The sequence below is a fragment of the Serratia sp. (in: enterobacteria) genome, assembly GCF_046715635.1.
Taxonomy (GTDB): domain Bacteria; phylum Pseudomonadota; class Gammaproteobacteria; order Enterobacterales; family Enterobacteriaceae; genus Chania.
Genome location: NZ_JBKJYW010000033.1, coordinates 1 through 49,126 on the forward strand (window position 1 = coordinate 1; position 49,126 = coordinate 49,126).

Annotated in this window: 44 protein-coding genes and 2 pseudogenes; 37 read left to right on the top strand and 9 right to left on the bottom strand. The window is 44.7% G+C overall.

The window, feature by feature from the left end; all coding sequences use genetic code 11:
• The 5 genes from apbC to ACLQ7H_RS01380 all read left to right on the top strand — a co-directional run.
• Positions 1 to 710 (top strand): iron-sulfur cluster carrier protein ApbC (gene apbC, locus ACLQ7H_RS01360; protein WP_411751116.1); only part of this gene is annotated, 710 nt, incomplete at its 5' end.
• A gap of 349 nt (positions 711 to 1,059) precedes the next feature.
• Positions 1,060 to 1,701 carry a uridine kinase gene (gene udk / locus ACLQ7H_RS01365; protein WP_021180590.1) on the top strand — a complete coding sequence of 214 codons (642 nt, stop codon included), beginning with the start codon at positions 1,060 to 1,062 and terminating at the stop codon, positions 1,699 to 1,701.
• 125 nt (positions 1,702 to 1,826) lie between these two features.
• Positions 1,827 to 2,408, top strand: coding sequence for a dCTP deaminase (gene dcd / locus ACLQ7H_RS01370; protein WP_024484888.1), 582 nt, complete (start codon positions 1,827 to 1,829; stop codon positions 2,406 to 2,408).
• 34 nt (positions 2,409 to 2,442) lie between these two features.
• The gene (gene asmA / locus ACLQ7H_RS01375; protein WP_411751117.1) at positions 2,443 to 4,284 is read left to right on the top strand and encodes an outer membrane assembly protein AsmA; all 1,842 of its coding nucleotides are present in this window, start codon (positions 2,443 to 2,445) and stop codon (positions 4,282 to 4,284) included.
• Between the two features lie 168 nt (positions 4,285 to 4,452).
• Positions 4,453 to 5,457, top strand: a complete 1,005-nt coding sequence (locus ACLQ7H_RS01380) for a LacI family DNA-binding transcriptional regulator (protein WP_411751118.1) — start codon at positions 4,453 to 4,455, stop codon at positions 5,455 to 5,457.
• A 234-nt stretch (positions 5,458 to 5,691) separates the two neighbouring features.
• On the opposite strand, the gene araD is transcribed toward ACLQ7H_RS01380, so the two are convergent.
• From araD to ACLQ7H_RS01415, 7 genes are all read right to left on the bottom strand, one after another.
• Entirely contained in the window at positions 5,692 to 6,384 is a 693-nt protein-coding gene (gene araD, locus ACLQ7H_RS01385) for an L-ribulose-5-phosphate 4-epimerase (RefSeq protein WP_411751119.1), read from the bottom strand.
• On the bottom strand, positions 6,378 to 7,247 hold the full coding sequence (locus ACLQ7H_RS01390) for an L-ribulose-5-phosphate 3-epimerase (RefSeq protein WP_411751120.1): 870 nt from the start codon (positions 7,245 to 7,247) through the stop codon (positions 6,378 to 6,380). The genes araD and ACLQ7H_RS01390 overlap by 7 nt, the downstream gene beginning before the upstream one ends.
• Complete coding sequence (locus ACLQ7H_RS01395) at positions 7,234 to 8,724, bottom strand: FGGY-family carbohydrate kinase (protein ID WP_411751121.1); 1,491 nt, start codon at positions 8,722 to 8,724, stop codon at positions 7,234 to 7,236. The genes ACLQ7H_RS01390 and ACLQ7H_RS01395 overlap by 14 nt, the downstream gene beginning before the upstream one ends.
• A 15-nt stretch (positions 8,725 to 8,739) precedes the next feature.
• Positions 8,740 to 9,729: an ABC transporter permease gene (locus tag ACLQ7H_RS01400; RefSeq protein WP_411751122.1), complete on the bottom strand. Its 990-nt coding sequence runs from the start codon at positions 9,727 to 9,729 to the stop codon at positions 8,740 to 8,742.
• The gene (locus ACLQ7H_RS01405; RefSeq protein WP_261161388.1) at positions 9,726 to 11,216 is read right to left on the bottom strand and encodes a sugar ABC transporter ATP-binding protein; all 1,491 of its coding nucleotides are present in this window, start codon (positions 11,214 to 11,216) and stop codon (positions 9,726 to 9,728) included. The genes ACLQ7H_RS01400 and ACLQ7H_RS01405 overlap by 4 nt, the downstream gene beginning before the upstream one ends.
• Before the next feature lie 217 nt (positions 11,217 to 11,433).
• Complete coding sequence (locus ACLQ7H_RS01410; protein WP_411751123.1) at positions 11,434 to 12,351, bottom strand: substrate-binding domain-containing protein; 918 nt, start codon at positions 12,349 to 12,351, stop codon at positions 11,434 to 11,436.
• Positions 12,352 to 12,483: 132 nt separating this feature from the next.
• Positions 12,484 to 13,551: a zinc-binding dehydrogenase gene (locus ACLQ7H_RS01415; protein WP_024528572.1), complete on the bottom strand. Its 1,068-nt coding sequence runs from the start codon at positions 13,549 to 13,551 to the stop codon at positions 12,484 to 12,486.
• A 568-nt stretch (positions 13,552 to 14,119) separates the two neighbouring features.
• On the opposite strand from ACLQ7H_RS01415, the gene dcuC reads away from it, so the two are divergent.
• Complete coding sequence (dcuC, locus tag ACLQ7H_RS01420) at positions 14,120 to 15,475, top strand: anaerobic C4-dicarboxylate transporter DcuC (RefSeq protein ID WP_411751124.1); 1,356 nt, start codon at positions 14,120 to 14,122, stop codon at positions 15,473 to 15,475.
• Between the two features lie 84 nt (positions 15,476 to 15,559).
• On the opposite strand, the gene ACLQ7H_RS01425 is transcribed toward dcuC, so the two are convergent.
• Complete coding sequence (locus tag ACLQ7H_RS01425) at positions 15,560 to 17,146, bottom strand: TerC family protein (protein WP_411751125.1); 1,587 nt, start codon at positions 17,144 to 17,146, stop codon at positions 15,560 to 15,562.
• A gap of 667 nt (positions 17,147 to 17,813) precedes the next feature.
• Between ACLQ7H_RS01425 and galU (ACLQ7H_RS01430) the strand changes: the two genes are divergently transcribed.
• The 27 genes and pseudogenes from galU (ACLQ7H_RS01430) to rfbD all read left to right on the top strand — a co-directional run bounded on the left by galU (ACLQ7H_RS01430) (position 17,814) and on the right by rfbD (position 45,875).
• Positions 17,814 to 18,713, top strand: a complete 900-nt coding sequence (gene galU / locus ACLQ7H_RS01430; protein ID WP_411751126.1) for a UTP--glucose-1-phosphate uridylyltransferase GalU — start codon at positions 17,814 to 17,816, stop codon at positions 18,711 to 18,713.
• Between the two features lie 46 nt (positions 18,714 to 18,759).
• Entirely contained in the window at positions 18,760 to 19,656 is an 897-nt protein-coding gene (gene galU / locus ACLQ7H_RS01435) for a UTP--glucose-1-phosphate uridylyltransferase GalU (RefSeq protein WP_411751127.1), read from the top strand.
• A gap of 782 nt (positions 19,657 to 20,438) precedes the next feature.
• Positions 20,439 to 21,521: a UDP-N-acetylglucosamine--undecaprenyl-phosphate N-acetylglucosaminephosphotransferase gene (gene wecA / locus ACLQ7H_RS01440; protein WP_411751128.1), complete on the top strand. Its 1,083-nt coding sequence runs from the start codon at positions 20,439 to 20,441 to the stop codon at positions 21,519 to 21,521.
• A gap of 106 nt (positions 21,522 to 21,627) precedes the next feature.
• Positions 21,628 to 22,767, top strand: a complete 1,140-nt coding sequence (locus ACLQ7H_RS01445; RefSeq protein ID WP_411751129.1) for a polysaccharide export protein — start codon at positions 21,628 to 21,630, stop codon at positions 22,765 to 22,767.
• A 1-nt stretch (position 22,768) separates the two neighbouring features.
• Positions 22,769 to 23,203 (top strand): protein tyrosine phosphatase, encoded by a 435-nt coding sequence (locus tag ACLQ7H_RS01450; protein ID WP_411751130.1) that lies wholly within the window; start codon positions 22,769 to 22,771, stop codon positions 23,201 to 23,203.
• A gap of 12 nt (positions 23,204 to 23,215) precedes the next feature.
• Complete coding sequence (wzc, locus tag ACLQ7H_RS01455) at positions 23,216 to 25,378, top strand: tyrosine-protein kinase Wzc (RefSeq protein WP_411751131.1); 2,163 nt, start codon at positions 23,216 to 23,218, stop codon at positions 25,376 to 25,378.
• 111 nt (positions 25,379 to 25,489) lie between these two features.
• Positions 25,490 to 26,680 carry a UDP-N-acetylglucosamine 4,6-dehydratase gene (locus tag ACLQ7H_RS01460; RefSeq protein WP_411751132.1) on the top strand — a complete coding sequence of 397 codons (1,191 nt, stop codon included), beginning with the start codon at positions 25,490 to 25,492 and terminating at the stop codon, positions 26,678 to 26,680.
• A gap of 11 nt (positions 26,681 to 26,691) precedes the next feature.
• The gene (locus ACLQ7H_RS01465) at positions 26,692 to 27,849 is read left to right on the top strand and encodes a LegC family aminotransferase (RefSeq protein ID WP_411751133.1); all 1,158 of its coding nucleotides are present in this window, start codon (positions 26,692 to 26,694) and stop codon (positions 27,847 to 27,849) included.
• On the top strand, positions 27,846 to 28,994 hold the full coding sequence (gene neuC, locus ACLQ7H_RS01470) for a UDP-N-acetylglucosamine 2-epimerase (protein ID WP_411751134.1): 1,149 nt from the start codon (positions 27,846 to 27,848) through the stop codon (positions 28,992 to 28,994). Before ACLQ7H_RS01465 ends, neuC begins: the two co-directional genes overlap by 4 nt.
• Before the next feature lie 15 nt (positions 28,995 to 29,009).
• A complete protein-coding gene (neuB, locus tag ACLQ7H_RS01475) occupies positions 29,010 to 30,089 on the top strand; it encodes an N-acetylneuraminate synthase (RefSeq protein ID WP_411751135.1) in 1,080 nt (359 codons plus the stop codon).
• Positions 30,079 to 30,735 (top strand): acetyltransferase, encoded by a 657-nt coding sequence (locus ACLQ7H_RS01480; protein WP_411751136.1) that lies wholly within the window; start codon positions 30,079 to 30,081, stop codon positions 30,733 to 30,735. The genes neuB and ACLQ7H_RS01480 overlap by 11 nt, the downstream gene beginning before the upstream one ends.
• Positions 30,728 to 31,780 (top strand): nucleotidyltransferase family protein, encoded by a 1,053-nt coding sequence (locus tag ACLQ7H_RS01485; protein ID WP_411751137.1) that lies wholly within the window; start codon positions 30,728 to 30,730, stop codon positions 31,778 to 31,780. Before ACLQ7H_RS01480 ends, ACLQ7H_RS01485 begins: the two co-directional genes overlap by 8 nt.
• A 4-nt stretch (positions 31,781 to 31,784) precedes the next feature.
• The gene (locus ACLQ7H_RS01490; RefSeq protein WP_411751138.1) at positions 31,785 to 32,486 is read left to right on the top strand and encodes a cytidylyltransferase domain-containing protein; all 702 of its coding nucleotides are present in this window, start codon (positions 31,785 to 31,787) and stop codon (positions 32,484 to 32,486) included.
• A gap of 11 nt (positions 32,487 to 32,497) precedes the next feature.
• The gene (locus ACLQ7H_RS01495; protein WP_411751139.1) at positions 32,498 to 33,466 is read left to right on the top strand and encodes a Gfo/Idh/MocA family oxidoreductase; all 969 of its coding nucleotides are present in this window, start codon (positions 32,498 to 32,500) and stop codon (positions 33,464 to 33,466) included.
• An 18-nt stretch (positions 33,467 to 33,484) separates the two neighbouring features.
• Positions 33,485 to 34,453 (top strand): Gfo/Idh/MocA family protein, encoded by a 969-nt coding sequence (locus ACLQ7H_RS01500; protein WP_411751140.1) that lies wholly within the window; start codon positions 33,485 to 33,487, stop codon positions 34,451 to 34,453.
• A gap of 1 nt (position 34,454) precedes the next feature.
• Positions 34,455 to 35,378: a hypothetical protein gene (locus tag ACLQ7H_RS01505; RefSeq protein ID WP_411751141.1), complete on the top strand. Its 924-nt coding sequence runs from the start codon at positions 34,455 to 34,457 to the stop codon at positions 35,376 to 35,378.
• A 1-nt stretch (position 35,379) separates the two neighbouring features.
• On the top strand, positions 35,380 to 36,600 hold the full coding sequence (locus ACLQ7H_RS01510; protein WP_411751142.1) for a lipopolysaccharide biosynthesis protein: 1,221 nt from the start codon (positions 35,380 to 35,382) through the stop codon (positions 36,598 to 36,600).
• Positions 36,584 to 37,078, top strand: coding sequence for an acyltransferase (locus ACLQ7H_RS01515; protein ID WP_411751143.1), 495 nt, complete (start codon positions 36,584 to 36,586; stop codon positions 37,076 to 37,078). Before ACLQ7H_RS01510 ends, ACLQ7H_RS01515 begins: the two co-directional genes overlap by 17 nt.
• A complete protein-coding gene (locus tag ACLQ7H_RS01520; RefSeq protein WP_411751144.1) occupies positions 37,075 to 38,274 on the top strand; it encodes an O-antigen ligase family protein in 1,200 nt (399 codons plus the stop codon). The genes ACLQ7H_RS01515 and ACLQ7H_RS01520 overlap by 4 nt, the downstream gene beginning before the upstream one ends.
• A gap of 35 nt (positions 38,275 to 38,309) precedes the next feature.
• Entirely contained in the window at positions 38,310 to 39,059 is a 750-nt protein-coding gene (locus ACLQ7H_RS01525; protein ID WP_411751145.1) for a glycosyltransferase family 2 protein, read from the top strand.
• A gap of 19 nt (positions 39,060 to 39,078) precedes the next feature.
• Positions 39,079 to 40,353: a hypothetical protein gene (locus ACLQ7H_RS01530; RefSeq protein ID WP_411751146.1), complete on the top strand. Its 1,275-nt coding sequence runs from the start codon at positions 39,079 to 39,081 to the stop codon at positions 40,351 to 40,353.
• Positions 40,354 to 40,460: 107 nt separating this feature from the next.
• Positions 40,461 to 41,183 (top strand): annotated as a pseudogene (locus ACLQ7H_RS01535) (IS3 family transposase); the annotation flags it as partial.
• Positions 41,184 to 41,576: 393 nt separating this feature from the next.
• Positions 41,577 to 42,599: a UDP-glucose 4-epimerase GalE gene (gene galE / locus ACLQ7H_RS01540; RefSeq protein ID WP_411751147.1), complete on the top strand. Its 1,023-nt coding sequence runs from the start codon at positions 41,577 to 41,579 to the stop codon at positions 42,597 to 42,599.
• 883 nt (positions 42,600 to 43,482) lie between these two features.
• Positions 43,483 to 43,593, top strand: a pseudogene (locus ACLQ7H_RS01545) (dTDP-glucose 4,6-dehydratase); the annotation flags it as partial.
• 14 nt (positions 43,594 to 43,607) lie between these two features.
• Complete coding sequence (gene rfbA / locus ACLQ7H_RS01550; protein ID WP_411751148.1) at positions 43,608 to 44,477, top strand: glucose-1-phosphate thymidylyltransferase RfbA; 870 nt, start codon at positions 43,608 to 43,610, stop codon at positions 44,475 to 44,477.
• Between the two features lies 1 nt (position 44,478).
• On the top strand, positions 44,479 to 45,015 hold the full coding sequence (gene rfbC, locus ACLQ7H_RS01555; protein ID WP_411751149.1) for a dTDP-4-dehydrorhamnose 3,5-epimerase: 537 nt from the start codon (positions 44,479 to 44,481) through the stop codon (positions 45,013 to 45,015).
• Entirely contained in the window at positions 45,012 to 45,875 is an 864-nt protein-coding gene (gene rfbD, locus ACLQ7H_RS01560) for a dTDP-4-dehydrorhamnose reductase (RefSeq protein WP_411751150.1), read from the top strand. Before rfbC ends, rfbD begins: the two co-directional genes overlap by 4 nt.
• Before the next feature lie 73 nt (positions 45,876 to 45,948).
• Here the strand turns inward: rfbD and ACLQ7H_RS01565 are convergent, their stop codons facing one another.
• Positions 45,949 to 46,182, bottom strand: a complete 234-nt coding sequence (locus ACLQ7H_RS01565) for a hypothetical protein (RefSeq protein WP_411751151.1) — start codon at positions 46,180 to 46,182, stop codon at positions 45,949 to 45,951.
• Positions 46,183 to 46,555: 373 nt separating this feature from the next.
• On the opposite strand from ACLQ7H_RS01565, the gene ACLQ7H_RS01570 reads away from it, so the two are divergent.
• The 4 genes from ACLQ7H_RS01570 to ACLQ7H_RS01585 all read left to right on the top strand — a co-directional run.
• Positions 46,556 to 46,738, top strand: a complete 183-nt coding sequence (locus ACLQ7H_RS01570) for a hypothetical protein (RefSeq protein ID WP_411751152.1) — start codon at positions 46,556 to 46,558, stop codon at positions 46,736 to 46,738.
• A gap of 79 nt (positions 46,739 to 46,817) precedes the next feature.
• The gene (locus tag ACLQ7H_RS01575) at positions 46,818 to 47,660 is read left to right on the top strand and encodes a glycosyltransferase (RefSeq protein WP_411751153.1); all 843 of its coding nucleotides are present in this window, start codon (positions 46,818 to 46,820) and stop codon (positions 47,658 to 47,660) included.
• A 123-nt stretch (positions 47,661 to 47,783) separates the two neighbouring features.
• Entirely contained in the window at positions 47,784 to 48,617 is an 834-nt protein-coding gene (locus tag ACLQ7H_RS01580) for an ABC transporter permease (protein ID WP_411751154.1), read from the top strand.
• On the top strand, positions 48,607 to 49,126 hold a 520-nt coding region (locus ACLQ7H_RS01585; protein WP_411751155.1), incomplete at its 3' end, for an ABC transporter ATP-binding protein. The genes ACLQ7H_RS01580 and ACLQ7H_RS01585, both read left to right, overlap by 11 nt.

Consider the following 49,126-nt stretch of genomic DNA (forward strand, 5'->3'; position numbering starts at 1 on the left):
CCGAAGGTGCCAAAGTGGGGATCCTGGATGCGGACATTTATGGCCCGTCGATCCCCAACATGCTGGGTACTGAACATGAACGCCCAACATCGCCGGACGGCCAGCATATGGCTCCGATCGTGGCGCACGGTTTAGCGACCAACTCTATCGGCTATCTGGTGACAGACGACAACGCCATGGTATGGCGCGGGCCGATGGCCAGCAAGGCGCTGCTGCAACTGTTGCAGGATACACTGTGGCCGGATCTGGATTATCTGGTGCTGGATATGCCGCCAGGAACTGGGGATATCCAACTGACGCTGTCGCAGAATATCCCGGTGACCGGTGCGCTGGTGGTGACGACACCACAGGATATCGCCCTGCTTGATGCCGCCAAGGGCATTGTGATGTTCGAAAAGGTGCATGTGCCGGTATTGGGCATCGTTGAGAACATGAGCATGCATGTGTGCAGCAACTGTGGTCACCACGAGCCAATTTTCGGCACCGGTGGGGCAGAGAAGCTGGTGCAGAAATACCATAGCCGCCTGTTGGGGCAGATGCCGTTGCATATCTCGTTGCGTGAAGATCTGGATCGCGGACAACCGACCGTGGTCAGCCGCCCGGACAGCGAGTTTGCCGAGATGTACCGTCAACTGGCGGGGCGCGTCGCGGCTCAGATGTACTGGCAGGGGGAAGCGATCCCTACCGAGATCTCCTTCCGCGCGCTCTGATACGCCTCGAATTACGTGCCCGGTTTTCTCCATCGCTCCAGCCCTCTCCCCAAAAAGGAGAGGGTGTTGTACAGAGTGGCGATTGGCTACAGAGTTTGCTCTGTCGCTGTCTGGTCTGATAGTTGCGGTGTGGTGGGCTGGTGAAAAAGTCAAACTGCGGCGTGTTCCCGAGTCGCTGATTTACAGTAGCGTAAAAACTTAAATCCTCCGGTACAAAGAAAATCTGAGCGTAAATCTGGGGATTATCTCCCGTCTTACCGTCTAAACGCTGGCGCCAGGAGTACTAACTCCCTATAATTAGCGTGTTTTACACCCCCTTTCCCCACATTGAAATCAGGTCTTTAATTTTATGACTGACAAGTCGCATCAGTGCGTCATTATTGGTATAGCTGGCGCATCAGCCTCCGGAAAAAGCCTTATTGCCAGTACGTTATACCGCGAACTCCGCGATCAGGTTGGCGATCAACATATCGGTGTGATCCCGGAAGACAGTTACTACAAAGACCAGACGCACCTGACCATGGAAGAGCGGGTCAAAACCAACTATGACCACCCCAGCGCCATGGATCACAACCTGCTGTTCCAGCATCTGCAAATGCTGAAGTCCGGCCAGGCGATTGAGCTGCCGTTGTATAGCTACACCGAACATACGCGTAAGAAAGAGACGATTCATCTGGAGCCAAAGAAAGTGATCATCCTTGAGGGGATCCTGCTGTTGACGGATATCCGCCTGCGCCAGGAAATGAACTTCTCGATCTTTGTCGATACCCCGCTGGATATTTGCCTGATGCGCCGTATGAAGCGCGACGTGAATGAGCGTGGCCGCTCCATGGATTCCGTGATGGCGCAGTACCAGAAAACCGTCCGCCCAATGTTCCTGCAGTTTATTGAGCCTTCAAAGCAATACGCCGATATTATCGTGCCGCGCGGGGGTAAAAACCGCATCGCGATAGATATCCTGAAGGCAAAAATCAGCCAATTCTTTGAATAAGTCATTAGCAGGCCAGCATGTTTTGCTGGCCTTTAGCGAACTATTTGAGTCCTGACATAGATCTTGAGCCCGTTGTGTGGCAATTTTCGTATGAGTTTATGCGCCTTGATGGAATGGAGAAAATAATGAGACTGTGCGACCGCGATATAGAAGCCTGGCTGGATAACGGAAAACTGGTGATTTCACCGCGTCCTCCCATTGAGCGTATTAACGGGGCCACAGTGGATGTCCGCCTGGGCAATCAGTTCCGTGTTTTCCGTGGTCATACCGCTGCCTTTATCGATCTCAGTGGCCCAAAGGATGAAGTGAGTGCCGCCCTTGACCGCGTAATGAGCGATGAAATCGTGCTGCCGGAAGGCGAAGCCTTCTTCCTCCATCCGGGGGAACTGGCGCTGGCGGTGACGCTGGAATCGGTCACCATTCCTAACGATCTGGTCGGCTGGCTCGATGGCCGCTCTTCGTTAGCTCGCCTGGGGCTGATGGTGCACGTTACCGCACACCGTATCGATCCAGGTTGGCAAGGCTGTATTGTGCTGGAGTTCTATAATTCAGGTAAGCTGCCGTTGGCACTACGCCCTGGCATGTTGATCGGTGCGCTGAGTTTTGAACCGCTTTCCGGGCCTGCGGCACGGCCATACAACAGCCGCCAGGACGCGAAATACAGGGATCAGCAAGGGGCCGTGGCCAGTCGTATTGACAAGGATTAACAGCGAACCGGTATTGCGCTGACACGAGGATGGCATGAGAAGACTACTGACTGCTTTGGTGATTGTGCTGGTGGTGCTGGTGGCAGGAATGTCTGCCTTGGTGCTGTTGGTTAATCCGAATGATTTTCGCAGCTATATGATCAAGAAGGTTGAGCAGAGCAGCGGCTATCATCTGACGCTGGAAGGCGACCTTCGTTGGCATGTCTGGCCGCAGCTGAGCATTCTTGCCGGGCGAATGACGCTGACTGCGCCTGGCGCAGCGGCTCCTGCGGTTAGCGCAGATAATATGCGTCTGGATGTCAAACTGCTGCCACTGCTCTCCCACCAACTTTACGTTAAGCAGGTGATGCTGAAAAATGCCGTCATCCGTTTGACCCCCGACAGCGCAGAGCAAAACCAGCCCGATGCCCCTATCGCCCCCGGTGGTAACCCGGTGGATGATAGCTCAGGATCCCTGTGGAAATTTGATATCGACAACCTGCGGGTGGTGGACAGCCTGCTGATCTGGCAACGAGCCAACAACGAGCAGATCAACGTTCGCGATATCAATCTAACCCTGAAGCAGAATGACAAGCACCAGGCGCAGATAGATCTTTCCAGCCGGGTGAATCGCGATCAACGCGATCTGAGCTTTAACCTGGTGGCGAATCTCGATCTGCAACAGTTTCCCCGGCAGATAGGCGCGCAGGTCACGCAGTTTAGTTACCAGCTTGAGGGCGCAGATATTCTTGCTGGTGCCATCAAGGGGGAGGGGAGCGCACAGGCGGTTTATCAGCAGTCATCGCAGCAAATTGCCTTGAGCCAACTGATGCTCAGTGCTAATGATAGCCAACTGACGGGGAGTGCTAGCGTACAGTTGGGGCCAGTGCCGACTTACACCTTGGCTCTCAGCGCCACGCAGCTCAATCTGGATGCGCTCTCGGGCTGGCAGACAAAAGCCCCTGATGAGGCGAAACCGCCGCAGCCGGTGACTTCTTCCCCGGTGATCGCCAACCAGGCGGACGATCCACAACAGAATTTACAGGCGTTACGTGAGTTTAACGCACAGCTCAAGCTGCAGGCGGATCAGGTCACCTACCGAGGGATGTCGATTAACCAGTTGGCGGTGCAGGCAAACAACCAACAGGGATTAATGACGGTGGCTACGCTGTCTGGCAAGTTGGCCGGCGGTGATTTCTCCCTGCCTGGTTCGATGGATGCGCGAACTGATAAGCCGCTGATTAAACTGCAGCCGCAGTTACGGCACATTGAGCTGGGCGAGGTACTCAAGGCCTTCGACATGCCATCGGCGTTGACCGGTACGTTCAACATGCAGGGCGCTTTGAGTGGAGACCGCCTCAACGCCAAGGCTTTCGAACATCGCTGGCAAGGGACGGCGGAACTGTCCATGCAGAATGCGCAACTTCATGGTTTGAATATTCAACAGCTTATCCAGCAAGCCGTGGCACGTAATGACAGTAGCGTGCGTGGTGAGGATAACAACCAGCGCTACACCGCCGTGCAACAAATGAACGCCAAGGCCAGCTTGAGCAAGGGGCAGATCACGCTCAGCGAGCTACAGGCAGAGTCACCGGTGATGAGCCTGACCGGCAGCGGTACGCTAGATATGCCCGGAAAACAGTGCGATTTAACCATGAACGTACTGGTGACGGGAGGTTGGCAGGGCAACAATGCGCTGATTGCACAACTGCGCGAAACACCGATCCCGCTGCGCGTCTATGGCCCGTGGGATCAGCTCAATTATCAGCTGCAGGTCGATCAACTACTGCGTAAAAAGCTGCAGGATCGTGCCAAGGATGCCTTGAACAAATGGGCAGAGAAGAATAAAAGCTCTCAGGAAGGCGAGGATCTGAAAAAGCTGCTCGATAAGCTTTAAGCCTTATCAAACACTGCCCGCGCTCTCTTTAGGTTGGATGAGCGCGGGTTTGCCCCTTCTGCTTCTATACCCTATAGATTTCAAGCTGGCCGCTCATATTCATCTGGCATACTGCTGATGGCTTCCCTACAATAAGGGATCTGTTAATGAATAAAGCAAGGATTGACGGTGTCAAAAGCGAATTCTAATGCCACCATTGTGGATATTGCCCGCCGAGCCAACGTGACCAATATCACTGTCTCCCGTGCTTTTAATAAACCCGAACTGGTAAAGTCTGAAACGCTCAAGAAAATTCATGCTATTGCCAAAGAGCTTAATTATGTTCCCAACGCTTTCGCACAGGGATTAAAGAAAAGTAGCAGCCAAATTATCGGCATTGTTACCAGCAGCATGTATAACCCTTTTTACTCCAATCTGATCCAAACCGTATCGCGTATTGCTCGCATGCAGGGTTATCAGATTATGCTGTTTGATACCGACGGCAGTGAAGAGGCTGAAATGCAGGCGGTACAGGCGCTATTCGGTTATAAAGCGCGGGGCATTTTGCTCTCTGCCGTACGCGACGATCGGCACTATCAACCCGCCTATCTTGATCAGGCCGAACGCTATCACACTCCGCTCATTCTGATTGATAGAGACATTTATAATCAACAGCTTAGTGGTGTTTTTCTCAACAACCAAGAGATTGGCAAGCTGGCCGGGAAATATTTGGCCGCGCAGCCGGAAAGTAATATTCTGATCTTGGGCGGCCCTGCCGACTCGGAAATTACCCTGACGCGAACCCGGGGGATTATTGATGCTCTGGAGGAGAAGGGGAGTAAAATCACCATTATCAATGGCGACTATGATTTTATTTCGCAGGCGGCACGGGTGAAAGAATATCTTGCCGATGAACAGCATCAGCCGGATTATATCGTTGGCCTCAACGGTATTATCACGCTGGGTGCTATTTCGTTGTGCCATCAGTTGGATATTTATCATCGGGTGAAATTTTTCTCGATCGATGAACCGCCTAAGGCGCGGGATTATGGGCAACATATTGCCGGGGTTTATCACGATACGCAGGTGCTAGGGGAAATTGCGGCGGAGTTATTGTTTAATGCGATAAAAAATAATCACAGCGATCAACCTTTACGGCGGGAATTCTTTACCGGGATGCTACTTGTCGAGTGATGTGCTGCCCCTCACCCCAACCCTCTCCCACAGGGAGAGGGAGCTGATCCGGTGATGCTATTGGGTGCGAAAGCTAATCTGTGGCACTGCGAAAGGGGGCTGCATGCTACGCCTGTTTAATGTATTCAGTATTGAGGTCGGGTACTGAGGTTAATCCGTGCCACGTTCGGTCCCCTCTCCCTGTGGGAGAGGGTTAGGGGTAATTATCTGAATTATCAGGCTAATCCCATCCCATTACTGCCCATAGTACGCATTTTTACCGTGCTTGCGTAAAAAGTGCTTATCCAACAGCGCGGGTTGCATTGGCGGGATCGTCGGAGTCAATTGCCGCGTGGCCATCGCCATAGCCGCCACTTCCTCCATCACCACCGCATTATGCACCGCATCCGCCGCCGTTTTTCCCCAGGCGAACGGCCCGTGAGAATAGACCAGCACCCCAGGCACCTGTTGCGGATCGCGCTTCGCCTGTTGGAACGTCTCGATAATCACCTGGCCGGTTTCCCGCTCATAGTCGCCAGCAATCTCGTCCTCACGCATGGGGCGCGTGCAGGGAATGTCGCCATAAAAATAGTCGGCGTGTGTGGTGCCCAGAGCCGGGATCGCCTGGCCAGCCTGTGCCCAGATGGTGGCATTACGGCTGTGGGTATGGACGATGCCGCCGATAGTGGGAAAGGCACGATACAGTGCCAAATGGGTATCGGTATCCGAGGACGGTTTACGCTGCCCTTCTCGGATCACGCCGTCCAAATCCACCACCACCAGATCGTCGACCGTCATCACCTCATAGGCGATCCCCGAAGGTTTGATCACCACCAGCCCCTGCTGGCGATCGATCGCCGACACGTTGCCCCAGGTAAAGGTCACCAAACCATAACCCGGCAGGCTGAGATTGGCCGCCAACACCTGCTGCTTCAACTCGCTTAACATGTGATGCCTCCCTGTTTCATCTGCTGCTCGATCCAGCTTTTGGCCTGGGCGATATGTTGGATATCCTGGCCATCGTTGCGTGTCCACATTTCCAGCAGGAACGGGCCACGATAGTTGAGCCGGTTTAACACGGCAAACGTATGGGCAAAGTCGACGCAGCCGCTGCCGAAAGGCACATCGCGGAATTGCCCTGTGGTGCCCGGCAGTACCGGCAACGTATCTTTTAAATGGATGGCGGTGATCTTTTCGATGCCCTGTTCCAGCTCAAAAGCGACGTCATTGCCCCAGGCGCTGAGGTTGCCGATATCGGGATAAACCGTAAACCACGGGCTTTCAATCTGCCTGGCAAACTCGCGCCACTTGCTGATGCTGTTGATAAAGGTGGTATCCATAATCTCCACGGACAGCATCACTTGGGCTTTGGCTGCCAGCTCTACCGCCCATTGCAGGCCTTCGATAAAACGCTGGCGCGTATGGCGATCGGCAGTTTCGTAATAGACGTCATAACCTGCTAGCTGAATATTCCTGATCCCGACGTCGACGGCGAAAGCCAACGCCTTTTCCATCAAGGTGCGCGCCTGTTGGCGGATGGCGGCATCATTGCTGCCAAACGGATAACGACGATGGGCGGATAAGCACATGCTGGGCACCGTGATGCCGCTGTCAAAACGGGCGTTAATTAGCGCAAGCCGCTGCTGACGATCCCAGTCCAGACGCTGTTGGCGCTCCGGCTGCTCATCAATGGAGATCTCCATAAACTGGAAACCCAGCTCGCTGGCGATACCCAGGCGTTGTGCCCAATCAAGATCTGCTGGCAAGGCCTTCTCGTACAGCCCAAGAGAGACGTTATTAGTGGTTTGCATGCTGGTTGGCCTCATTTAATGCTTGGGCGATATTCAGGTAGCCCGTATAGCGATCGCGTAAGCGTCTGTTTGCTGCCGCGTCGGGATAATAGATATGCACTTCAGGCTGAATAACCTGTACGGCCTCGGTAAAGCTGCTGTACTCCCCGGCGCCAACGGCGGCACAGATCGCCGCGGCCCGGCAGCCACTTTGCTGGATATTCACCACTTCCAGCGGCAAATTACCGGCGTTGGCAAACATCTGCATCCAGACGTCGGACTGCGTAGGGCCGCCGGTCATGCGAATACGCTCTACGCGTGGATTCAGCGCGACCAGACGATCCTGATGAACCAGATGAGAGAACACGATGCCCTGATAGATCGCGTGCACGATATCGGCCATATCATGGTGCCCGCTCAGGCCAATCAGCCCGCCTGGCAGATGGCTACCGAGGTTGGAACCGAACAGATAAGGCAGGAATGTGATGTCGCTCGGCTGCTTGTTGCGTTCTTGCACCCAACGGTTGAACTGCGCATAGCGTTGATGATCGTTGTCGCAAAACTGACGTAGGAACCAGGCCAGATTGCTCGCTGAGGTTGGGCTACCCTCGTGGACAAAGTAGCGGTCCTCCATGCAATAACGCCCCCAGGCAAAGGGATGGGAGGAGGGGATCAGGTTTTCCGTGACGCAGGTAGCGATCGACCAGGTACCCGCCACCGCGCTCAGTGTGCGATCGTCGACGACACCCGAGCACAAGGCCGCACCAACCACATCAAACAGCCCACCATACACCGCCGTTCCTGCGGGTAATCCGCATTGGGCGGCGGCAGTGGCGGTCACTTGCCCGGCAAGCTCGGCGGAACCTAGCAGCGGCGCGGTTTTATCGGCCACTTCTTCAATGCCGAATGCTGCCATCAATACCGGGTCGTAGTCGGCTGTTTGCTGGTTAAACAGGTTGCTGCCAGAGATGTTGGTGATCTCTGCCGTCGCTTCACCCGTCAGGCGAAAACGCAGGTAGTCATGAGCCATCAGCACCCGATCAATCGCCTCATACTGCGCGGGTTCATGCTGTTTCAACCAACGTAGCAGTACTGCCGGATGGCTGTTCCAGATGGGTTGCAGGCTACGCGGGTAGGTGACGGCTTCGATGCCTTGCTGCTGTAACTCAACCACCATTGAACCGGCACGAGTATCGGAAGAAACGATGCCGTTGCGCACCGGGTGGCCTTTTTTATTAATGGCATATAGCCCTTTACCGTGAGACGAGAAGCTCACGCCGCGCACCCGATCGCCGGTTATTGCCGCGAGGCTGAGTACCTGGCGAATGGTCTGGCAAAGGTCGCGCCACAGGGGTTCCATCTCACGTTCCGAGAAGCCGGGCTGTGGGGAAACCGTTTCTCCATCACACTCCGCCACGGCAATTTCATCACCGTTAGCCCGATATAAGCCCGCCTTGATCAGCGTGCCGCCAATATCAATGCCCAGAAAATATTCCATATCGGTTCTCCCTGCTTATTTACGGCGGCTGGAACTGAGGTAGATAGCGGCGAGGATAATGCCACCCTTGACCACGTTCTGGATGTAAGGCGATACGCTCATCAGGTTGAGGCCGTTGTTCAGTACGCCAAGCATCATGGCCCCGACCAGCGTGCCGATAATGGCGCCCCTGCCACCGGAAATGGCGGCCCCACCAAGCACGACGGCGGCGATGGCATCCAGTTCAAAACCTTCACCGGCGTTGGGCTGCCCGCTCATCAGGCGTGAAGTGAGTACCAACCCTGCGAGTGCGGCGGTCGTTCCACTCACCACATACACCAGGACTTTGTAACGGGGTACGCGAATACCGCTCAGGCGCGCGGCCTCTTCATTACCGCCAATGGCGTAGACATAGCGGCCAAACGGCAGGTGGTTAAGCATCAGGTAGGCCAGGATATAAACGCCGACCATGATCAGCACCGGTACTTGAATACCCAGTACGGAACCGCGGCCGAAGAAGGAGAACATGTCTGGCAGGCCAGAAATCGGATAGCCGCCGGTGTACAGCAACGCCAAACCACGGGCGATCCCCATCGAGGCCAGGGTGACGATAATCGGCGGCATGCGCAGATAGGCAATGCAGGCACCATTCGCCAGGCCAAACAGGGCGCCGATCGCCAACGCGGCGACCATTGCCAGAGGAATAGGGATCCCTCCCAGCATCAAGCCAGCGGCAATTGAGCTAGACAGTGCCATCACCGGCCCGACCGAGAGATCGATTCCCCCGGTCAGGATTGCGCAGGTCATACCCACCGCAATAATGGCGTTGATCGACACCTGGCGTGCCACGTTGGTCAGGTTGTTGACCGTCAGGAAGCTGTCATTAAGCCCGCTCATTATCAGGAACAGAATGGCGAAGCCGATAAAAGGCAGCATCGCAGGGTGGTGCAGCAACTTCTCCCAGCGCTTGCCGAGGCTCTGCTTCTGGGGCGCGTGTGTAGGTGGGGATTGTTCAATTCCGATCATAATGCACTCCCGGTTGCATGAAGCATGATGTTATGAGATTCGATTTCATCACCTGCCAATTCGGCCACAATGTGGCCACCACGGAACACCAGCACGCGATCGCAAACGCCGATAATTTCCGGTAATTCGGATGAAATCATGATGATAGAAATGCCTTTCTGCGTGAGCTGTTGCATCAGCTGATAGATTTCGGATTTGGCGCCGACGTCAATGCCACGGGTAGGCTCATCAAAAATAAGGATGTTGCAGTCATTGTTTAACCAGCGGGCAATGACCACTTTCTGTTGGTTACCGCCGCTCAGGGTGCTGACGGCGGTATCCGCATCCGGGGTTTTCACCCCCACCGCGCGGATCAGGCGCTGAACGATATCGTCGTCCTTACGGGCGTTAACGAATATCTTGCCGAACCGCTCATGGCGGTTGAGGGTGATGTTCTGCGCCACGGAAAATGGCAGCACCAGCCCTTCGGTTTTACGGCTCTCCGGCAACAGACCAATGCCTTGCTTCAATGCCAAAGCCGGGTTACGCAGGGTGGTAGGCTGGCCACTAAGGCTGACTTGCTTGCGATAGCAGGCGCTGGCACCGATCAGCGCGGAGACCGTCTCGGTTCGGCCCGAGCCCACGAGTCCGGCAAATCCCAGGATCTCCCCTTTAAACAGGTGGAAGCGATCTTCCTGCTGATGTTTGGTGCGCTGAATGCTGGCTTCCAACAGGCGTACCGAAGTATCGACAGGATGCGACTTCACCGGGAAGGCATTTTCAATTTTGCGCCCGACCATCAGCTTCACCAGCTCATCCACGTTGGTATCGGCCGTGGGCAGCGTTTGCACATAGGTGCCGTCACGCAAGACGGTGATCTGATCGCAGATGGTGAAGATTTCATCCAGGTGGTGTGAGATGAAAATCATGCCGACGCCTAACAGTTTCAGGTCGTTCATTACGCTGAACAGATGGTCGGCTTCACCCGGCGTCAAGGTGGCGGTAGGTTCATCCAGCACCAGTACGCGGGCGTCCAATGATAACGCCTTGGCAATCTCGACAAACTGTTGCTGCGCTACGCTCAACTGTGCCACCGGGCAATCCAGATCGATATTCACCGTCAGCCGCTTGAAAATAGCCTCGGCTTTCTTGCGCATCGCTTTTCGATCTAATAATCCCCAGCGGTTCTTGATTTCCCGGTTGAGGAAAATATTGTCCAGGGCGTTCATGTAAGGAATAAGCGAGAACTCCTGAAATATGATCCCCACTCCGGCATTAATGGCTTGCCGATAATTATCAAACTGGCGGCTGGTGCCCTCCATGATTATTTCACCAGAGTCTGGTTGGTGAATGCCACACAGGATTTTCACCAGCGTCGATTTACCGGCTCCGTTTTCCCCTAGCAAGGCGTGTATTTGGCCGTGTTGAATGGTGAGGTCAATACCGTCCAACGCCTTCACGCCCGGAAAGGACTTCTTGATCTGTTTTAATTCTAATAACGCCGTCACGGTTAACTCCTTCGGGTTTTATACCCACCGTTGCGAAATCTATCGGGTACCAACCTCAACCGGCTCGTTGTGTTGTAGGGGCGCCGCATGCTGCGCCCGCTTACCTGAATGCAACGCCTACCTGGATAATCAATGCGTTGGTTTGGGGCAAACATAGGTTTGCCCCGCTACACATTCAGCAACCTTGCCGCTTTGTAATCGATCTCAAGGCTGGCGTTTACCAGCTAAAGCCTTTGGCGTTGCTGCTGTCGATCAGCTTCACTTTCACCGGAATGGTGCTAGGAACGTTGGCACCCCAATGGCGAGCCAAGGCAATCCCCAAGGCAATACGTGCCTGATCGCGTGGGAACTGTGCGGAGGTGGCGATAAACGGCGAGTTAGGCTTCAAGATCTCTTTAATCGCTTCTGGCTGGCCATCGACGCTGACCAATTTGACCTTGGCACCGTTACTCTCAATGGCTGCCAATGCGCCCAAGGCACCTACGTCGTTGACGCTGAAGATACCGGCCAGATCGGGAGTGGATTGCAGCATGTTTTCGGTTACGGTTAGCGCAGTATCACGCTCTTGTTTGCCGTTCTGCTTGGTGACAATCTGCATTTCCGGGTGTTTTTTAATGGCGTCCTCAAAGCCGCGTACGCGCTCCAGGATTGGCACCACCGGGATACCGTCCAGGATCGCCACTTTGCCTTTGTTGCCCAGAGATTTGGCCAGGTATTCACCTGCCTGGAAACCAGCATCATAGTTTTCCGAACCGACAAAGGAATCCAACGGGCCTTCGGCCTGGGCATCGATCGCCACGACAACCGCTCCGGCCTTGTGGGCCGAGATCACCGCCGACTGCACGCCAACCGAGTCTGTTGGGTTAATCAGTAAAATATCGACCTTCTTTTGCAGCATGTCTTCCACATCATTAATCTGCTTTGAGACGTCATGATGGGCATCTGCAATATACAGCTTGGCGCCAATATCACCGGCGGCCTGCTCTAATGCCTGTTTCATGGAGACGAAATAGTCGTTGTTCATTTCCTGGAAAGAAACGCCAATGGTGATCTGTTTGGCGAATGTCGATTGGCTGGCCAGCAGCATGCCGCCGGCGAGCATCACGGGTAAGGTTTTCTTGAGCAATGAAAACATAGTTTATTCTCCTGTTGTAGGGCGGTATTTTTCTTTCAGTGTTATTTATAATAATTAGGTCGTTATCGGCCAGGAATCGGCCTCGCCATTAAAGGGCGATATCATTGTTTGCTTAAAACTAATCACTCAAAATTAAGGAACCAAAATAACCTTGATGGAATCTGTTGAATCGGCCAGGGCGAAGGCCTGATCCCATTCGTTTAATGAATAACTGTGGGTCACCACGCCTTTGGAGGTCACCAGGCCGCGTTCGAAAAGATCGATGGCAATTTCATAGCTGTAAGGCGCCAGGTGCGCACCGCGAATATCCAACTCTTTGCGATCGCCGATGATTGACCAGTCTACGGTGGTTTCCTTGCCAAACACGCTGAACTCGACAAAGCGGCCAAGCTTACGGATCATCTGCAATCCTTGGGTAACCCCAATCGGTGCCCCGGTCGCTTCGATGTAAACATCACAACCGTAGCCGTCGGTTAATGCCTTGACGATTTTATCGGCATCTTCCTTGAGTGGGTTGATGACCACATCGGCACCGAACGCTTTTGCCAGTTCCAAACGTTCGTCAATAGCATCGATGACGATCAGTTTTTTGGGCGTTTTCAACTTGGCGACTTGCACCATACACAGGCCCAATGGCCCGGCACCGGCCAGCACCACGACGTCGTCTAGCTGGATGTCTCCACGGGCAACGGTGTGGATGGCGCAAGCCATTGGCTCGATCAGGACGGCATCTTCATGGCTGAGGCTTTCCGGGATCTTGTGTACGATGGCATTGGCGGAAAAACGCATATATTCCGACATTCCTCCCTCGGCCACATCCTTTTGGAAGCCGTAGATATTGTGTGTTTCACACATCCAATAGCTGCCGGACTTACAGTAACGGCATTCCCAGCAAGGTACGATCTGCTCGGCAATGACGCGCTCGCCGATCTTGTACTTCTGCTCTGTGCCTTCCCCCATGGCAACAATGCGACCATAAAATTCGTGGCCGGGCACGACCGGCGGTTTCACCCAAGGGTTTTCACCCCAAAACATTTGGGCACCGTTTTTACATTTACAATCGCCGGCACAGATCCCACAACCTTCAACCTTGATCACCAACTCCTTGGCTTTAGGCAGCGGGGTAGGGACTTGTTCAAACCGGTAATCCTGCGGGCCATGGCAAACCACCGCGCTCATTTTTTCGGGTAACTGACTCATTTTCCTCTCCATTATCATGCTAGATAGCGATACAAAATCAATGTTGACGTTGTCATTTTTATGAAAATAAAAAGGCTTATGGTTATTTAAGTTATTAATTTCATTAGGTTATACATAAACTTTTACGACTGATTAAAAATGACAACGTGAACATTGGCGATCATATAACCAAACTAGAGAAAACATTTGTTTGATCAAACTCACACATCGTTAACATCTGGTATAAAAATTCTACAAATTCAGATCATGATCACAATGTTATGTCGGCTGTATGTAAGATAGGGAAGTGGTGAGTCATTTAATTTATTGAAATTAATCAATTATTACCCTGCTTGAGGGTCAGTTTGCTTGCTCTGGGCTGTCTGGCTGCGGCCTCTGAAATCTACCCGCCATGAGGAAGGCTATCGCCGAAGCGACCGGGCTTGGAAATTCACTCTTTGTTGATAGTTTCCCCCCGCAACCTTGATGAATGTCATAATATCTTGTAGTGATTTTCGGCAGAGTGTGGCGTTATTCGGCTGCCATTGGGCGATGAGCTGAAATAAAATAATTAAATCGAGGAATAACAATGGAACTTCTGATTGGAGCCTTGGTGGCGGTGTTCGTTGGCCGTTACATCATCAAAGGCTATTCTGCCACCGGGGTGTTAATGGTTGGCGGCCTGGTGCTGCTGGCGGTGAGTGCATTTATGGGCAAAAATCTGCTGCCCGCCAGTGCGACTTCGACCGGCTGGCGCGCCACCGATATTTTCGAATATGTCAAAATCCTGCTGATGAGCCGCGGTGGCGATCTCGGCATGATGATCATGATGCTGTGCGGTTTCGCCGCTTATATGACGCACATTGGCGCCAATGACGTGGTGGTAAAGCTGGCCTCCCGCCCGCTGCAGATGATCAACTCCCCGTATTTGCTGATGATTGCGGCCTACTTTGTTGCCTGCCTGATGTCACTGGCCGTCTCTTCGGCGACAGGGCTAGGCGTGCTATTGATGGCAACGCTGTTCCCGCTGATGGTTAACGTGGGGATCAGCCGTGGTGCGGCGGCGGCTATCTGTGCTTCCCCAGCAGCCATTATCCTTTCGCCTACCTCGGGTGATGTGGTGCTGGCAGCCAAGGCGGCCGAAATGCCGCTGGTGGATTTCGCCTTCAAAACCACGCTGCCGATCTCCATCGCCGCCATTATCTGTATGGCGATTGCCCACTTCTTCTGGCAGCGCTATCTCGACCGCAAGGCCAACGAACAGCATCACATCATGGATGTGAGTGAAATCACCACCAATGCGCCTGGTTTTTACGTCATCTTGCCGTTTACCCCGATCCTGGGGGTGCTGGTCTTTGATGGTAAATGGGGGCCGGAGCTGCACATCATTACCGTATTGGTGATTTGCATGTTCTTGGCCGCGGTGATTGAGTTTCTCCGCAGTTTCAATGCCAAAACGGTGTTTACCGGTTTGGAAGTGGCCTACCGAGGCATGGCCGATGCATTCGCCAGCGTGGTGATGCTGTTGGTCGCGGCAGGGGTGTTTGCCCAAGGTTTGAGCACCGTTGGCTTCATCAGCGGCTTGATCAGCCTGGCGCAGTCGTTTGGCACCGGCGGCATTATCATGATGTTGGTGCTGGTGGTGATCACTATGCTGGCGGCGATGACAACCGGCTCGGGTAATGCGCCATTCTATGCGTTTGTTGAGCTGATCCCGAAACTGGCGACACAAATGGGGGTTAACCCGGCTTACCTGGTGATCCCGATGCTGCAAGCCTCCAACCTGGGCCGTACGCTCTCGCCGGTTTCTGGTGTGGTAGTGGCGGTTTCCGGTATGGCAAAAATCTCACCGTTCGAAGTGGTGAAACGCACTTCGGTACCGGTAATTGTCGGGCTGGTGGTGGTGATTGTGGCTACGGAGTTGCTGGTGCCAGTGCACCTTTAAGCAAAGCAGGTAGGGCGCTGCATTTAGATTACCGCTTTGACATCAATCTGAACTGGGCACCCCACGCGGGTGCCCAGCACCGGTTTACTCTTCGTCGTCTTCTTGCGGTTCCACTAACGGCGTGATCTTCACCTTCACGATACGGTGACTACTGATTTCCAGCGGTTCAAACAGATAGTCGCCAATCTTCAGTTGCTCACCTTCGCGTGGAATGCGCTGACAATGCTCCATCAGCAACCCTGCCAAGGTATGATATTCGCGCTTTTCCTCTATCGGCAGCGGTACATAGAGCACCAGATCTTCCAGCGGCATATGGCCATTGGCAATCCAGTAGCCTTCGGTGGTTTGCTGGATATCATGGCGCGCATCAACCTCTTCATCGGCCTCTGGCAGATTACCGGCGATGGTTTCCATCACGTCGGTTAAGGTCACCACCCCTTCGACCGAACCAAACTCATCCACCACAAACGCAAAGTGGGTTTTGGCCTGGCGGAACTGCTCCAGCGCAGACAACAACGTTAACTGCTCCGGGAAGATCAGCGGCTGGCGCACCAAGGCGCGAAGATCCAGCGGTGATTGCTGCAACTGCTGTTTCAGCACATCAATGGTGTGGATCACCCCTAATGGTTCATCGCTGGCGCTATTTTCGGTTACTACGATGCGCGTATGCTGGTTTTTCTCCAACAACTGCGTCAATTTATCCAGCGGGCCGTTAAGCCCAAGGTATTCCACATCGTGACGCGAAGTCATGATACTGCTGACGGTGCGCTGCGCCATGCCCAGCACCCGCTCAATCATATGGCGTTCCTGCTGGTTGAAGATTTCACCATTCTCGTTATAGCTGTCTGCCAGCAGATGCGCCGAATGGCTGTCGATCTCGGCTTCTTCATGCTTGCCGCTTAACATGCGCAATACGGCTTCTGCGGTACGCTCACGCAAAGGCCGCACCTTGGAAAGGAAACGGCGGCGGTTAAACTGAGCAAACTGGTTCAAGGCTTCGATCATGACTGAGAAACCGATCGCCGCGTAGAGATAGCCTTTCGGAATGGCATAGCCAAAGCCTTCGGCTACCAGGCTGAAACCAATCATCAGCAAGAAGCTGAGGCACAGAATAACAATGGTTGGATGAGCATTCACGAAGCGAGTGAGTGGCTTACTGGCCAGCAACATCAAACCAATGGCAATACACACCGCGATCATCATCACGGCCAGATGATCGACCATCCCGACTGCGGTGATCACCGAATCCAGTGAGAAGACGGCATCCAGCACCACAATCTGTGCGACCACCGGCCAGAAACGCGCTCCTTTGCGTGACCCATGGTGTTCTTCGTCTTTACCCTCCAGCCGCTCGTTCAGCTCCATGGTGGCTTTAAACAGCAGGAAAATACCACCGACCAGCATGATCAGATCGCGGCCACTGAAAGCGTGCCCCATAGCCACAAACAGCGGTTTGGTCAGGGTGGCTAACCAGGATATTGAGGCAAGCAGCACCAGGCGCATCACCAGCGCCAGTAAAAGACCGACAATGCGGGCTTTATCACGTTGTTTCTTGGGTAATTTCTCCGCCAAAATGGCGATAAAGATCAGGTTGTCAATGCCCAGTACGATTTCCAGTACAACCAGGGTGGCCAAGCCGGCCCAAATTGTTGGATCTGCGATCCATTCCATACGCCCACTTTCACCTTTTAGTTCGACGGCTTATGCCGCATTGAGAATGATGGACGCTGAGGGAGGGGAATTCAACTCTAAATCCGCACTGGGGGTGGGTAATCTATGTTAGTAGAATAATTAAACAGTGTGGGGATGTTGTCATTAGGGGGCTAACCAGAGAAAACCTAGAGCAAATAGCTGCTTATAAATCCTGCACTTAGATAATCATCATTATAATCAAATTGTTATAAAATAGTTAAGCGAGTAAAGTCTTAAAAATAGACTATCATTAGTAGTCTTATTCTGAAAAGGTCTTAATGAAGCCACTAAGACTTGTTTCACCGGGTCAATAGTATAAGAATCTTAGCATCCTATAAATGACAGCAAGACTGACCACTTGGCCAGTAAGGCACTGCCTTTTCCCTACTCTGCGACTTGCCTCTCATTAAATTCTGAACAGAACCTCAGGTTCATCTACAAGCGTGGAGTCGATTGCACGCTTGTCAGTTCAAACATTGTCTACAGTGCATTGGTAGCTGCAAGCCAAGGGCGGTAGCGTGCCTAAAACGTTATTTCATGATCTTAATCGATTGATTTTTAAAGTTAAAAATTCTTTGAGACGTTAGGTCAACCACTTTTCCTGGCTCTGTTACACTTACTTGTTATTTGTCGGTGGAAAAAATTTATGCAAAAAAGATTGAAGGCCGTTATCCCAGTAGCAGGTTTGGGCACGCGTATGCTGCCCGCAACCAAGGCGATCCCTAAAGAAATGCTGCCTGTGGTCGATAAGCCATTGATTCAGTACATCGTGAGCGAATGCGTTGCGGCTGGCATCAAGGATATCGTACTGGTTACGCACTCATCGAAAAACGCGATTGAAAACCACTTTGATACCTCCTTTGAGCTGGAGGCTGTGCTGGAGGCCCGTGTAAAACGTCAACTGCTTTGTGAAGTGCAGAGTATCTGCCCACCAGACGTGACGGTGATGCAAGTGCGCCAGGGGCAGGCCAAAGGGCTAGGTCATGCGGTGTTGTGCGCTCAGCCGATGATTGGGGATAACCCATTTGTGGTGCTGTTGCCGGACGTGTTATTGGATGATTCTACCGCCGATCTGCAGAAAGAAAACCTGGCCAAGATGATCCAGCGCTTCGAGCAAACTGGTTTTAGCCAGATTATGGTAGAGCCAGTGCCGGAAGAAGATGTTTCTAAATATGGTGTGGTCGATTGCGGTGGTGTGGCGTTAGCCTCCGGCGAAAGTACACCAATGACTGCCGTGGTAGAGAAACCCGCGCGTGAAGATGCGCCATCTAACCTGGCCGTAGTGGGCCGTTATGTCCTATCTGCAGATATCTGGCCGTTGCTGGAGAAAACGCCTCCGGGCGCTGGCGATGAGATCCAACTGACCGACGCGATTGCCATGCTGATGGAACAAGAAACGGTTGAAGCTTTCCATATGAGCGGCAAATCCCACGACTGCGGTGACAAACTGGGCTATATGAAGGCGTTTGTACAATATGGCCTGCGCCATGCTTCCGAGGGGGAAAACTTCACCCAGTGGATGAAACAGACCCTGAACAGCAAGTAATTGCCTTAGCCGGTTAGCACGACCACAAGATTTTAAGAGGTACACCATGTCGAAGAAGTTGAAAGCCGTCATTCCTGTTGCTGGTCTGGGTATGCGCATGTTGCCTGCGACCAAAGCCATCCCGAAAGAGATGCTGCCGATCGTTGATAAACCGTTAATCCAATATATCGTCAACGAGTGCGTGGCAGCCGGGATCAATGAAATCATTCTGGTTACCCACTCATCCAAGAACGCGATCGAAAACCATTTCGACACGTCTTATGAGCTTGAAGCCATGCTTGAAGCGCGCGTGAAGCGTCAGTTGCTGGATGAAGTGAAATCCATCACGCCGAAGGGGGTAACCCTGATGCACATCCGCCAGGGGCAACCTAAAGGGTTGGGGCATGCGGTACTGTGTGCTAAGCCACTGGTTGGTGATTCCCCGTTCGTAGTCGTGCTGCCAGACGTGTTGCTGGATGACGCCAAGGCCGATATGCACAAAGACAACCTGGCGCATATGATTGCTCGCTTCGAAGATACCGGGCTGAGCCAGGTTTTGGTGCAGGCTGCGGATGAAAAAGTGCTGTATGACTACTCGGTAGCTGAATGTGAGACTACTACCCTAAAACCAGGGGAAAGCTCACGCATGACTTCGATCATTGAGAAGCCAAGCCGTGAAGTACAGCTGAAATCCAATTATTCTGCGGTTGGCCGCTATGTGCTCACTGCCGACATTTGGCCGATTCTGGAAAAAACGCAGCCAGGCGCCTGGGGCCGAATTCAACTGACCGATGCGATTGCCGACCTGATGAAACAACAGACGGTAGAAGCGATGGAGCTGGTGGGGGAGTCGTTCAACTGCGGTGAAAAACTAGGCTATCTCCGCGCTTTTGTGACCTATGGCCTACGCCACCCAACACAGGGCAAAGCATTTCGTGAATGGGCACAGCAGTTGAAGCTTTAACGTTCATTCTGGCAATGCTGGAGAAGTAGACAGCGTATGAGGTTTTAGCGGTTTTTTCTCGGTAAGCGTTTGTTTTTAAAATTATTTTGAAAATTAACTTTGTTTGGGACGTTTGTCATTTTCTTCTCATCAACGCCAGCTAGCCTAGCGGTAGCCGTAAAATAGCTGGCGTATGGGGTGTTTGATTTCAAATGCTATGCATATTGTTGATTGCTGAGACTGATAGACAAGGCGATACCCTACGTTCTTTGCTGCCTCTCCCTAAGAAATTGCATTTCAAATTATTTTATCTTTCAAGGGAGTTTTCCCTGACTTTGAGAGGCTCTCTAGGACACTTCCCAGTCAACAATGTTGATTTTTTAAATGCAGATGTAGCGGGATAAACGAAAACTTTAAGAATTTACCTTGTCAAGTAATTGTATTAAAAATCAAATGGTTAATTAATTTTTGACGCTAAAAAAACTGAGCATTGCAACCTAACGAGTAGTCTTATTCTGAAAAGGATTTCACGACCTATCTAAGGCTTGTTTCGATCGGCTAATAGTATAAGAATCTTGTCATCATAATTTGACATTAGTAACGATTTTGTATGCTTGTGCTGAATTTTGAATCAGTGAAAGACAGGTTTGATAGGTAAGTATTGGTAACCCCCACAAGAAAATATGACGTAACGAAGTATGGCTGCGCCTTACTACAGTGCATTGGTAGCTGGTGAGCCAAGAGCGGTAGCGTAGCCGTATGACTCGAATTGGGTGTTGCAACTTCTTGATTATGGTGAAAATATGCAAGAGTTGATAGTGGTTTTCATAGGGGCATTTCTTGTACTGCTCGGTGCAAGGAAGTTAGCCTTTTCAGTTGGTTTAGTTGATAAGCCAAATGCGCGTAAAATGCATAACGGACATATTCCATTAGTCGGCGGGGTTTCTATCTACCTGGCTTTGTGGGTTCTTTATGCATTGCACCCACATTGGATGCCTCAGTTCACTTTGTACATGGTCTGTGCCACTATCCTGCTGGTGGTTGGTGTGTTAGATGACCGGTTTGATTTACCTGTGTTACCAAGGGTTGGCATTCAGGCTTTGGTGGCAGGGGTTATGATGTGGTCTGGCTTGTACTTGGCAAGCCTGGGTCATGTCATTGTAGGGAGTGAACTGGCATTGGGGGCGTTTGGCTATTTTGTCACCTTGTTTGCGGTTTGGGGGGCTATCAATGCGTTCAATATGGTTGACGGCATTGATGGTTTACTAGGCGCGCTGTCATGCGTTACTTTTGGTGCGCTTTCTGTGGTGTTTGAGCTGGGTGGTAACCCCGAGCTCTCAAAATGGTGCCTATGTTTGTTGGTAGCATCATTGCCCTATATCATGTTGAACCTTGGTATCCCTATGGGGAAACGCTTCAAAGTGTTCATGGGGGATGCGGGGAGTACGCTGATCGGTTTTACCGTTATCTGGCTGCTGGTTTTGGCTACCCAAGGTGATAAAGCTGTGATGCGACCGGTATCAGCACTGTGGGTGATTGCTGTACCATTGATGGACATGGCGACCATTATGGTGCGTAGGATCCGTAGGGGAGATAGCCCTTTCAAGCCAGACCGTGAGCACCTGCATCACATTTTGATGAGAGCAGGCCTAGGACCGCGCCAGACACTTTTCGCCATCGTTGCATTTGCATCGCTATTAGCGGCAATTGGGGTCATTGGTGATAGGTTAGGCGTTCCCGAACTGCTGATGCTAGGATTGTTTTTGGTTGTTTTTGCGGGCTATTTTTGGTCTATTACTCGGGTTTGGAAAATTTTGACCTGGATCCGAAAATCGAACCACAAGCCAGGGATGAGCGAAGCGGAAGGCTCACCATCAAACAAATGATTAATCGTTTGTTTTGTTGCTACTTTGGCTCATTATTGAGCCGTTTTCCGTTTATAATGTTCGCACATTAGGTTGGATAGCATTTCTCATAATAGTGAATAATTAGATGATAAAAGTTACATTTAAGCTGATACCGCTACTGATTTCTGCAAGTTTTATCAGTGGATGCACGGTGGTACCTGGCTCACATCTCTCGACTTCAGGCAAGGATGTTGTAGAGCAATCTGACGCAGATTTTAACATTGACAAGTTGGTCAATGTTCACCCAATGACGCCAAAGCTGATTGAAAAAATGCGGCCAAACCCGATTGTGGCGCAGGTAAACACGGCGTTGGAGACAGAACTTCAGAACTACGAGTATCGCATTGGTGTCGGTGACGTTCTGATGGTGACTGTGTGGGATCACCCAGAGCTAACGACCCCGGCAGGGCAGTACCGTAGCGCAAGTGATACCGGTAACTGGGTAAATTCGGATGGTACAATTTTCTATCCTTATATTGGCAAAGTGAAAGTTGCTGGTAAGACGATTGCTGAAATTCGTACCGTCATCATGTCCCGTTTAGCTCAGTATATTGAGTCACCACAGGTTGATATCAGCATTGCTGCTTTCCGTTCTCAGAAGGTCTATGTTACAGGAGAAGTTACAACCTCAGGTAAACAGGCCATCACAAACGTGCCACTAACCGTTCTGGACGCTATCAACAGTGCTGGCGGCTTAACTGAGAACGCCGACTGGCGCAATGTGGTCCTAACGCATAATGGCAAAGAGCAACGCATTTCTCTGCAAGCACTGATGCAAAACGGCGATCTTACCCAGAATCACCTGCTATATCCTGGCGATATCCTTTACATCCCGCGCAACGATGGTCTAAAAGTCTTTGTGATGGGTGAGGTTAAAAAACAGACAACCTTACGTATGGATCGCAGTGGCATGACGCTAACCGAGGCATTGGGCAATGCTGAGGGTATGGATCAAGCGATGTCTGATGCAACAGGTGTGTTTGTTATTCGCTCTCTACGTGGTAGTGAAGGCGATAAGCTGGCAAATATTTATCAACTTAATACCTCTGATGCTGCAGCATTAGTTATGGGTACAGAGTTCCAGCTTCAGCCCTATGACATAGTTTATGTGACTACTGCCCCTATTGTTCGCTGGAATCGGGTTGTCAGCCAATTAGTACCGACAATTTCTGGTATTAACAATATGACTGAATCTGTCCGTTGGATAAGGAATTGGCCTAACTGATATGTTTAATTCAATTTTAGTTGTTTGCGTTGGTAATATATGCCGCTCTCCGACAGGGGAACGGCTTTTGAAACAAGTATTACCAGATAAAAGAATCACATCCGCAGGGATAGGTGCTCTTGTTGGTAAAGCTGCTGATTCAACGGCAATTATGGTGGCAAATAAACATGATCTTTCATTAGAAGGGCATGTTGCCCAACAGCTAAATAGAGAGCTATGTAAACAACATGACTTAATATTAGTCATGGAAAAAGGACATATCGAGTCTGTTTGCAAGCTAGCGCCTGAAGTTCGAGGGAAAACGATGCTATTTGGTCATTGGCTTGAGCAGAAAGAAATAGCTGACCCTTATCGTCAAAGCCATGAGGCTTTTGAATTTGTTTATAATATGCTTGCTGAATCTGCCCAGAAATGGGCTAAAGCCTTAAAACGTTAGTCAGGGATACCGATGTCTGAGAAAAAGTCACTAACTATGTCTGCTGCAGAAAAGTCAGACGAAATAGATTTGAGCCGCTTTTGGGGCGCACTATTAGATAATAAATGGTTAATCATTGGAGTTACTTCAATTTTTACATTGATTGGGATAAGTTATTCAATATTTACGACTCCAATATATAAAGCTGATGCCCTTATCCAAGTAGAGCAAAGTGCCACAAGTAGTTTACTGAATGATCTTTCAGATGTCCTTCCTTCAGCGCAACCACGATCTGCGGCTGAAATTGAAATAATACAATCAAGGATGGTTTTAGGGAAAACAGTCAATGATTTATCCTTAGATACTGTTGTTAATATCAAGTATTTCCCAGTGTTTGGTGAGGGGATATCCAGATTATTGGGAACACCAAAGCCAAATATTGCTATCAGTCGGTTAGAAGTACCACGTCAGTTTTTGAATGATAGTTTTGAATTGAAAGTTGTCGATAAAAATAATTACATAATCACTCTGGCTAATGGCAGTGAGATCCCAGGGGTTGTAGGGAATATATTACAAAAAGACAACTTCACAATATTAGTAAGTGAAGTGTTAGCTAACTCTGGCACTGTATTCGAAATTAGTAAACAGTCCGAATTATCTACCATAAACCAAATACTTGATAACCTCACTGTTGCCGATAAGGGAAAAGATACAGGTGTATTATCCCTAAGCTTGGAAGGTGATAATCCAGAGGAAATTAAGAATGTACTGGATAGTATTAGCCAAAATTACTTACAGCAAAATGTTGAAAGAAAGTCTGAAGAAGCAGCTAAAAGTTTAGTCTTTTTGAATGAGCAATTACCTGCAGTAAGAAACTCCCTTGATATGTCGGAGGATAAGTTAAATAATTATAGACAGGTTAATGACTCGGTCGATTTGTCATTAGAGGCTAAGTCAGTATTAGATACTATGGTGTCTGTTGAAACTCAGTTAAATGAATCAACTTTTAAAGAAGCCGAAATATCAAAGTTATATACAAAAGAACATCCGGCTTATAAAGCACTACTTGAAAAAAGGAAAACACTTGAAGGTGAAAAAGAAAAGTTAAATAAACGAATTGCAGGAATGCCAAAGACGCAACAGGAAATATTAAGATTAACAAGAGATGTTCAGTCTGGGCAAGAAATATACATGCAGTTATTAAACAAACAACAGGAACTAAGTATTAATAAAGCTAGTACAGTGGGTAATGTAAGGATTATTGATAAAACTGTCACTCAACCTAAGCCGGTTAAACCCCGAAAGTTAATCATTATCATACTGTCCTTTTTACTAGGCGGAATAACCTCCGTTACTTGCGTAATTATCAAAACTGTTTTACATAGAGGTATTGATAATCCAGAAGAGTTAGAGGCTCTAGGAATCAATGTTTATTCTAATATACCACTTTCCGAATGGCAGCAAAAAAAGGATAGAGAGTTCTCTATTAGAAATAAACACAAACGAAATAATGTCAAGGCAGATGAGTTACTGGCAGTTGGAAATCCGGCAGACCTCGCTATTGAAGCTATTCGGAGTTTAAGGACAAGCTTACATTTTGCAATGATGGAAGCAAAAAACAATGTCTTAATGATATCAGGTGCTAGTCCAGCGATAGGTAAAACTTTCGTTAGTGCAAACTTGGCAGCAGTTATTGCACAGTCAGGACAAAGAGTTTTAATCATTGATGCCGATATGCGAAAAGGATACGCGCACGAATTGATGGGTACAACAGGAGATAAAGGCCTATCTGATATATTATCTAACCAAATTGACAAAGACGAGGCTATAAGGAAAACCAATATTGAGAACATGGATTTCCTTCCTCGAGGACAAATTCCACCAAATCCTTCTGAATTATTGATGCATAGCAGGCTCGCACAGTTTATTGAATGGGCCAGCAATACATATGATATTGTTTTGGTAGATACACCTCCTATTTTAGCCGTAACTGATGCTGCTATCATAAGTCGTCATGCTGGTACCTCACTTCTGGTTGCAAGGTTTGAAGTTAATACATTAAAAGAAGTAGAGGTTAGTATTCGCAGATTTGAACAAAATGGTGCTGAGATTAAAGGCGTAATACTAAATGCTGTAGTGAAAAAGGCCGCAAGTTACTATGGATATTATGCATATGAGTATAAGTCAGATGAATAAATAATCCTGAAAACTAGACTTATTCATTTAAAAATACCAAGTATAATTACTTGGTATTGACAATTCTGAGTTATAGCAAACCTAAATTTATATTGTTAATGGAAATATATTATGAGCTCAATACTATCATTAATAGGCAGAGAGAAAGAGTTATTTAGGGATGATATATTAAGTAATGAAAGAGTTTTAAAGGAAAAAGTATCTACATCTAGGTTTTTGGTATTAGGAGGGGCTGGTTCTATTGGCCAGTCTGTTGTTAAGGAGATTTTCCGGAGAAACCCACGGAAGTTGCATGTGGTCGATATAAGCGAGAATAATTTAGTTGAACTAGTCCGAGATATCCGCAGTTCATTTGGTTATATTTCAGGGGAGTTCAAAACTTTCGCATTAGATATTGGCTCGCTTGAATATGATGCATTTATAAAATCCGATGGAAAATATGATTATGTTTTGAATTTATCGGCATTAAAACATGTTAGAAGTGAGAAAGACCCATTTACATTGATGCGAATGATTGATGTTAATATATTTAATACAGATAAAACAATTCAACAATCAATAAAAGCTGGTGTGAAAAAATATTTCTGCGTCTCAACAGATAAAGCGGCCAACCCTGTAAATATGATGGGGGCATCGAAGCGAATAATGGAAATGTTTTTAGCAAGACGCAGTGCTGATATTAGTATATCTGCAGCAAGGTTTGCAAACGTTGCATTTTCAGATGGTTCATTATTGCATGGGTTTAATCAACGGATAACCAAAGGTCAACCGATAGTTGCACCAAATGATATTAAACGATACTTTGTAACTCCAAAGGAGTCGGGCGAACTTTGCTTAATGTCTTGCTTATTAGGTGAAAATGGCGATATATTTTTCCCTAAACTTAGCGAATCACTTCATTTGATTACTTTCGCAGAAATAGCTGAAAGATATTTACTTCAGCGTGGTTATCAACCTTTTGTGTGTAATAATGAAGAGGAAGCACGCAAACTTTCAACTACGATAACTAAGCAAGGTGAATGGCCGTGCCTTTTTACCAATAGCGATACAACAGGTGAAAAAGATTTCGAAGAGTTTTTTACAGATAGTGAAACTGTTGATAATGAACGTTTTTGTAATCTAGGCATAGTTAAAAGTATCGGAAAGAAAAATATAAAAGCAGTTGAGTTATTTGAAGATGAGATAGATAGATTGAAAAAAGAAGGAGCATGGACTAAGGAAGAAATTGTTGAGTTATTCTTTAAAATGATTCCAGACTTTGGACACAAGGAAACTGGTAAATACCTTGATAGCAAAATGTGAGGCAATGGACAATGAACGATAAACTGATAACTTTTATTAAAGATAAATATTCAACACAAGAGTTTATACCGCTTCATGTTCCAAGTTTTACAGCAAAAGAAAAGGAATATGTTTCGTCAACGATTGATAGTACTTTTGTATCTAGTGTTGGAAAGTTTGTTGATTTGTTTGAAAAAAAAATTGAGGGTTACACAAAAACACCTAAGGCAGTGGCCACAGTAAATGGTACCGCAGCATTACATACAGCACTCTACATGGCAGGAGTCAGGCATGGTGATTTAGTTATCACTCAAGCACTGACCTTTGTCGCGACTTGTAATGCGTTGTATCACATGGGTGCAAAACCAATATTTGTTGATATATCTATGGATAGTTTGGGACTATGTCCTATTGCATTGGAGGAGTATTTAGAAGAAAACGCCTATTTAGATATGGATGGGGTTTGCAAAAAGAAAGGAACAAATGAGTCGATTAAAGCTGTAGTTCCAATGCATACTTTTGGTCACCCTGTTGATCTTGATAAAATTTTGCGTATTTGTAGTGTATGGAATTTGACGCTAGTTGAAGATGCAGCAGAGAGTTTAGGATCTTTTTACAAGGGAATACATACGGGAACCATCGGTGAGTTTGGTGCACTTAGTTTTAATGGCAACAAAATTATCACTACGGGTGGTGGTGGAATGGTCCTTTGTGGTTCTGAATCAATTGGCGCACATACAAAACATGTCACCACAACAGCAAAAATTCCGCATCCATATGAGTTCTATCATGATGAGCCTGGATTTAATTTTAGGCTGCCGAATATAAATGCAGCACTAGGTTGCGCTCAGATGGAGTCTTTGGACACATTCTTAATCCAAAAGCGCAATTTAGCTAATGACTATGAAAGCTTTTTTAAAGGCAGTGATTATATTTTCGTAAAAGAGCCGAACTATGCAAAATCGAATTATTGGCTGAACGCTGTAATTTGCCCTTCGGTAGAGGCTAGAGAAACCATGCTTCAAGAGACAAATAATGCGAACGTTATGACTCGACCAGTTTGGAAATTAATGCATCGGCTCCCTATGTTTCAAAATTGTTATCGCGGCCATCTAAAAAATTCTGAGTGGATTGAAGCGCATTTGGTTAATTTACCAAGTACACCAATTGACAAGGTTTATGGTTCATGAAAAAAATAGCTGTTTTTACAGGGACGAGAGCTGAATATGGCCTTTTATATTGGCTACTTAAGGAAATAGAAGACGACCAAGAGTTTACGCTGCAACTCATAGTAACTGGAACCCATCTTTCTTCTGAGTTTGGTTGTACATATAAAAGCATTTTAGATGATGGATTTAAAATAAATGAAAGAATTGAAATTTTACTTTCATCAGATACTTCGGTTGGGGTCGCAAAAAGCATGGGATTGGGAATGTTATCCTATGCTGAGGCTTTGGAACGTCTTAAATCACATTGCATAATTATTTTAGGTGATCGCTACGAAGCCCTCGTTATGGCGCAAACTGCAATGGTAATGCATGTACCAGTTGTACATATACATGGAGGAGAAATAACTGAAGGTGCATATGATGATTCATTTAGGCATGCGATTACTAAGCTAAGTCACTTGCATTTCACCTCTACAGAAACTCATAGAAAGAGAGTGATTCAACTTGGTGAACAGCCTGGGAATGTACATAATGTAGGTGCTATAGGATTAGACCACATAACAAGAAGTACCTTAATGAGTAAAAAAGAATTATCACTATCTCTAGATTTTAATCTTTCTGATAAATTCTTTTTGGTTACATACCATCCTGTTACTTTAGCGGAAGAAAACCCCGAGCTTACTTTTAAAGAACTATTGAAAGCGTTAGATAATTTCAAAGAATATAAAATAATTATGACTTATCCTAACTCGGACAATGGAGGTAGGGAAATAATGAACTTGATGAACGAGTATGCAAAAGTACAACCCGAAAGAGTACTTATTGTTCCATCTCTTGGCCAAAAAAGATATTTGAGTGCTGTTCAGCATAGTTCTGTGGTTATAGGTAACTCTTCAAGTGGAATAATAGAAGTACCTTCATTTAAAGTACCGACTGTGAATATAGGGATGCGTCAAAAAGGTCGAGAGGCTGCAAAATCTGTTATACATTGCGAAACAGACGCAGTGAAGGTAACCGAAGCTATTCAGATTGCGATCAATTCTAGTGCTAATTTTCTGAATAAAGATGTTTGCAATCCATATGGAGTTGGAAATACAAGCGTTAAAATATTGAAAACATTAAAAACACATTCATTTGAAAAGACTAAAAAATTCTTTGATTTATAATTTAGAGGGTAAAAGTTGAACAGATCATGCATCATAGCTGAAGCAGGTGTCAATCACAATGGCAGTGAAGAATTGGCTTTTAAACTCATCGATGCAGCGCATGACGCTGGTGTTGATATTGTTAAGTTTCAAACATTTAAAGCTAAAAATCTTGTAACCAAGAATGCTAAACAAGCTGTTTACCAGCAAGAGAATACTGGGAAATCAGAGTCACAATTGTCAATGTTAAGTCGTTTAGAGTTAAGTTATGATGCTCATCATAGATTAATTAAGTACTGTAATAGTAAAGGCATCAATTTTCTTTCGACAGCGTTTGATAGCGAAAGTCTTGAGTTTTTAGTTAATGACTTGAAGTTGAAAAAACTGAAAATTCCTTCAGGAGAAATCACTAATGCCCCATTTGTTTTACAACATGCAAAAACTGGGGCTGATATTATTGTTTCAACAGGGATGGCGACCTTATCTGAAATTGAAAGGGTGCTAGGTGTTATTGCTTTTGGTTATATAGGCTCGAAAGAAAAAATCCCAACTGAGCAAGCCTTCCAAGAGGCGTATTTTTCTGCAGAAGGACGAAAGCTATTAGAGGATAAAGTTACAATATTACATTGCACAACTGAGTACCCTGCTCCTTTTACAGAAATAAATTTAAATGTATTGAATACTCTAAGACATGCATTTAATCTTCCGATTGGGTATTCAGACCACAGTAAAGGGATTACGATTCCTATCGCAGCAGTGGCTTTGGGGGCAACCGTAATTGAAAAACATTTTACGCTTGATAAGAATATGGAAGGACCAGACCATAAAGCATCTTTAAACCCAGACGAGTTGAAGCAGATGGTTATCTCTATTAGAGAAGTTGAATCTGCTATGGGGAATGGACTAAAAGGTCCAACAAGTTCAGAGGTGAAAAATAAAAATATCGCAAGGAAAAGCATAGTTGCTATAGATAAGATTCAACGCGGGCAAAGTTTTACTGAACAAAATATTGATATAAAAAGACCTGGTAGTGGGATGTCACCATACTCATGGTGGACTCTGATGGAAAAAAAAGCAACAAAAGATTATCAACCAGGAGATAATATTGACGAATAAACGTGTCGCTATTATAGGTGCAGGAGGTCATGCCTCGGCAATTCTTGATATTCTAGCAGTTTTAAATGTTGACATCACTTTAATTGTATCACCGGACCAAGTTATTGATAGGGCTGTTTTTAATGGTATTAGGATATTAAAAAGTGATGAGGAGTTATTAAGGTATAGAAATGAGGTGGATTCGCTGGTCAATGGTGTGGGTTTTGTTATAAATAGCAAAGCTCGAACTAACGTTCACAATGAATTTGTTAAACATGGTTTTGAATTTCTGACAGTAGTTTCTCCACATGCATATGTGTCTTGCCATGCTGTTATTGCCGATGGAGTTCAAGTTATGCATGGTGCAATAATCAATTGTGGGGTTAAGATTGGAAAGAATTCCATTATAAACACCGGAGCAATTCTTGAGCATGACACACTAGTCGGCTGTCATACGCATATAGCTCCTGGAGCAATAGTTTGCGGTGGTGTTAGCATCGGGAGTAATTCCTATATTGGGGCTGGCGCGACAGTGATTAATTCAATTAAAATTGGGGATAATGTCATCATTGGTGCTGGTGCAATTGTGACAAAAGATGTTATTACAAATAGCGTTGTTTATCCTGCTCGAGGAATGTCAAAAGGTTTAGGTGAGAAAAATGATTAGTAACTGGCATCAAATTAAACTCAGTGTAAATTCGACAGTGCTAGATGCTTTGGAAATTCTTAATAAGTATGCGTTGAGAATAGTATTAATTGTTAATGAACATGAGAAGCTATTAGGGGTTGTAACTGATGGTGATATTCGTAGAGGATTAGTACGTGGCATTGGCTTGCAATCTACTGTTGACAAAATAATGACAGTAAATCCGTATTATTTTTCACCAACTATTGATAGGGTTTCACGAAAAAAAATTCTTGCAGAAAAAAATATTTTAGCTGCACCACTGATACATAATGGAAAGGTTGTTGGAGTTGAAACAATACATGAAGGAAGTATTGTTCCCAGTTATGACAATCCGGTTTTTATTATGGCTGGGGGCTTTGGAACTAGATTAAGACCATTGACTAATTCCTGCCCGAAACCTATGCTCCAAATAGGTGGGAGGCCAATGTTAGAAATCATAATTGACCAATTTATAAAATTCGGCTTCAGTAACTTTTACATTTCAACCCACTTCATGCCTGAAGTAATTAGAGATTATTTTGGTAATGGTTCCAAATGGAATATTAATATTGAATATGTGCACGAAGAAAACCCCTTAGGAACAGGAGGTGCATTGGGATTATTACCAGAAGGAATATCAGAACTTCCATTGATCATGGTTAATGGGGATGTATTAACAACTATAAATTTTGAACGATTATTAAATTTCCATACTGAGAATAATGCTGCAGCTACAATGTGTGTCAGAGATTATCAATATACTATTCCATATGGTGTAATTGAAAGTGATGGTAGCAAGATTATTTCAATGGAAGAAAAACCTACAAAAAAGTTCTTTGTAAATGCTGGAATATATATCGTAAATAGCTCAGTGCGAATGGCTGTTAAAAAAAACCAACATATCGATATGCCTACACTACTTGAGCAAAAAATGAATGCAGGAAATGATGTTCTTATTTTTCCAATTCATGAGTATTGGTTGGATATTGGTAGGATGGATGATTTCAATAGAGCACAAGAAGATATTAAAATTTTGGATCTTTAAATAAATGATAAATTCAAAAAGAGTTTTAGCTATAATCCCTGCCCGAGGTGGAAGTAAACGACTTCCGAATAAGAATATGCTTCCTTTGGGAGGAAAACCACTAATCAAGTGGAGCATAGATTCTGCACTTAAGTCCAAATTTATCGACGCTGTATTAGTGACTAGTGATAGTGATGAAATACTTTCCTGCAGTGGGAGCGATAATAGATTGATAAAATTGAAAAGGAATGTAGAACTTTCAACAGACACTGCTAAGACAATAGATGTAGTTATAAATGCCATAGAGATATTAGCTGAGAAAGAAAACCATTTCGATATTGTCGTTTTGTTACAGCCTACATCACCATTACGCACCACTAGCCATATTGATGAGTCCCTTCAACTCTTTGATAAAGAGGATGCCCTGGGTGTTCAATCTGTATGTGAGTGTGCACATAGCCCTGTGTGGTGCAATGTTTTGGATGAAACGATGTCACTAAATAATTTTATAAAGAGTGACTACATAGGAGTTAGAAGTCAAGACTTAGAAACTTATTATAGAATAAATGGGGCCATTTACATCTATAATATCAAGGAATTAATAATACAAAATGCTATTTTCTTTTCACCTCGAGTTTATGCGTACAAAATGAATTCAATTGACTCTGTTGATATAGATAATAATATTGATTTTGAGTTCGCGGATTTTTTAGTAAAAAAACAGTAATAGGAATAAATGTGAAAAATATTTTATTGATCGGCGCTGGGAAGCTAGGGGTAAGGCATTTACAGGCGATCCAAAAAATTAAAATCCCAGTTAAAATTCAGGTGGTTGATAATTCTCTAAACTCTTTGCAGTTAGCCAAGGAAATATCTGGATCATCCGATATATCAAGTTCCATAAAAGCAATCACTTTCCTTCGCAATATCTCTGAAGTAGAGGGTGAAATAGATATTTGTATTATTGCCACCAGTGCTAATGTCCGCCTTCATATAATGAAGGAATTATTGAGCTTAACTAAAGTCAATAATTTTTTACTAGAAAAAGTAATGTTTCAATCTTTAACTCAACTACATGAGGCGATTAATCTTCTTAAAAGCAAGGGGGCGAAAGCATGGGTTAATTGTCCTCGTAGAATGTATGACTTTTATAAGGATTTAAAGGTGGTTTTAGATGGTGATGAGTTTGTATCGCTAAAAGTATGTGGCAGTGAGTGGGGCATGGCATGTAATAGCATCCACTTTATTGATTTATGGGCGTTTCTTTCAAAAGATGTGAAATATAATTTGAAATGTACGAAGCTTGAACCCGTTATTTATGAAAGCAAGCGCCCAGGTTTTATGGAGGTTTATGGGATTCTCACAGGTAACTCTAAAAATAGTTACTTTGAATTTATATGCACGCATGCAGATAAAGTATCTTTAGAGATAGAAATTGAAACAAACAACCATCATATTCTGATCAATGAAGTTCTTTCAAATATGAGAGTAATTGATAAAAGAAATGATAACTTTGTGGATGAAAAAATAATAGTTCCATTCCAGAGTAATCTTACTAATGTTTTTTGTGAAAATTTACTTTCTCAGCAGGAGCCCGAACTTGTGTGCTTTAGCGAATCAGCGTATCTGCATGAAAAATATTTGGAGAGTCTATTGCAATTCTTCCAAAGTATCGATTTAAAATTCAAAGAATGTCCAATAACTTAAATAGAATAGGTGAGTTAAATGATTTTGATTGTAGGTGCAGGGCCAATGGCACAAGAGTATTATAAAGTAGTGAAGGATTTGGATGGTTTAGAAAATGAAGAGGTCGTGATTATAGGACGGAATGAAAATTCCGCTCAAGAATTCTATAAAAATACAGGTAAAAAAGTTGTTACGGGGGGGGTTAATCAATATCTATTGGAAAATAAATGTGCACTCTCTATAAAAGAAGCCATCGTGGCCGTCGGTGTTGAGGCGTTATACGAAACAACAGTGGCTCTCATTCATTATGGTGTAAAAAAAATATTAGTAGAAAAACCAGCAGGGCTTGTACTGAATGAAATAAAACTCTTATCAGAGTTAGCGTCTAAGTCAAATTGTTCAATTTATGTTGCATATAACAGACGTTTCTTTAGTTCTGTATTAAAGGCAAGGGAGCTTATTGAGCAAGATGGTGGTCTTGAGTCTTTTGTTTTCGAGGTTACTGAGTGGGCATCTGTAATTGAAAAAATAAAGAAAGCTGATGGAGTAAAAGAAAACTGGTTTCTTGCAAATTCATCTCACATCGTTGACTTGGCATTCTTCTTAGGAGGTAAGCCAAATGAGATAGCGAGTTATGTATCGGGTCATACAACGTGGCACTCGAGGTCAGCTAACTTTGTCGGAGCAGGCAGAACCACAAACGATGTATTATTTAGCTATCATGGAAATTGGAACTCTCCAGGCCGTTGGAGTTTAGAATTAAGTACAGTTAAGAGTAAGTATATTTTTAGGCCTATTGAAAAACTTCAAATTCAGAAAATTAATAGTATTAACTCTGAGTTTGTAGAGGTTGATGATAGTTTAGATATTAAGTATAAGCCAGGCTTATATCTTCAGGTTAAGAGTTTCTTAAGCGATAACACTACAGATCTTTGCTGCATTGATGAACATTATAATAATTCAATCATATATTCAGAAATGGCAGGTTACAGCAAAAAAAGGGTGTGAAATGGATATTTATTATGTTGAATCTCCAGGGCAAATAATTAATGCGGCTGAAAGTATTTATGCCAGACGTGGAGATTATAAAATCATTATCAGATATAACAATAGTCATTATAATGACAGCCAAATAAAGAATGTGATTGATTTCTACATTAAGAATACTTGTCTTTTAGATGAGTCAGCAATTTATAGCTTCACTACAGGGCTTGGCTTTTTTAAAATAATATCATCTGTTTTTATGAGTCAAATAAGTCCCAAGATATTCATCGGATGTCATAAAAGCAAATACACAAAATTGTTAAAGGCTTTAAGAGTGAATTTAACTCTTATGGATGACGGAATTGCAACTCTAGTACACTTAAAGGAAGTTGGTAAGGATAACTTAATTAGCTGCATTCTAAATCGTAACTATATATTTCCATTATATACTTTTTTGTCTGTCAGTGATGGGAGAAGTATGATTTATAATGATTTCTCGTTACTGAAATCACTTTTTGAAAAGAGGGATTCGACAGGTGTAGTGTTTTTTGGTGCAAAATATGTCGAAATTGGGTTGATTGAAAAAAACAATTATTTAACCTTGTTATCTTCAGTGCTTAATTTTTTTAAAGGTGACCATGTGACATACATTCCTCACCGTGAAGAAAGTGATGAAAATTTAAAAGAATACTCTATGCTTGGATATTCTATAAAACGGTTAAGTAATCCTTCAGAAATTGCTTTAGTAAAGAATGAGATATGTCCACTTAAAGTTGCTGGTTTCTATAGTGCATCTATATTAACAAGTATTTTGATTGATGATAGTCTGGATGCTTATAGTTTTAAAATACCTGGCGATTATATCGATCAAGAGGTGAGCAATAGACTGAGTGATATATATAAGTATTTTGAAAAATATGTCCATGTTGTAGATACAGCGAAAATTTAAAATGTATAAAAAACTTTTTGGCTTTAGTGGTATAACTGTTTTTGCTTCGGTATTGGGATTTTTACTCCTTCCTCTTGTCACTAAAGTACTTCAGGTCGATGCTTTTGGTGAATATTCTCTATATTATTCAATTTCAGTTGTACTTGCGTCTGTTTTTTTATTTGGTACGCCATCTAGCTATTCACTAGTTTTTGCAGAAAAATCGGAAGAGCGGATAAAAAAAGTACAGGAAGTTTTTTCTTTTTTTATAACATGTAACATTGTTTCGTTTATATTACTACAGTTTCTGGTTATTATATTGGTTCTTTTTTATGATTTCAGCCCAGTTATTTTTTTTATACCATTATTGATAATATCTAGATCTATATATCAAGTTGTTTCTCAATACTTGAGGCTTGAAAATAAAGTTATTTATTTTGCTTTCTATCAATGTATTACTATTTCATTATCTTTCCTAGTTCCTCTTCTGACTGCTTACTTTTTCATTGTTACAGGCCTTCAATTTATAGCTGTCATGAGTTTTGTTTTTTTTATTTCTAGTATAATTGGGCTGTTCTATTTACATAATAAGGGGCAATCTTGTTACTTTGGTTTCTTCTCTATAAATTCATCTTTATTACATTTTGGCATTTTTTCAGCAGCACATGCCCTGACTGCTTCTATGGTTACAGTTTCGGATAGGTTTATTTTAGCTGGATATATGGAGAGAGAGGAATTTGCAATCTATTCATTGGCTGCTTTGTTAGCATCTACGTTATCTCTAGTATATTCCGCAATAAGTCAAAATCTGTCTCCTATTTTATATAAGAAACTAAAGGACGGGATGTCCTTTAAGTCATTATTGCTGACTTATGGTATTAAATATCTAAGCTTTGTTTTAGTCCTTTTTCTATTATATCAGCTTTTAATTAGTGTTGTTGTTTTACATTTTTTCCCTCATGCATATGCAGGTGCAATTAATATTTCTAGACTTTTGGTTGTTGGTGTATTATTTCAGGGGGGGTATTTTTTGTTTTCTTCTCTAATTATGTACCTTAGAGCGACAAATAAATTATTCATAATAACTTTAGCTTGTGGTTTATTTAATGTCACGTTTGGACTGCTAATGTGTAAATATTTTGGCCTTAAAGGTGTTGTACTATCATATTTATTAACATGGTTTATATTTATGCTTTCTACATTTTTTGTTTGTAAAAGGGGGTTTTATGCGGAATCTAATTAAAAAATTACGTGTATTTATATTTACCCTTATAGCAATTAGAAGGCTTGGGGCATATAAAGTAAAACCACGTGTTAGTGGTTTTACCTTGTTAACAAAGAAAACGTTTATAGGTCGGAATGTTAATTTCAATGGTTTTCGAATCTATGGTGAGGGGCGTGTAGATATCGGTGACAATTTTCACAGTGGTAGTGGATGCAAAATTATCACTCAAGTGCATAATTATAAGGGTAACGCTTTGCCATATGATGATACTTACATTATTAAGAATGTTAAAATTGGAGATAATGTTTGGTTTGGAATGGATGTGACTATTTTGTCTAATTGCGAAATAGGTGAAGGAGCCATTGTACAGGCAGGTTCTGTCATTGTTAGCGATATTCCAAAGTGTTCTATCGCGGGTGGTAACCCTGCGAAAGTATTTGCTATGAGAGATATAGAACATTATGAAGTGCTTAAAATTAAAGGGCAATTCCATTGATTATAAATCGTAATCTCATTTTCTTTTTGCTTTTTTATTCGTTTTTATTTCAGCAGTTTTGGATCGGTGGTATTTCCACTGCTATAAAACCATATATGATAATTACTCTTTTTTCTTTACCTTTTGTCTTTAAATTCTCCATTAATAATAAACTCAAATTACCATTATTTACTTTGGCGGTACTGATATTTTTTGCCTATATGATTTCTACAACTTTTTGGGCTGCCAATAGTCCATTGGCTTTAATAAGAACTACTGGCATATTATTGTTGATAATATGTTTCTTTTGCTTGTATGTTTTATCCGATAATATAGAACCGACCGAATTTGTTAATAAATTCTACATGTTTTCTAAATTTTTCATGCTGGCATCCTTTACTTACTTTTTCTTTGGTTTGTTCTCCTATTACATTCTCCATTTTCAGTTAGGAGATGAGCGTAAGCTTTACGGCCTTTATATGGAAGGTATATTACCTAGAATGCGTGGTTTTGCAGATAGCCCTAATAACTATGTGTTGATGGTACTTCCATTTTTCTTCTCTGCTTTACTTTTTGTCAAAAAAACAGATATAACTTTTTATTTTTTAAGTGTCATCACAGTATTATTAACTTACTCTATTACAGGGTATATCGCGTTTGCTTTACCCTTGTTATATCTTCTATTTGCTCGTGGAATAAAAACCACTGTGATAGTCCTTGGTTTCGGATGTGTTGTAGTTGTTACCATCATCGCGTTATACAATCATTATAGTGATTTTGCCGCAACCATTGATGCGAGAAGTGATAGAGTTACCACAGGAAGCGGTCGATTCGAGTTATTTTGGTATGCTATAAAGTTGATTGAAGATAGACCTGTTTTAGGTTACGGTCTTGCCCAGAGCAGGGTTTATTTGGAGGGTTTTCAAGGAAGGGATTTGCAAAGCATGCATAACTCTTTCTTGGAGGTTTATTTTGAGGGTGGTGTTATAGGTGTATTTTTGTTTATCTTTTGTTGGGTTTCTCTTCTTAGATATTTGAAACGCATTAATATAAATAGGAGGGAGAGAAATATACTATATTGCTATGTGCTTTCCCTTCTTGTCTTTTCATCAGCAAATATGATGGTATATGTTGAATTGATGGTTTTAAATATATTTTGCGTTTGTTTTTATGCTAACCTGTGTAAAAAGAATTTATATTGCAGAACGTTAATTTAAAACATTTATTTTATAACTGATTTGAGTGAAATACTATGCCTCTAGTTTCAATTATTACACCTTCATATAATTCATCAAAGTTTCTCCTGCAAACATATAACTCGATCAAGAGTCAGACACATGAAAATTGGGAATGGTTAGTTACAGATGATTGTTCTACAGATTCCACAATGGAGATACTTCAGGAAATAGCGATTAATGATTTTAGGGTAAGGATAGCATCGAATTCTAAAAATTCTGGTGCAGCAGTCGCAAGGAACAACTCTTTGGTAAGAGCTAAAGGTGATTTTATTGCTTTTGTCGATAGTGATGATATGTGGGATTGCGATAAGTTAAGAAAACAGATTTCGTTTATGGAAAACTGTGGAATAAATTTTTCATTTACTGCATTCAGACTTCTGAATGAGAATGGACATAGTTTAAATAAAAATATAGACATTAATAATAATGATTCTTTTGATTATAATGACATGTTAAGAAAAAAGGCGACCATTGGTTGCTCTACTGTAGTATTAAGAAGATGTGCTTTTGAAGAGATTTCAATGCCTTTAATTCGGACAGGGCAAGACTATGCATTATGGCTAAAATTACTGCGACAAAATCATCGAGCTTATCTATTGCCTGAGGCTCTTACTAGCTATCGTATCGTTTCTAACTCAATATCTAGAAATAAATTTAAAAAAGCAAAAAGGCAATGGGAAATTTATAGAAAAATTGAAAGATTATCACTACTTAGATCACTAGAGTGTTTCGCATATTACTCTATCAGGGCTGTACTTAGGTAATTTTTTAAGTGAGGTTATAGTGGATCGTCGCAGTTTGTTTAGTAAAGCTCTTCTTTCACTCTTCTCAATTACTTCTTTGAGTCTACTCTTCAATCGTAGCAACGCCAGTGAAAAAGAAGATGTAATTGCCACTCCAAACGATAATTTCAAAAGTGATCCTCTTAATTATGAGTTTGAAAGTAAGGCAAAGAATATTAAATCTATTAGAGATGCCATCGATAATAGTCAGTTCCAATATTCTATCTCTGTTCTAAAAAATGGAGGTATTAATGATAGGTTTTTTGATAACTCTGAACTCATTCAGAAATTAATAAACTCAATGGACAAGGGGATTATAACAATCGAAAATGGTTGTCTATGGCATGAAAAATCTATCCTGCTAAAGAATGATGTTCAATTGATCGATTTTTCTGGTTTTAATTCCGATTCTGGCCAATGGGGAGGGCAAATTAAATTTATACTTAAGACCTCACAGCCTGAAAAGAAAAATGCTAATGAAATTGTGATTAAAAGTAACCATCATCCGGCATTAGTTGTGGATAACTCGGGGGGCGGAATTGCGAGTCGATCTTCAGTAGTTTTTAGATATGAAGGTTCGACTCGTTGGGCTTTGGGACAAGGCATTTCAGATTCGGACCAAGACTTTCGGATTGCGGGTGGTAAATGGTCGCCGTTAGCCGGGCGATTTTATATTAGCTGGAATAGGGATACAATGTCTTGGAATGCTCCTTTACTGAATGATGTTAACTACCATTATGGGTGCCGGTCATGGTCTGGAAATATTATAACTAGGTATTCTGCAAGGAAATTTTATGGTACCGAGTTTCAATTCCATTCTAATGTAGGTCGTGATACATCTGTTCAATGCCAAAGGATTTGTTATAATTCTGATGGAACGATAGATTTCTATCAATTGGGAAATAAAACATTAAGTATCGGTGTTGGCGGTGAATTGTTTTCTAATCGTAAAAAGATAATTCATCAAACTTCTCTATGCTTCCTGAATGAATTTGACAGTAATGTCACTCATACAAATAAAGGAGGAAAAAAAACAGTGGTTTTTGTCCTTCCTAAAGCACAGGAGGGTTTGGTGTATACATTCCTTGTGGTTAACGAGTCTGGTATAATTGTTAAATTAAAAGCGGATGCAGTTTTTAGAGCGGCGGTTAACAAAGTTAAATTGGAATCCAAGGCTATTGGATCTTGTGTTACGATAATTTGCGTGGAAGATGGTGTTTGGGATATTTTATCTCAATATGGTAGCTGGCAGGGACTACATCATGATTCTATGTAACCGCCAAGTTACCTGACAGCGCATATATGGTGCCAGGCATATTGGAGGTTCTCGCTGAGAAGGACTGTGTATTTTGTCCAGACACATGCGTGATGTGGTGAGCCGATGATCCATGCGAAATGTCACTCACGCTAGGGTTTAAGACGCTTTTTCAGGCTCTTCGCAGAGGGCATGCCTGTTACCGCAACTGCGAACACTGGATTTATTGCCCGTTAAAACTGAATTTTCTTCGAAAGGGAATGCAGCGTATGCTGACTTACAATCCGGCTCCGCTTGCAGTGCCGGAAGCGCTGAACTAGAGCTGGTCCATCGTTTTTATGTATAATACGTTGGTTTGTAGACAGCATTTTCGGATTTTCAACGTTGTGAATGTTTTTAACAGCGAGCCCATGCGATAGAAATCGAACTGAATATCTCGGAGCTGCGTATCGTTCGGGGGCTGGTGTGGATATTGGTAAGCCGCGGTTATTCGTTGAAGATGCGGAAAGATAACGGGCCGGAACTGATATCACTTGCGCTGGCACAATGGGCGAGGAACATGACGTAATACTAAAATTTATAAACTAGGTAAGGCGATATAGATTGCTTTTATCGAACAATTTAACAGAACGTAACGGACAGAAATACTAGTTTTTTACCTATTCAAAACGCTGAATAAAGCGCGGTAGCTCATAGGTCGCTGATCGGGTGAAAACAATAGCGAACGGTCTTATGAATTCCTGAATAACCTAGCGCTGGAAGAATACCGGCAGATGCCTGAAAAACCAGGAATCTCAAAAGTACGTGGAATTAAAATTTGTGTGTTAACAAAACCATATTTCCCGATATGATAAATTCTGCGGCTATCATCCCAAAAGTAAAATGAAAACTCATTTCTAATAGCACTATTTTATGCTGCTTTGCTACCAGGGCGACTTCCCGTCTGATCAGATTGGAAGTCAGTTCACCTAAATACCCCCTGATACAGTGACTCCAACTTCCTGCTTATTGCTCTGTAGGCAACTTTTGATATTCCCGCACTCAATTTCGATATTCCACTAAGTCTAATAAAGCTCCGCTACTGCTTCCGCCGGGCAACTGTCCGATTGTAATGATGTCAATACAGTTTTCTCCATAGCATCAAGTTTATAACTTGGCAGGGTAGCCGTTGAAGATTTCAAGAGTACAATAGTCACCTACTGACTTAGCATTCTCCACATCATTTGCATACTTAAGGGGTAACAATGGCAATTCTAGTCACCGGTGGTGCCGGCTACATCGGTTCCCACACCGTTCTGGCCCTGCTGGAGCGAGGAGAGGAGGTCGTCGTCCTAGACAACCTATCGAACTCATCCGAAGAGTCACTGCACCGTGTGGAACAGCTAACGGGTAAAGCAGCCATCTTCTATCAGGGTGACATCCAAGATACAGAGTGTCTGAACCGTATCTTTGGTGGTCACCGAATCTCCTCCGTGATCCACTTTGCTGGCCTCAAAGCAGTAGGGGAGTCAACCCGCAAACCGTTAGAGTATTATCATAACAACGTCTCTGGCACTCTGGTGCTACTGGATGAGATGCGTCGTGCCGGAGTTCACCAGTTTATCTTCAGTTCCTCGGCCACTGTCTATGGTGCTAACTCTCCAGTGCCTTACGTTGAAACCACACCTATTGGTGGTACGACTAGCCCGTACGGCACATCCAAACTGATGGTTGAGCAGATCCTGCAGGACTTCGCTAAGGCTGAGCCGCAATTCTCGATTATCGCTTTACGCTACTTCAACCCAGTTGGTGCTCATGAGTCTGGTCTGATTGGCGAAGATCCCAATGGCATCCCTAATAACCTGTTGCCTTACATCTCGCAGGTTGCTATCGGCAAGCTAGAGAAGCTGGGTATTTTCGGCGGCGATTATCCAACCGAAGATGGTACCGGCGTGCGTGACTACATTCATGTGATGGATCTGGCGGAAGGCCACCTGATGGCCATGGATCATCTGAAGAAGGTTGAAGGATTCAAAGCTTACAACCTGGGAGCTGGCGTTGGATTCTCCGTACTGGAAATGGTGAATGCTTTTGAGAAAGCTTCAGGCGTAGCTATTCCTTATCAGATTTTGCCGCGTCGCGATGGCGATTTACCTGCATTCTGGGCCGACGCCAACCTGGCGCGCCAAGAGCTGGGCTGGGAGGTTAGCCGTGGCATTGATGAGATGATGCGTGACACCTGGAACTGGCAGAAGAACAACCCGCAGGGATATGGCAGTAAATACTGAAGTAAGTTCCAGCAGATTATCCGATTTTAAAAAGCCCATTTGTGGGCTTTTTTTTCGCCTTCATAATCAGAAGCCTGCTATCAATATGCTGCCTTAATTATAAAATTATTAATCTAATGTGTCTTAATTATATGATATTAAATGAGTTTACTTATTACACAAGGAATTAGCTCAATAAAGCAGCGAACGTTATCAGATAAACCTGAAAGAGTGGATAATGTACAGGTGTTTTACAGCTTCGGTGATAGCATACGCTTCAAAAATCTCAATTATCAGACGTTAGCACTCGGTCGGAGTACGGTTGAGTATCTGTTTAGGCTGGGTAGCTCAATGTAGGCGTTGGGAATAACTTAAAATTTATATTTTATTTCAGTCGGTTGGTAGCTGTTAAGCCAAGGGCGGTAGCGTGTTTTTTTTAATCTGGCAGTGAGTGGAACTTGTTTTTGATTATTTTCTGACCGCGTATCTACGACATATCATTATACTTCATAGTGTAACAAAATATGACATTCCTAGACAAAATCAGAATAATGACCTACTGGTTTGCCAGAAGATTAAAGTGAGATATTACTGGAAGAACGCTGGTGAAATCCGTGATTAGTGTGCTTTTTTTAAGCTATTGTATTAATTTAAAATTTATAAACTGGCGCAATGGGTAGGAATGTTACTAACCATAATATAAGTGGTTTCTGATGGCTAATAACGGTGAGTTCTTGTATTATGTCGCGCTTATTTAGTATGGTTAACAGCGCAACATGTTGATTTTAAGGTGATTATTTATTCTGTTGATATTGAGCAGATGACTACAGAGTAACCTGTGGTGAATGTTAAATCATCGATGCTTGTGTGTTTGCCAAAAGTCTCACCGTGCTGTTTAGAAGGTTATATGAAAACCGATGAAGTCTACGGTGAGTTGCATGGTACCGATGAGCGGTTCACTGTAACCATGCATGCACCAAGTAACCTTTACTCAGCCTCGAAATCCTCAAGCGACCTTAGAGTATGAAAATGAAAGGTATTGTTTTAGCTGGCGGGTCAGGTACACGTCTTTACCCCATTACTCGTGGGGTTTCAAAGCAACTGCTGCCTATCTATGATAAACCGATGATTTATTACCCGCTGTCAGTATTGATGCTGGCAGGGATCCGCGAAATTTTGATAATTTCGACACCAGAAGATGTGCCGTCATTCAAACGGTTACTGGGTGATGGGAGCCGTTTTGGGATTTCTTTAAGTTATGCTATCCAACCCAGTCCAGACGGGTTGGCGCAAGCGTTTCTGATAGGTGAAGAGTTCATCAATGGTGAAAGCTGCGCGCTGGTATTAGGCGACAATATTTTCTTTGGCCAAAGTTTTGGCAAAAAGCTTGCTTCAGTGGTTGAACGTGATCTGGGAGCAACAGTGTTTGGCTACCAGGTGATGGATCCTGAGCGGTTTGGCGTGGTCGAGTTTGATGACAATTTTCGCGCCTTGTCTTTGGAGGAAAAGCCGACAAAGCCAAAATCGAACTGGGCTGTTACTGGGCTTTACTTCTATGATCATGATGTTGTTGAGTTGGCCAAGCAGGTTAAACCATCATCGCGTGGCGAATTAGAGATCACAACGCTCAATCAGATGTACTTAGAGAAGGGAAAGCTCAACGTGGAACTGTTCGGCCGCGGTTTTGCATGGCTGGACACTGGCACGCATGACAGCCTAATCGAAGCTTCACAGTTTATTCATACTATTGAAAAGCGCCAAGGCTTCAAAGTAGCCTGCCTGGAAGAGATCGCCTACCGTAAAGGGTGGCTGAGCCGTGAGCAGGTCGCTGCAGAAGCCAAATTGCTTTGCAAGACCCTTTATGGGCAATACTTATCGCAACTGATCGTGGAGAATTAAGATGCAAGTCACAGATACCAAAATCCGTGGTGTGAAGATTATTCAGCCAAAGGTATTTGGGGATGCGCGCGGCTTCTTCCTGGAAACATTTGAAAAGAAACGTTATCAGGAATTGTTGGATATTGAGCTGGATTTTGTACAAGACAACCATTCACGTTCTTCACGCGGTGTACTGCGTGGCCTGCATTTTCAAATGATAAATCCTCAAGGGAAGTTAGTACGAGTCGTTCGGGGGGAAGTTTTCGATGTCGTTGTTGATATCCGCCCTGATTCACCAACTTACGGTGCCTGGGAAGGGGTCACCCTGTCGGAAGAGAATAAGATCCAATTCTGGATCCCGCCAGGTTTGGCGCACGGTTTTGTCGTGTTATCCGACACGGCGGATTTTGAATATAAATGCACCGACTACTACAATCCTGCTCATGAGGGTTGCCTGCTGTGGAACGATCCGGACGTTGGGGGTGAATGGCCCATTGCCAACCCACTTTTATCTGATAAGGATAAACTCGGCAAGTTGCTGAAGGAATTAGGTCAATGAAAGTGTTACTTACCGGGGCCAAAGGTCAACTAGGCCAGTGCTTCTGCGATCGGCTGCCAACTGGGTGGGGCATGTTGGCTACCGATTCAAATACTCTTGATATTACCGATCTTGAAAAGGTTAAGAACATTGCTGCTGCGTATCAACCCGACTTTATAGTTAACGCTGCAGCATATACTGCTGTAGATAAAGCAGAATTTGAATGCGAAACTGCCGCACTAATCAATGAGATCGGGCCGAAAAATCTGGCTATGGTCGCAAGTGAAATTGGTGCGCGGTTGGTCCATATTTCAACGGATTATGTGTTTGATGGTGATGCCACAACACCTTACAGTGAAGTCGCTGACACCAATCCGTTGGGAGTTTATGGCCATACTAAATTGCAAGGTGAACTTGCGGTAAGCCAAATTCAACCCGAAGCGTTGATTATTCGTACTGCATGGGTTTTTAGTGAGTATGGGAATAATTTTGTGAAAACAATGCTGCGTCTGGCTCAGGGACGGGATAGGTTAGGTATTGTTGCCGATCAGCGTGGCTGCCCGACTTATGCTGGTGATATAGCCCAGGCGGTAATCACTTTGCTACAGAAAGAAGCCCCAGGTGGTATTTATCATTTCTGCGGTAATAGCGAAGTGGCATGGAACGAGTTTGCTGAGATCATTTTCTCTTCAGCACTACAACAAGGAATTCTGGAACAGGTTCCTGTTGTTAATGGCATCACCACTGAACAATATCCGACCCCAGCTAAACGACCTAAGTACTCGGTTTTGAACTGCGAAAAGATTCAAAACGTAGGAGTCAAACTTTCCCCTTGGAAAGAGCGTGTTGAGTTCGTTGTTGCCAACTGTCAGAAGTTGTAACCTCTTTCTCATACAGGCTCGCTATTCGAGCCTGTATGCTTGCCCCGTCTTCCAGCCAAAACGATTGCTTCCTTCACGGAAACTCACCTGCACCTTTTGCACATAAATGAAAGTTAGATTGCTCGGTTTTTCCTGATTGAACACCCTTTTTAACCATGAAAGCCGTATTTATAATGAGAGCGGCGATTAATAGGTTGGCTTGTTTTGTCACGCGCCAAGCATCATCTGAAACCTGCCTGCTTAATAAATACACATCCGTGATTGTTGTTTTTACAAAAAATATCAATAAATAACATGTTGTTACCACTTTTGTTTGCCTTGAAATCCAACTGATTAAGCGCAGTATTTTTTGGGCTTGGTGTCGGATATTTTGATTATTTGTGCTACCCTCCGGTACTTTCCTTAGAGGGTGAAAACCCAATAGTTAACGTCTAATTTGTTTACTATTGATTCAAAAATAAGCGGACCAGTTAGCGTAAGGTATGTTCTAAGGTGCCTGTCCTGCAAGCTGTTATCGGTTTTACGCGGGAGGGGCTTTACCAGCGGTTTGTCTAAGGGCGTGATTGATAAGTCAGTCGCTGATGTAGAGTTAAAAGCGCGAAAGGCGGGCATTCCTGCTCAAAATGTGCGGAAAACAGTGACCCCGGCTGTAATCATATGGGTTATGAGGAAACGGCTTGGTGGCAACCTATCCGGGAGTAACAAACCTGGCTCAGGTAGCTGGTTTGATCCGCCCTCATTTAGGGGAATATGATGCTGTTTTCGGGGTAGTACATCTTCAACTGGATGAAATCAAAGGGATAGGGTTGTCCCCCTTTGGCGTTTTACTCATTGAGTTATCATTTTTTATTCGACATTGGTGAATGATAAGCGCAACACACACCTGGCACTGCTTGGTAGTGTGCCACTGTCAGAATGATGGATCCAGGAACTTCATACGGCATGTCTTTAGAATCAGAAAAGTACCAAATTGTTGCGTCAATCGTCTTGTACAACCATAGCTACGCCCAGTTGGAGGATACGTTGTCTTCCTTGCTCAGTGAGGCATGCGTTGAAAAGATAGTGTTGGTCGATAACGGTGGCTCAGCCTGGGCTGCTTCCCTGAACAATCCGCGTATCACCTACATTGCGGCTGTGAAGAACAAAGGATTCGGCTATGGCCATAATCTTGCGATGGGGCAGTTTTTAGATAAGTGTGATTACTTTTTGATTTGTAACCCTGATGTCAGTTTTACTCAGGGGGAGCTTGAGAGTCTTTACCATTTTGCGCGTGATGGTAGACACCAGTTTGTTTCGCCTCGTATTTACTATACCGATGGGCGCTTACAGTACAGTTGCCGCTTGCTACCTACGCCCGCCAATTTATTTCTTCGCCGCTTTATCCCTCGTTGGGGGGCAAAGCTGGACGTCACGTATGAAATCCAATCTGCTGATTTTACCCAAGCTTTTTCTGTGCCGTCAGTTACCGGCTGTTTCATGCTGATGGATTCAACACTGCTAAAAAAACTGGGTGGATTTGACGAGCGCTACTTCATGTACCTCGAGGATGTGGACCTCTGCAGGCGAGCATTGGTTTTGACCGACATTGTGTTTTATCCCGGCGCCACGATAACTCATGTCTTCGGAAAGGGGTCATATAAGAATTTGAATTTATTGGGTTATCATGTGAAATCGGCGATTTCTTACTTTAACAAGTGGGGGTGGTTTTGTGACAGTGAGCGAGTCATCGCCAATCAGAAGTGTTTAAAGACGATTCCCATGACTTCTCCTGCAAAGAAGCGGTAAAATAGCCGATTGGCAAAGGTAGTGCTTTTGTGGGCCTAATTAAATTTAAGGTATTGCTAATGTTATTTTTGACTGAGTGTGATTCTGAGCTGCAACGTACGGTATGTATGATGGGGGCGGCTGATGAGCAATCCGCATAAAACGTTGCCTCTGTCACCGTTGGCCTTGATTCGCAATATTTGGGGATTCAAATCTCTTATTCTACAGATGACGAAGCGTGAGGTTGTTGGCCGCTACAAGGGCTCTACCATGGGGCTGGCATGGTCATTCTTGAATCCGCTGTTTATGCTGATAGTTTATACATTTGTTTTTTCAGTGGTTTTCAAGGCTCGTTGGTCTGTTGGTGGTGATGAAAGCCGCACTCAGTTTGCTGTCATTTTGTTTGTAGGCATGATCGTTCACGGCTTTTTTGCCGAGGTCGTCAACCGGGCACCTCAAATTATTCTGGGTAATACCAACTATGTGAAGAAAGTCGTTTTCCCTTTGGAGACCCTGCCGGTGATCGGTCTTTGTGCTGCAATGTTCCATACGCTGATCAGTCTTGTTGTACTTCTTTGTGCCTTCTTCTTGTTTAATGGATTTTTGCATTGGACGATCATTTTTTTGCCGCTGGTTTTCTTGCCTCTGGTGGTTTTTTGCCTCGGTTTGGCGTGGATCCTGGCATCATTAGGGGTGTTTATCCGGGATGTAGGCCAAACAACGGTCATTATCACCACTGTAATGATGTTCTTGTCACCCGTTTTTTTCCCCATTACAGCTTTACCAGAGAAATACAGGATTTGGATCATGTTGAATCCTCTCACTTTTATCATTGAGCAATCTCGTAATGTGTTGATCTGGGGGCGTATCCCTGATTGGCTAGGCTTGGGGGTCTATACCCTGGCCGCAGCGGTTGTAGCCTGGCTGGGCTTTGTCTTTTTCCAGAAAACCAGAAAGGGGTTTGCTGATGTCCTCTAACGAGATAGCAATAGAAGTCACAGGATTGAGCAAATGTTATCAGATCTACGATCGTCCACGTGATCGTCTGAAACAGTTCTTTGCCCCCAAACTGCAACGTGCGATCCGTCGTGAGTCAAGACGCTATTTCCGTGAGTTTTGGGCACTGAGAAATGTTTCTTTTAGTATTAAAAAGGGCGAGACCGTTGGCATTATTGGCCGTAATGGAGCAGGTAAATCCACTCTATTGCAGATGATCTGCGGAACGTTGACTCCCACAGAGGGGGATATTCAGGTTCACGGTAGAATTGCAGCTTTGCTAGAGCTAGGGGCGGGTTTTAATCCTGAATTTACCGGCCGGGATAATGTTTACCTTAACGGCGCTGTGCTTGGGTTCACGCGGGAGCAGGTTGACTCTCGTTTCCAAGAGATTATTGACTTTGCTGATATTGGTGAATTTATTGACCAACCGGTTAAAACCTATTCAAGCGGCATGTACGTCCGCCTGGCGTTTGCCGTCCAGGCATGTG

Coding starts and splice junctions, on each gene's coding strand:
- udk (WP_021180590.1), top strand. CDS start 1,060: ATGACTGACAAGTCGCATCAGTGCGTCATTATTGGTATAGCTGGCGCA.
- dcd (WP_024484888.1), top strand. CDS start 1,827: ATGAGACTGTGCGACCGCGATATAGAAGCCTGGCTGGATAACGGAAAA.
- asmA (WP_411751117.1), top strand. CDS start 2,443: ATGAGAAGACTACTGACTGCTTTGGTGATTGTGCTGGTGGTGCTGGTG.
- araD (WP_411751119.1), bottom strand. CDS start 6,384: ATGTTAAGCGAGTTGAAGCAGCAGGTGTTGGCGGCCAATCTCAGCCTG.
- ACLQ7H_RS01390 (WP_411751120.1), bottom strand. CDS start 7,247: ATGCAAACCACTAATAACGTCTCTCTTGGGCTGTACGAGAAGGCCTTG.
- ACLQ7H_RS01395 (WP_411751121.1), bottom strand. CDS start 8,724: ATGGAATATTTTCTGGGCATTGATATTGGCGGCACGCTGATCAAGGCG.
- ACLQ7H_RS01400 (WP_411751122.1), bottom strand. CDS start 9,729: ATGATCGGAATTGAACAATCCCCACCTACACACGCGCCCCAGAAGCAG.
- ACLQ7H_RS01410 (WP_411751123.1), bottom strand. CDS start 12,351: ATGTTTTCATTGCTCAAGAAAACCTTACCCGTGATGCTCGCCGGCGGC.
- ACLQ7H_RS01415 (WP_024528572.1), bottom strand. CDS start 13,551: ATGAGTCAGTTACCCGAAAAAATGAGCGCGGTGGTTTGCCATGGCCCG.
- dcuC (WP_411751124.1), top strand. CDS start 14,120: ATGGAACTTCTGATTGGAGCCTTGGTGGCGGTGTTCGTTGGCCGTTAC.
- ACLQ7H_RS01425 (WP_411751125.1), bottom strand. CDS start 17,146: ATGGAATGGATCGCAGATCCAACAATTTGGGCCGGCTTGGCCACCCTG.
- galU (WP_411751126.1), top strand. CDS start 17,814: ATGCAAAAAAGATTGAAGGCCGTTATCCCAGTAGCAGGTTTGGGCACG.
- galU (WP_411751127.1), top strand. CDS start 18,760: ATGTCGAAGAAGTTGAAAGCCGTCATTCCTGTTGCTGGTCTGGGTATG.
- wecA (WP_411751128.1), top strand. CDS start 20,439: ATGCAAGAGTTGATAGTGGTTTTCATAGGGGCATTTCTTGTACTGCTC.
- ACLQ7H_RS01445 (WP_411751129.1), top strand. CDS start 21,628: ATGATAAAAGTTACATTTAAGCTGATACCGCTACTGATTTCTGCAAGT.
- ACLQ7H_RS01450 (WP_411751130.1), top strand. CDS start 22,769: ATGTTTAATTCAATTTTAGTTGTTTGCGTTGGTAATATATGCCGCTCT.
- wzc (WP_411751131.1), top strand. CDS start 23,216: ATGTCTGAGAAAAAGTCACTAACTATGTCTGCTGCAGAAAAGTCAGAC.
- ACLQ7H_RS01460 (WP_411751132.1), top strand. CDS start 25,490: ATGAGCTCAATACTATCATTAATAGGCAGAGAGAAAGAGTTATTTAGG.
- ACLQ7H_RS01465 (WP_411751133.1), top strand. CDS start 26,692: ATGAACGATAAACTGATAACTTTTATTAAAGATAAATATTCAACACAA.
- neuC (WP_411751134.1), top strand. CDS start 27,846: ATGAAAAAAATAGCTGTTTTTACAGGGACGAGAGCTGAATATGGCCTT.
- ACLQ7H_RS01485 (WP_411751137.1), top strand. CDS start 30,728: ATGATTAGTAACTGGCATCAAATTAAACTCAGTGTAAATTCGACAGTG.
- ACLQ7H_RS01490 (WP_411751138.1), top strand. CDS start 31,785: ATGATAAATTCAAAAAGAGTTTTAGCTATAATCCCTGCCCGAGGTGGA.
- ACLQ7H_RS01500 (WP_411751140.1), top strand. CDS start 33,485: ATGATTTTGATTGTAGGTGCAGGGCCAATGGCACAAGAGTATTATAAA.
- ACLQ7H_RS01505 (WP_411751141.1), top strand. CDS start 34,455: ATGGATATTTATTATGTTGAATCTCCAGGGCAAATAATTAATGCGGCT.
- ACLQ7H_RS01510 (WP_411751142.1), top strand. CDS start 35,380: ATGTATAAAAAACTTTTTGGCTTTAGTGGTATAACTGTTTTTGCTTCG.
- ACLQ7H_RS01515 (WP_411751143.1), top strand. CDS start 36,584: ATGCGGAATCTAATTAAAAAATTACGTGTATTTATATTTACCCTTATA.
- ACLQ7H_RS01525 (WP_411751145.1), top strand. CDS start 38,310: ATGCCTCTAGTTTCAATTATTACACCTTCATATAATTCATCAAAGTTT.
- galE (WP_411751147.1), top strand. CDS start 41,577: ATGGCAATTCTAGTCACCGGTGGTGCCGGCTACATCGGTTCCCACACC.
- rfbA (WP_411751148.1), top strand. CDS start 43,608: ATGAAAGGTATTGTTTTAGCTGGCGGGTCAGGTACACGTCTTTACCCC.
- rfbC (WP_411751149.1), top strand. CDS start 44,479: ATGCAAGTCACAGATACCAAAATCCGTGGTGTGAAGATTATTCAGCCA.
- rfbD (WP_411751150.1), top strand. CDS start 45,012: ATGAAAGTGTTACTTACCGGGGCCAAAGGTCAACTAGGCCAGTGCTTC.
- ACLQ7H_RS01575 (WP_411751153.1), top strand. CDS start 46,818: ATGTCTTTAGAATCAGAAAAGTACCAAATTGTTGCGTCAATCGTCTTG.
- ACLQ7H_RS01580 (WP_411751154.1), top strand. CDS start 47,784: ATGAGCAATCCGCATAAAACGTTGCCTCTGTCACCGTTGGCCTTGATT.